The sequence below is a fragment of the Frigoribacterium sp. CFBP 13729 genome (genome assembly GCF_014841875.1).
In the GTDB taxonomy this organism is placed as follows: domain Bacteria; phylum Actinomycetota; class Actinomycetes; order Actinomycetales; family Microbacteriaceae; genus Frigoribacterium.
The window spans coordinates 1,291,405-1,346,609 of record NZ_JACYUR010000001.1 but is presented as its reverse complement, the minus strand read 5'-3'; the positions used below and the strand labels follow the sequence as shown (position 1 = coordinate 1,346,609).

Below are 55,205 nucleotides of genomic sequence, written 5' to 3'. Positions count from 1 at the left end.
TCTACCAGCAGGGCACCGGCGAGGAGTTCGTCGGCCGTGCCGTGCGCGAGTACTCGCGGCGCGAGGAGATCGTGCTCGCCACGAAGGTCAGCGGCAAGGTGCACGACGGGCCCGGCGGCTCGGGGCTCTCGCGCGCGGCGATCCTCGAGCAGGTCGACGCGTCGCTGCGGCGCCTCGGCACCGACTACATCGACCTCTACCAGATCCACCGCTTCGACGACGAGACGCCGGTCGAGGAGACGATGGAGGCGCTGCACGACCTCGTGAAGGCAGGCAAGGTCCGGTACACGGGTGCGTCGAGCATGTTCGCGTGGCAGTTCGCGAAGCTGCAGACGGCCGCGGCCGTGCACGGCTGGACGCCGTTCGCGTCGATGCAGGACCAGTACAACCTCCTGAAACGCGAGGAGGAGCGGGAGATGATCCCGCTCTGCGCCGACCTCGGCGTCGGGCTCGTCCCGTACTCGCCGCAGGGCAAGGGGCGGCTGACGAGGCCGCGCGACGTGACGACGGACCGCTCGGCCGTCGACGAGGTCGCGAAGGCGTTCGACACCGACGCCGACGGCCCGGTCATCGACGCCGTCGAGCAGGTCGCCGCCGAGCACGGGGTGTCGATGGCGCAGGTCGCGGTGGCCTGGGTGCTGCGGAACCCGGTGGTCTCGGCCCCGATCGTCGGCGCGACCAAGCCGCACCACATGGCCGACGCCGTGGCCGCGCTCGAGGTCGAGCTGACCGACGACGACGTCCGCCGCCTCGAGGAGCACTACGTGCCGCAGGCGCCCTTCTGGTGGTGACCCACGGCGCTCGACCGGCTCGGGCGGCATCCGGGACGTCCGGACCTTGACGGTGGGGATGCCGAGGGCGAGGGTGTGCGCATGACCCTCTTCCTCAGCTGTCCCGTCACGGACGTCGAGCGCGCGACCGCCTTCTACGCCGCGCTCGGCTGGGACCTGCAGGCGGCGACGTCGGGCCCCCAGTCGTCGTGCTTCGCGATCGCGCCCGAGCAGAACGTGATGCTGACGAGCCGCGCGATGTACGAGAGCGTCGGCGGCGTCGAGGAGCTGATCGGCGGGCCCGACACCCCCTCGAAGGTGACGGTCTCGTTCGACCTGCCCAGCCAGGAGGCGGTCGACGAGCTGGTCGAGCGCGCCGCGGCCGCAGGCGGTCGCGTCGGCGACACCGACGACTACCCGTTCATGTACCAGCGCCAGTTCGACGACCTGGACGGGTACCACTGCTCGCCGTTCTGGATGAAGCCGGACGCCGAGGCCGACGCCGACGCCGACGCGACCGCTTCCGCGTAGGCGCCCACCGCCTCCTGGAGTGCACGGCCCGTCGCCTGCGGTCTGGCTGGACGCCCCTTCGTGCGCGAGGTGCACTCTCGGGGCATGACCGAACGAGACGACACCTTCACCGCCCTCACCGTCCAGCGCGCCAAGGAGAACGTGGACGCCGGGGGCAAGCCCTTCGCGTGCCTCCTCGTCCGTGACGGCGAGGTCGTCGTCGAGGCGAGCAACCACGTCGCCCAGACGGGCGACCCGACCGCGCACGCCGAGATCCTCGCCATCCGCCAGGCCGCCGAGCAGGGCATCACCGACCTGCGCGGCTTCGACGCCTACGTGACGGCGTACCCGTGCCCGATGTGCCTCGGCGCGCTCTACTACGCGCAGCCCGACCGGGTCATCTACGCGGTGAGCCGCGAGGAGGAGGGCGAGCACTACGAGGACGGCAACCGGCTGATGAGCCTCGCGACCTTCTACGACGAGTACGCGAAGGCCCCGGAGGACCGCGCCCTGGCGGCCGAGCAGGGGCACGTCGAGGGCGCGACGGCGCCCTTCGCGGACTGGACCGCGCGGCACTCGTCCTGACGCCTCCTCGCAGGTGGGTCGCATGCCTCTTGACAGCGGCGACATGTAAGTGTTCACTCAGTCACATGACCACCGCCGCCGGCACCGCCCTCCGCTCGACCGCCGAGGCGCAGCGCGCCCGGATCACGTCGGCCGCGGTGAGGGTCTTCGCCGAGAAGGGGTACCACGCGACTCCCGTCGCGGACGTGGCCGCCGCCGCCGGGGTGTCGCCGGCCTACGTGTTCCGGCTCTTCCCGGGCAAGCTCGGGGTGTTCCTCGCGGCCGTGGAGGACACGTACTCGCGGGTGGCCGTCGCCCTCGTCGAGGCAGGCGAGGCGAGCTCGTCGACCGACCCGGCGGGCCGTCTCGACGCGATGACGGAGGCGTACGTCGCCCTCGTCGAGGACCGCGACCTGATCATGATGCAGTCGCAGGCGCAGAGCGCGAGCGCCGTGCCCGAGATCCGCGCCGCCGTGCGCGACGGCCTCCGCGACGTGGTCCGGGCGGTCGAGCGGGTCTCCGGCGCAGCCCCGGCCGACGTGCAGCGGTTCATCGCGTACGGTCAGCTGTGCCACCTGATCGTGCAGACGGACCTCTCGTCCGTCGGCGACTCCTGGGCCGCCTCGGTGACCGCGGGGATCCGGCACCGGTGACGAGCGCCTCCTGCACCCTTCTTCTTTCCTGTCCGCACTTGTGACTGACCAGTCAGTAATTACCCCCACCACCCACTCGAGAAGAGAGATCACCATGACCGACACCACTGCTCCCTCCGCCACCACCACCCGCGTCGTCCTGCCGGGCGTCGTGCCGCCCTCCGGGCTGCTGATCGAACAGGTCGCGACGCCCGAGCCGCGAGCGGACGAGCTGCTCGTCACCGTCGAGGCGACCGGCATCTCGTTCGCGGAGCAGGCCATGCGGCGCGGGCGCTACCCCGGTCAGCCAGCGTTCCCCTTCACGCCCGGCTACGACCTCGTCGGGACGGTGTCGGCTGTGGGCCCGGGCGGCGACGGCTCGCTCGTCGGCCGCCGCGTCGCCAGCCTCACCAAGACGGGCGGGTGGGCGACCCAGGCGGTCGTGCGCGAGCGCGACTCGGTCGTCGTGCCCGACGGCGTCGCCGCCGAGGACGCCGAGACCGTCACGGTCAACGGGGTGACGGCGTGGCAGATGCTGCACAGGTCGGCACGGGTCCGGCCCGGCGGGACGGTGCTCGTCTTCGGCGCCAACGGGGGAGTGGGCGGCATCCTGATCCAGCTCTTGCTGCACCACGGCGTGCGGGTGATCGCGGCGGCGTCGCCTCGCCACCACGACGTGCTGCGCCGTGCCGGCGCCGAGCCCGTGGACTACGCCGATCCCGACCTCGCCGCGCGCGTCCGCGAGCTCGCCCCCGGCGGCGTCGACGCCGTGTTCGACAACATCGGCGGAGAGGTCACGCGCACCGCGTGGACGATGCTCGCGCCCGGCGGCACGCTCGTCGCCTACGCGATCGCCAGCGCGACCGGAGGCACGGGGAGCATCTGGCCGCCGTTCCTGCGGCAGCTCGTCCGGATCGGGGCCTGGAGCCTCCTCCCCAACGGCCGACGGGCGACGTTCTACGACCTGTGGAGCGGGCACTCGCGCACGCCGCGACGGTTCCGTGCCCGTCTCGAGCACGACCTGGGGCAGGTGCTCGAGCTCGTGCGCGACGGCGTCGTGACGGCGAACGTCGCGGCCCGTTTCCCGCTGGAGGCGGTGGTCGAGGCCCTGGAGCTCGCCGAGTCCCGCACGCTCGCCGGCAAGGTCGTCCTGGTGCCGTGAGCTGGCGGGCGGCTGCCGGCTGTTGGCCGCGGGCAGCTGCCGGCGGCCGCCGCGGCAGTGTCGGCGGCCGGTGCTACCGTCCGGGCATGACGTGGGAGGAACGACCGTGACCGAGGTGATCGGCGCGGTGAGCGGCGAGCCGCGGCCCGACCACCTCCTCCCGCAGCAGGCGGCCGAGGCGGTGCACGCCGGGTTCCCGTCGCCCGCGCAGGGGTACTACAACGGGCCCGTCGACCTGAACCGGCACCTGATGCGCGACCCGACGGCGACGTTCCTCGTGCGGGTCAGCGGCGACAGCATGACGGGCGCCGGCATCTTCGACGGGGACGAGCTCGTCGTCGACCGCGGGCTCGACGCGCACGACGGGCACGTCGTGGTCGCGGTCGTCAACGCCGAGCTGACGGTCAAGCGCCTGTCCTGGCGCGACGGGCACATGGTGCTCAGCCCCGAGAACCCGGCCTACCCCGAGATCGTGCTGTCCGAGCTCGACGAGGCGACCATCTGGGGCGTCGTGACGAGGTGCCTGCACCGTGTCTGAGCATCTCGTTCCCGCGTCGGCGTCGGCGTCTGCGCCTCGTGTGTCCGGTCGCAGCATCGCGATCGTCGACGCGAACAACTTCTACGTCTCGTGCGAGCGGGTCTTCGACCCGTCCCTCGAGGGTCGGCCGGTGGTCGTCCTGTCGAACAACGACGGCTGCGTCATCGCCCGGTCCGAAGAGGCGAAGGCGCTGAACGTCGACATGGCCGCGCCCTGGCACAGCATCGCGCCGATCGCCGAGATGCAGGGCGTCGTGGCCGTCTCGAGCAACTACGAGCTCTACGGCGACATGTCGGCCCGGTCAGCCGAGGTGCTCAGCCGCTACACCAGCAGCCAAGAGGTGTACTCGATCGACGAGTCGTTCATCGAGCTGACCGGCACCCTCGACGAGACGATCGCGCAGGCGCGCGAGATCCGGCGGGCCGTGCGCAAGCTGATCGGCCTGCCCGTCAGCATCGGCATCGCGCCGACGAAGACCCTCGCGAAGCTCGCCAACCGCGGCTCGAAGCAGAACCGGGCGCTGGGAGGCGTCTGTCACCTGGGCAGCTACGCCCCCGACCGGCAGACCGCGATCCTCGCCAGCGTCGACGTCGGCGACGTCTGGGGCATCGGGCGCCGCACGGCGAAGAAGCTCGCACCGCTCGGCGTCCACACCGCTGCCGACCTCCGCGACGCCGACGCCGCACGGATCCGCGCCCGGTTCGGGGTCGTGCAGGCCCGGGTCGTGCACGAGCTGCGCGGCGTCGACTGCCTCCCCATCGAGGAGGTCCAGCCCGAGCGCGAGCAGATCTACCACTCGCGGTCGTTCGCGGTGCCGGTCACCACGGTGACCGAGCTCGAGGAGGTGCTGTCGGTGTACACGCAGCGGGCCGCGGCTCGGCTGCGGAGGCAGGGCTCGCTCACGCGGATGATGCGCTGCTTCGCGGCGACTTCACCGTTCTCGGACAGCGCCGCGCACACGAACCACTCGGTGTCGGTGGCGTTCCCGGAGCCGACCGACGACGCGGCGACCCTCGCCCGCGCGGCGATCGCCGCGCTCGGCCCGCAGCTCGAGGCCGGCAAGCGCTACGTGCGCGCGGGCGTCACGCTGATGGAGCTCACCCCGCGCGACGAGCACGCGAGCCTCGACGTGTTCGACCTCGAGGGCGCCGCACCACCGGCCTACGGTGCGGTCATCGACCGCATCGCGGGCAAGTTCGGCGAGGACACCCTCGGGCTCGGGGTCGCCGGGCTCCGTCACCGACGAGGCTGGTCGATGAAGCGCGACATGGTCTCGCCCCGAGCGACCACCCACTGGGACGAGCTCGCCACCGTCAAGGCGAACTGACCCGCGTCACCGGCTGAGCCTCGGCTCAGCGGGGTGTGGCGTCCCCGTCGTCGGAGGCGTCGCCGCCGGGGGGAGGGGTGCCCTCGGTCCGATCGTCGTCGGCCGAGGGAGGTGCGGGTGCGGCCGGCGCCGGGGGTGCGGTCGGTGCCGGAGGTGCGGCCGGCGCGGGAGGCGCGGCGGCGCCGGTCTCGGCGAGCAGCGTCTCGAGGCGCAGCTCGCGCTCTCGGCTGAACACCGTGAGGGCCCGCGTGGCCACCAGCACGAGGCGCATGAGCAGGACGGCGAGCGCGATGCCCAGCCCGAGCAGCGCCACCGCGGCGAGCGTCGTGAGGATGGACGAGAAGCTCGGTCCGTAGTCGTAGGCGACCATCGGTTCTTCGTAGGACATGCTGCTGACGCTAGGGCCGATCGTCTCGGCACCGCGCCCCCGCGATCGAGGGGAGCACCGCCTCCTCGACGACGGAGGAGGCGCACGGCGGGTGCCGTGCGCCTCCTCGGCTCACCTGGTCGGGCGGCTCAGTGCCCCGCAGATCAGTGCCGGCGTGCCGGCTTCCGCGGGCGACGGAGCACCAGCAGGGTCCCGCCCGCGACCAGCAGCAGCACCGCGATGCTCGCGGGCACCGCCAGCTCCGTGCCGGTGAAGGCGAGGCTGCCGCCGCCGGGTGCGGTGACGACCAGGCCGCCTCCGTCAGCTGCCGGGGTGACGGCGACGCCCGGCGACGCGGGCACCGTCACGGCCAGCTCGGCGGTCGAGCGGCTGCCGTCCTCATCGGCGACCGAGTAGGTGACGGTCGCCGTCCCGGAGAACGCCGCCTCGGGGGTGAAGGTGATCGTGCCGTCGATGCCGACCCGCCACGTGCCCGTGCGGGGCACCGTCACCGACGAGACGAGCTCGCCGGTGGCCGGGTCGACGAGCTGCACCGAGCGCGGGTCGAGCGCGGTCGAGCCCGAGCTGTCGTTGCCCGTCACCGTGACGGTCACGGGCGTGCCCGGGGTCGTCGTGCCGCGGTCGTCCACGGCGGTCGGGGGAGCGCCCACCGTCACGGTGACGGTCGAGCGGGCGGTGCCGCCGTCGACGTCGCTGACGACGTAGGGCACGGTGACCGTGCCGGTGTACGGGGCCTCGGGGGCGAAGGTGATCCGCCCCGTCGTGGCGTCGACCGTGAAGGTCCCGGTGCCGGCGACCGTGACGGTCGTGACGGGCGAGCCGGTCCCGTCGAGCAGCCGGACGGACGTCGGGGCCAGCGGGGTGCGGGCGTTGCCGGGCGCGTCGTTCGCCACGGGGTCGATCGTCACGGGGGTCCTGGCCGGCGTCTGCGCGCTGTCCGGTGCGGCCGTGGGAGCGACCGAGGTGACGGTGACCACGACGGTGGCCGTCGCGGTCAGTCCGCGTGCGTCGGCGACCTGGTAGGTGACCGGTGCCGTGGTGCCGACGAAGGCCTGCGCCGGCGAGAAGACGACCGAGCCCTTCGCGGGGTCGATCCGCAGCACTCCGACGCCGGGCAGGGCGAGGGTCCTCCCGCCGTCGGCGAGCACGGCTCCGGCCGGCTGGCCGGTCGTCGTGAACACGACCGAGGTCGGGTCGATCGCCGCACCGCCGCGGACGCCGGCGGCGTCGTTGGCGACGAGGTCGACCGTGACCGGGGTGTTCTGCGGGGTGGTCGCCCGGTCGTCCACGGCGCGCGGGGCGACCGGGGTCACCGTGACCGTGGCGACGGCGGTGCTCGTGGCGCCCCCCGCGTCGGCGATCCGGTACGTGACCGGCGTCGTCGTGCCGGCGAAGCCGTCGGCCGGCGTGAAGGTCGCGACGCCCGAGGTGCGGTCGACGCTCCACACGCCCTGCGCCGGGACGGTCAGCGTGCGGCCGCCGTCGGAGACGACGGCGTCCTTCGGCTGGCCCGCGGCGGTGAAGACCACGGTGCTCCGGTCGACCGCCGTGCCGCCCGCCACGCCGGGAGCGTCGTTCAGCGGGAGGTCGACGGCGACCGCGGTGTTCTGCGGCGTGCTGGCCGTGTCGTCCTGGGCCTTCGGCCCGACCTCGCGCACCGTGACGGTGAGGGTCGCCGTGGTCGAGGTGCGGTCGACGTCGGAGACGCCGTAGACGACCGGCGAGGCCTCGCCGCGGAAGCCCGCGACGGGGGCGAAGGTGATCGCTCCGGTGGCCGGGTCGATCGTGTAGGTGCCCTGGTCGGCGACCGTGAGGGTGCGGCGGTCGGTCGACACGTCGGCTCCCGCGGGCTGTCCCTTCGCGGGGAACACGACCGAGGTCGGCTCGATCGGGGTCCGGGCGTTGCCGCCGCGGTCGTTCCTGACGGCGTCGACCGTCACCGGGGTGCCCTGACGGGTCTCGGCGGCGTCGTCGGTCGCGGTCGGCGTGACGGGCGCCACGGTGACCGTGATCCGGCCGGCGCCCTGGGCTCCGCCCGTGTCGGCGACCTGGTAGACGACGGGGCTCGTCGTGCCGGTGGCTCCCTGGGCGGGCGTGTAGGTGACCCCGCCGGTGGCCGGGTCGGCTGTCCAGGTCCCCTGGCCGGGGACGGTCAGCGTGCGGCCGTCGTCCGAGACCGTCGCGCCCGAGGGCTGGCCTGTGGTCGGGAAGACCACGGTGGTCGGGTCGAGCGGGGTGCCGCCCTCCACGCCGGGGGCGTCGTTCGAGGTCACGTCGATCAGGACGGGTGTGTTCTGGCTCGTCGCGTCGGTGTCGTCGGACGGCGCCGGGCCCACCGGGGTGACGGTGACCGTGACGGTCGTCACCGACGACTCGCCGTCGTTGTCGGCGACCCAGTAGCTGATCGGTGTGGCCTCGCCGCGGAACGCGGGCTCGGGCGTGAAGGTGATCGCGCCGGTCTTCGGGTCGATCTCGTAGACGCCCTGGTCGGGCACGGTGAGCGTGCGGCCGTCCTTCGACACGGTGGCGTCGGCGGGCTGGCCGGGAGTGGTGAACGACACGCTGGTCGGGTCGATCGGCGTCTGCTCGTTGCCGGCCACGTCGTTGTCCAGCACGTCGGTCACGACGGGGCGTCCCTGCTCGGTGGTGGGGCGGTCGGGGTTCGCGGTCGGCGCCACGGTGTTCACCCTCACCTCGATGGTGGCGGTGTCCGTGAGGCCGCTCGTGTCCGACACCTGGTAGGTGACGACCGTCACGGGCCCGGCGAAGCCGGGCGCGGGGGTGAAGGTCACGACGCCGGTGTCGGGGTCGGCGCGGTAGGTGCCCTGGCCGTCGACGGTCGCGACGCGGCCGCCGCCCGAGACCGTGACCCCGGCGGGCTGGCCCGCAGCGGGGAACACGACGGTCGTCGGGTCGATCGGGGTGCCGCCGGCGACGCCGGCAGCGTCGTTGGCGGTCACGTCGACCGTGACGGGAGCGTTCTGCCCGGTCGTGGCGATGTCGTCCGTGGCCCGGGGGGCGACGGCGCTGACCGAGACGGAGATCGGAGCCGTGGAGGCGGTGCCGTCGGCGTCCAGGGCACGGTACGTCACCGGGGCGGCGTCGCCGCGGAACGCGGGATCGGGCGCGAAGGTGACCTTGCCGGTGGTGGCGGAGGCGGTCCAGGTGCCCTGGCCGGGCACGGTCAGCGTGCGGCCGTCGTCCGAGAGGACGGCGCCGGCGGGCTGTCCGGCCGCGGGGAACGTCACGGAGGTGCGGTCGATGCGGCCGCGGTCGTTCCCGAGCACGTCGATCTCGACGGCGGCGCCCTGGCTGGTCGTCGCGGCGTCGGCGACGGCGGTGCCGGCGAAGGCGACGGTCATCGCGGCCGAGCCGCGCTTGCCGCGGACGTCGTCGACGGTGTACTTCACCGTGGTCGGGTCCCCGACGAGGCCGTCGGCGGGGGTGAAGGTCACGCGACCCGTGGTCGCGTCGACCGTCCAGGTGCCCTCTCCGGGGACGACGAGGGTGCGGCCGTCGCTCGAGAGCTGTGCGCCGGTGACGCCGGGCGCGAGGAGGCGCACGGTCGTGGCGTCGAGGTCGCCGGAGTCGTTCGCGAGCACGTCGACGGTGACCGGTCGGCCCTCTGCGTTGCCGCGCGACGTGTCGTCCTGGGCGGTCGGGCCCGCGAGCGGGTTGGCGAACTCGCACTTCACGTTGCTGCCGTTGGCCGACGGCACGGTGAAGGCGGCGGTGCTGCCCTTGCCCTCCGACACGACGGCGCCGGTCCCGATGTCCGTGCACCGGTACTCCGTGGCGTAGTCCGCCGGGTTCGTCGTGTCGTTGGCGGGCGTCTGCGTCGCCGTGTACGACTGGCCCGGCAGCAGGATGACGGGACCGGCGGTCGCCGACGTGTCCTTGTCGGCGGTGCTCGCGGTGGCCGGCTTCGGGATGTCCCCGCCGCCCACGGCGACGGTGAACTGGTCGTCGGCGTCGTGGCGCCCCTCGGAGAGCGTCGTCGACGCCTGGCCGGTGGAGGGGTACTGGCGCGTGCCCATGTCGGTCAGCGTGACCGAGGGGGTGCGACGGTCGAGGATCGCGCCCGTGACGGGGTTGACCTTGAGGAAGCTGTTGCCGCTGCTGCCCGAGATGTAGAGGTAGCCGTCGTCGGCGAAGGCGAGCGACGTGAGCGCGGCGGGCGGGGTGATGACCGGGCCCACGGGGATCGCGGTGGCGGTGGTCGTCGTCCCGCTGAGGACGGCCGCGTCGACACGGTAGATCTGTGCGTTGCCGGCGCTGCTCGAGATGAAGTACATGTTGCCGAGGCGGTCGAAGGCGAGGTCGCCGTTGCCGCCGGGCGGCGTCGGCGCCGTCACCGTGATCGCCGTCGCGGCGATCTTGTTCCCGTCCGGGTCGTAGCTGGTGAACGAGAACTTGTCGCCCGAGCCCGTCACGAACCCGCCGAACCAGTACTTGTCCGTCCGGGGGTCGACCCCGCCCATCTGGTTGGCCACCGTGGCGCCGGTCGAGCGTGCGGTGGTCTCCCAGGCGGTGCCCGGCGCGGTCGCCGACGCCGTGTACTCGTACACGTTCGTCCCGTTGGTCATCAGCAGCTTGTCGCCGTCGTTCGTGAAGCCGAGCTGGTTGAGCCCGGTCGCGCCGGTCGGCTCGGTGAGGACCGTGGTCGCCGTGCCGGTCGTCCGGTCGATCGACACCACGGAGGAGGAGCCGGACACGGTCCCGTAGATCGCCGCGGTCGAGAACTTCTCGGCCGCGGAGGCCGTCTGGGGCAGCACGAGGGCGGAGCCGCCGGCGACGAGCGCGACGACGCAGCTGCCTGCGAGCAGTCTGAGGTGCGGGCGCGCTGATCGAGCGCGGTGCTTGGCGGGCACGGCGGAGCCTTTCGTCGGGTGGGTGCTCGGCGACGGGGATCACCGAGCCGTCAGAGTCAAGCGGTCCCCGGTCCCGACATCGATCGACTGTCCTCACTTGTGCCGTCAAGTGGGGTACCCCGAGGCGGTCAGGAGGGAGGCGGCACTCGTTCCGCGGACATCGCAGGAGGCGTGGGTGCGCTCAGCGGATCACTCATGTCGACGGGCGGCGGCGACGGGGTACGGTCGCGATCATGGGGGCGACGGAGCTGGCGCGGTGGGTCCTGCGTCCGGTGCTGCGCCTCCGGCTGGCCTGGTTCCGCCACCTCGTCCGCGGCGGGACGTTCCCGCCTGCCCCGACGGCGGCTGCGCTCCAGGCCGCGGTCGAGGCTCGGGCCGACCCGTCGGCCGACCGGGTCGGCTGGCTCGGCAGCCCCGCCGGGGCCCGCTTCGGCGTGCTCCACGACGACCTCACCACCCTCGCCCGGGTGGCCTCGCTCGTCGAGGCGCGTCGCGGTCGGCCGATGGTCTGGATCGAGGACGGGACCGCCCTGCTCACGGTCCGCGACGCGGCGGAGAACGGGACCGCGGCGCTCGCCGACGTCGACGTGACCGTCGTCGCCCTCGGCTTCAGCGACGTCATGCTGATGACCTCGGCCGAGACCTGGACGCGCGACCTCGACCGGCTCCTCGACTGCGCTCGTCGGCCCGGCCGTGTCCTCACCCCCGTGATCGTCGGCGGCATCCCGCCCATGGACCGCTTCACCGAGACCGCCTGGACGGGCCGGGAGCTGATCCGGCGGCAGGTCGCTCGGCTGGACGCGGCGACCGCCGAGCTCGTGCGTCGTCGCGGCGACTGCGTCTTCGTGCGCTTCCCCGACCTCGACGCGGGCGCCGCGCAGGTGCGCGGCCGCCTCTGGTCGTGGTCGCGGGTGCACCAGCTCTGGGCCGCGGCCCTCGCGCCCGAGCTCACGCGCCTCCTCGACGAGGACGCCTAGGGCGCCCCCGAGCTGCAGGGCGAGCGACCGCAGCCGAGACGGTGGACCCGACCTCGTCGCAGCCCCGTCAGGGCAGGGGCCGACCTCGGGTAGCCGCGTCGGGGGAGAGCATCCAGTCGGCGATCAGCGACGTCGTCGTCGTGAACTCGACGAGGTCCGGCCGGTTCAGGAAGGCGTGGCGCGTCCCTGCGAGGACGTGGTGCTCGACGTCGACGCCCGAGGCGGCGAGCTCCGACGCGAAGAGGTCGCCGGAGGCACGCATGTTGTCGTGCTCGGCGTTCACGACGAGCGTTCGAGGGAACAGCCCGACGTCGTGCCCGCCGGGGAAGGCGAGGCGGTCGCCCAGGGTCCGTCGCGACCCGGCGTAGCCACGGTTCATCGCGTCGAGGGCCCACGGGGCGTGCGTCACGCGACGGTGGCGTTGCGACCGCTGTCGCGGATCGTGTGCCCGAGGGTGCACCCCGTGGAAGAACCCGTACGCGAAGACGGCCCCGACGGGGCGGACGCCCTCGTCGAGGGCGCGGAGCGTCGCCGCGGCCGCGAGGCACGCACCCGCGCTGGCTCCGCCGAGCACCACGCCGTGGGGCGATCGGGCGAGCACGTCCTCGAGGGCTGAGGTCACGTCGTCGAGGGCAGCCGGGAAGCGCGCGCGTGGCGTGACCGCCGACGACCTGGCCCAGCCGAGTCCAGGAGGCGGTGCCAGCCGATAGCCCGCTGTCGCGACCCGCAGGCCCCGGCCGGCGAGTGCGGTCGCGACCTCGTGTGCCTCGGGGATGTCGAGGCTGCCCCGGAAGAAGCCGCCGCCGTGCAGCCACAACAGCGTGGGGCCCGGCGTCCGGTCGTCCTGGCCTCGCCGCCCGGGCTCGTACCAGCGCACGGGGACGGAGCCCGCCCTCGTGTCCTCGTCCTGCAGCTCGTGCCCCACGACCGGCCTCCCCTCGGGGCCGCACCCGCGCCTCCCACGCCGATCCTAGGCAGCCGAACGGCAGGGCAGTGGCGCGCCCGCACGGCAGGATGTCCCCATGACGGACATCAGCGGCATCGACCTCGCCCGCGAGCTGCGCCAGGTCGAGGCGCACTGGACGCCTCGGGTCGTGGGGCAGGTCAACGACCAGTACGTGAAGGTCGCGAAGCTGCTCGGCGAGCTCGTGTGGCACGCCCACGACGCCGAGGACGAGATGTTCCTGGTCGTCTCGGGCCGCCTCCGCATCCAGCTGCCGGACGACCACGAGGTCGTGCTCGGCCCCGGCCAGTTCCACGTCGTGCCCCGCGGGGTGCAGCACAACCCGATCGCCGACGAGGAGGTGGAGATCGTCCTGATCGAGACGGTCACCACCGCGCACACCGGCGACGTCGTCGTCGAGGGGACCGTGCCGGTCGAGCGCCAGCTCGGCGCCTTCCGCTGACGGGGGGCGTCGGCGACCGCGCCGGGGCGGCGCGACAGGCGAGAAGGGACCGGACTGGCGTGGGCCCGCCCCCGCCTCGTCCCTTCTCGCCTACGTGCCGGGGTCGGCTAGCGGGCGGAGCCCCACGGCGGGCAGGACGACGCCGTCGATCAGGCCGAGCAGGAACGCGCGGTCGACCGGCTGCTTCATGATGATCGTGCGGTAGGCGACCATCGACGGCGAGATGAGCGCGAGGTCGTCGATCGCGATGTCGGCAGGGATCTCGCCCCGGTCGATGGCCCGCTGCAGCAGCCGGCGGTTGATCTCGACCCGGGGCTGGACGATCGCCGTGTTGACGGCGGCGGCGAGTTCGGGGCTGTCGGCGAGCAGCGAGACGATGCCGGCCATGACCTTGAGCTTCTTCTCGTTGTCCTGGATCGAGTGCGGCCGGATCATCGCGACGAGGTCGCCACGCAGGGTGCCGGTGTCGGGCAGGCCCACCGGGTCGCCGGGGCCGGGGGCGGCCTTCATGCACGCGACCGCGTCGATGACGAGGTCGCTCTTGGACGCCCAGCGCCGGTAGACGGTCGCCTTGCCGGCCTTGGCCCGCGTCGCGACCATCTCGATGGTCATCCCGTCGTAGCCGGTCTCGGCCAGCACGTCGATCGCCGCCTGCAGGATCTCCGCGTCGCGCGAGTGGTCGCGCTTGCGGCCCAGCTTCGGGGAAGCCGTCCCCGCCTCGACGCCGGATCCGGGCTCGACGGGAGTCTCGACCTCGACGGCTGCGTCGTCCTGCGTCATCGCTCCCTGCCTCCTTCGTCGGCCTCCCCATCCTAGGCGGACATATCCGAAACTGGGTAGTTCCGAAACTGTCGCGGACCGTATAGAGTCCCCGACATGACCCAGACCTCACCCGCCACGAGCGGCCCTCCCGCCGTGGCGTCCCGCCGCTGGTGGACCCTCACCACCGTCGCACTGGCCCAGCTCATGGTGGTGCTCGACTCGACCGTCGTGAACATCGCCCTGCCCAGCGCGCAGGCCGACCTCGGCTTCTCGGACGGCGACCGCCAGTGGGTCGTCACCGCCTACTCGCTCGCCTTCGGCAGCCTCCTCCTGCTCGGCGGCCGCCTCTCCGACCTCATGGGCCGCAAGCGCACCTTCGTGATCGGCCTCGTCGGCTTCGCGCTCGCCTCGGCCCTCGGCGGCGCTGCGGGCAGCTTCGGCACGCTCGTCGCGGCCCGGGCCCTGCAGGGCGCGTTCGGCGCGCTGCTCGCCCCGACGGCGCTCGCCGTCCTCACCACCACGTTCACGGTCCCGAAGGAGCGCGCCCGCGCCTTCGGCGTCTTCGGCGCGATCGCCGGGGCAGGAGGCGCGCTCGGCCTCCTGCTCGGAGGCGTCCTCACCGAGAACGCCGACTGGCGCTGGAACCTCTACATCAACGTCGTCATCGCGGTCGTCGCCGTCGTCGGCGCCGTGCTGTTCCTGCACACCGTGCCGCGTCAGGGCCCTCGCCCGAAGCTCGACGTGCCCGGCACGCTGCTGGTCTCGGCTGCGCTCTTCTCGCTGGTCTACGGCTTCTCGAACGCGGAGGCCGAGGGGTGGGGCTCGCCGCTCACCTGGGGCTTCCTCGCCGCCTCCGGCGTCCTGCTGGTCGCGTTCGTCCTGTGGCAGCGCCGCGCGGAGCACGCGCTGCTGCCGCTCAGCGTGGTCCTCGACCGCAACCGCGGCGCGGCCTACCTGTCGGTGACGATCGCCGGGGCCGGCATGTTCGGCATCTTCCTGTTCGTCACGTATTACCTGCAGACCTCGCTCGCCTACACGCCGATCCAGACGGGCGTCTCGTTCCTGCCGATGATCGGCATGCTGATCCTGGCGGCGCAGCTGTCGACGAACGTCTTCGTGCCGCGCTTCGGGCCGAAGGTGATGGTGCCGTTCGGCATGCTCCTCGGGGCGGCGGGCATGCTCTACCTGACCCGTCTCGGCCTCGACAGCACGTACGCCCGCGACGTGCTGCCCGCGCTCATGGTGCTCGGCTTCGGCATGGGCTCGATCATGCCTGCCTCGATCCAGACGGCCACCCTGGGCGTCGACCGAGGACATGCAGGAGTCGCCTCCGCGATGGTCAACACGGGCCAGCAGGTGGGCGGCTCGATCGGCACGGCTCTGCTCAACACCCTCGCGGCCACGGCCGCGACGGGCTACGTCGCGTCGCACCTGCCCGCCGACGCCCGCACGGCGGCCGAGGCGGCGGTGCACGGCTACGCGACGGCGTACTCGTGGGGCGCCGGCTTCTTCCTGCTCGGCGCCGTCCTCGCGGTGACGCTGTTCCGCACGAAGGCCGACACGCGGGCCCGGGCCGAGGCGGCGGCGGCCGCGGCCGACCGCTCCGGCGACGCCGGATCGACGGCCCCTGAGCCGGTGATCGCGCACTAGACCGGGGCTCTGAGCCCCCGCCGGCCGCCTCGGGGCGACGCCGCCGGGGGCTCTCCCGCACCTGGTCGGCCGCACCGGCTAGCCTGAGCCGCATGTCACGTCGGGGTCCGTACGCGAAAGGCGTGGCCAAGCGCGAGGAGATCCTCCGCACGGCCCTCGAGGTCGTCGACCGGAACGGGATGCGCGGCACCTCGGTGCGTGAGCTGGCCGCCGCGGTCGACCTGACCCAGGCGGGCCTGCTGCACCACTTCGGCAGCAAGGAGGAGCTGTTCCTGGCGATCCTCGCCGTCCGGGACGACGAGGACCTCCAGGGCGCGGACGGCGTCGACATCATCGACCAGTTCCTGCTCGTGACCGGGCGCAACGCGCAGACGCCGGGGATGGTCCAGCTCTTCACGAGCACGGCGTCCGCGGCGACGAGCGACCCGGCGCACCCGGCGCACGCCTGGTTCGCCGAGCGATACGTCCGCGTCCGCACGGCCCTGGCCGACGCGATGCGCCAACGCCAGGCGATCGGCGAGATGCCGGGGGACGTCGACGCCGAGCAGCTCGCCGCCGTGATGACCGCGGTCAGCGACGGGATGCAGCTGCAGTGGATGCTCGACCCGACGACCGACATGGCCGCGCACGTCCGGCTCGTCTGGGAGCTCGCACTCCGGCGTGCCCCGCTGTCGGTCACGGGCTGAGCGCCGCCGTCGGCGCCCCGCGCCGCCGGTCCCGGCGTAGGGTCGCGCACGTCGGCTCAGCGGACGACCCCGGCGCCTCGACCGGCGGCGGCGCGGACGGTCGTCGGAGGAGAGCACCGTGAAGGTCGTCATCACCGGGTCGCGCGGCAAGGTCGGACGCGCCGCCGTGCGCAGGTTCGTCGAGGCAGGGCACGACGTGCTCGGCGTCGACCTCGCCCGGCCCGTCTTCGACGCCGGGGAGGTCGTGCCGGGCAGGTACGTCATGGCCGACCTCACCGACTCGGGCTCCGCCTTCGCCGTCGTGGCCGGCGCGGACGCGGTCGTCCACGTCGCCGCCGTCCCGCAGCCCACGGGGAACCCGGCGCACGTCGTCTTCCAGACGAACCTCATGTCGACCTTCAACCTGGTGGAGGCGGCTGTCCGGTTCGGCGTGCCCCGCTTCGTCAACGTGTCGAGCGAGAGCATCGTCGGCAACTTCTTCCCCGAGCGGCCGTTCCTGCCCGACTACGTCCCCGTCGACGAGGAGCACCCGCTGCACCCGCAGGACCCGTACGCCCTCTCGAAGGCCTTCGGCGAGCAGCTGATGGACGCGGCCGTCCGGCGGTCCGACCTGCGGGCGATCTCGATCCGGCCCAGCACGGTGCACGACGAGAGCAACTGGGAGGAGAACCTCGGCCCCCAGGTGCGCGAGGCGTCGCCGGAGAGCGCCAACTTCGGCAGCTACGTCGACGCCGACGACCTCGCCGACGCGCTGCTGCTCGCCGCCGAGTCCGACCTGCCGGGCCACGAGGTCTTCTACGTCGCCGCCGCCGACAACGCGGGCGGCCACGACTTCGCCGCCACGCTGCGCCAGCACCACGGCGACGCGGTCGAGCTCCGTGAGCTCGACCGCGTCGACGCGTCGGGCATCTCGACCGCCAAGGCCGAGCGGCTGCTCGGCTGGACGGCCAGGCGTTCGTGGCGCGACCACCTCGACGCCGACGGCCGCCGCCTCACCGCGGGCTGAGGTCCGGGACGGCCCTAGGCCCCGCCGGCGTCGCCGCAGGCGCACGCGCGCGACGTCGCCGCCCACACCGCGACGGCGGCGGCCGCCGACCACGCCTGCGGCCGGCACGACGCGGGGTACGGCACCGGCGCGGGCACGTCGGCCGCGGCGTCGCCCCCGTGCAGCTCGGGCATGCGGTAGCCGAACCACGGTGCCGCGGCGAGGAGTCCCTCGGACAGCAGCCGCGCCTCCTCGTGGTGGTGGGTCGCGGCGAGGCCGCCGATCGCGACGGCGGTGTCGTGGGTCCAGACGGTGCCGAGGTGGTAGCCGAGGGGCCAGAAGCCGGCCGCGTCCGAGCTGAGCGTGCGCAGGCCGAAGCCGCTCGCGAGCGAGGGGTCGACGAGGCGCGCGGCGACCAGCGCCTCCTCGTCGGCGTCGAGAAGGCCCGTGCCGAGCAGGTGCCCGATGTTGCTCGTGACCGTGTCGACCGCGCGCTTGTCGGCGTCGAGGGCGACGGCGGGGAACCTGCCTCGCGCGTCCGTGACCCAGAAGCGCTCGCGGAACGCCGTCCGCAGCCGGTCGGCCCAGCCGCGCCACTCGTCGGCCCCGGGTCGGTCGAACGCGTCGAGCAGGTCGGCGCCGTGCACGGCCGCCTCGTGCGCGTACGCCTGCACCTCGCACAGCGCGATCGGTCCGTCGGCGAGGCGCCCGTCGCTCCACTGGACACTGTCGCCCGAGTCCTTCCAGCCCTGGTTCGACAGGCCGTGGCCGGTCTCGTCGACGTACTCGAGCAGACCGTCGCCGTCGCTGTCGCCGTGGTCGCGCATCCAGGCGAGCGCCGCCTCCAGGTGCGGCAGCAGGACCTGCACCTCGTCGTCGGGGAGGCCCGCGCGCCACGCGTCGTGAAGCAGACAGACCCACAGGGCCGTCGCGTCGACCGTGCCGTAGTAGAGGGGCGCGAGCGTGACGCCCTCGCCGTGGATCTCGAGCGGTCGCTGCCGCAGCTCGTGCATGATCTTGCCGGGCTGCTCGGCGCTCGCCGCGACCTCGTGCGTGCCCTGCAGGCCTGCGAGCACGCGCAGGGTGCCGGCCGCGACGCCCAGGCCGGTGCGGAGGTCGGGGTCGAGCGGCAGCGCCAGCCGCGCAGCCCAGAGCGAGTCGCGGCCGAAGAGGGTGAAGAACCAGGGGGCGCCCGCGGCGAAGAACACGTCGTCGGGTCGGTCGGCCGTCGTCATGCGGAGCGCCGACAGGTCGCCGAGCGCCTGGTCGAGCCAGCGGGCCAGACGGTCGTCGCGCGGCGCAGGGTCGAGCGCGCCCCAGCGCTGGTCGCCCTCGACGCCGGCGACGACCGCGCCGTCGAGGACGGTCGCGAGCTCGAGCCCGGCCGAGGCGGCGCCCCGGGCCGGCACACGGAGGTGCCAGGTCAGCCGCAACTCGCCGTCGGCGGTGGCCTCGACCTGCGCCGCGCCTCCTGCGTCCTCGCTGCCCGTCGTGCCTCCGTCGTCGGCCCCGCCCGCCGCGCTTCCCGAGCCGGTCGTCGTCAGCGTCGTCACGGCGTCGCCGCCCGACCAGGAGGCGCGGGCCCCGTCGACCTGAACGTCACGCGGCGGCACGGCCGGCAGCCCCGCCTTCACCTCGTCCATCGACGACGCGTCGGGCCGCACGACCACGCTCACGACGACGTCGAGCTCGCGAGCCAGGCGCGACGTCGCCGTGAGCGTCTCGCGGACCCCGCCGGTCCCGATCTCGCGCAGCAACGACAGCCGCACGTCGGGGTCGGCCCCGTGGTCGTCGAGGCCGCGCAGCAGCGACTCGAACCGGATCGAGGAGGCGCCGAGCGGCACCGAGGCGATCGTCTCGACCCTGCTGCCCCCGACCTCGACCCGGTGCCCGCGCAGCACGCGGGTGTCGCCGACCCAGACGCCGTGGATCGCAGCGCCGCCCATCGCGCCGGTCGAGTCGGACCAGGCCTGGGCGGGCGCCTTGAGCACCACGGTCTCGGCGGCGAGGAACGGCTGGAGCGGCTCGGCCGCAGGGGCCGACGTGGCCGACGTGGCCGACGCGGCGGCGTCGGCCGCGTCGGCTGCGGCGCCTGAGTCGACGGTGGTGGTGGGTCGTGACGTGGTGTCGGTCATGACGGGAGGGGTCCTTGCGCTGAGGGGCGTGCGGGGGAGGTGCTGCGGCGTGAGCGGGACGGAGCCGGCCCCGGCGGGATGCCGGCCCGCGCCCTCACTCCTTCACGGCCCCGTCGCTGATGTTCATGATCTGGCGCTGGAAGACGAAGAAGATCACGGCGACGGGGATGGTCATGACGACCGCGGCGGCGAGCTTCACCGGGTACTGGCTGCCCTGGCTGAGCTGCCCGGAGGCGAGCCCCGCGACGCCCTTGGTGAGGGTGGTCAGCTCGGGCGACTGGGTCGAGATGATGAAGTGCGAGAGCTCGTTCCACGACCCCTGGAACGACAGGATGATGATCGTGATCAGCGCGGGACGGGCCATCGGCAGCACGATCGACCAGAAGACACGGAACGTGCCGGCGCCGTCGATGCGGGCCTGCTCCTCGACGCTCGGCGGGATCGACTCGAAGAAGTTCTTCATGATGAACACCCCGGCCGCGTCGACGAGCAGCGGGATGATCATGCCGGCGTACGAGTCGTAGATGCCGAGCTGGTTGATCACCAGGAACTTCGGGATCAGCAGCACCACGCTAGGCACCGCCATGACGCCGATCAGCGCGGCGAACACGACGCCCCGCCCGCGGAACCGCAGCCGGGCCAACGCGTAGCCCGCCAGCGAGTCGAAGAACACGCGGCCGGCCGTCACGAACACCGCCACGATCGCGCTGTTCGTCGCCCAGGTCGGGAAGTCGCTGTTGACGAAGAGGGTCTGGAACGCCGCCGTGGTCCACGTGGCGGGCACGAGCGAGAGCGGGTCGGCCGCGGCGTCCGCGTCGGTCTTGAACGACGTCGCGACGCTCACCAGGAACGGCACGATGTAGACCAGCGCCAGCGCGACCAGCGCCGCGTAGAGCACCGACGACGACACCAGCGAGGAGGTGCGGCGCGGCGGCCGAGAGCTCTTCCGCCCCGCAGCAGAGGACGACGGGGGAGGCCCGGCGGGCCGGCCGGTGCCGACGAGGTCGGTGACGGGGGCCGTGGCGGTCATCGGCGCGCCTCCTTCTCGTTCGTGGCCGTCGGTTCGTAGAGCGACATCCGTCGTCGCGAGACGGGACGCTCGCGCAGCACGGCGCGCTGCACGATCGTGAGCACGACGATGATCGCGAAGAGCACGAAGGCGATGGCGGCGCCGCGGCCCCAGTCCTGCCCGGCGAAGGCCGAGGTGTACGACAGGTACGAGGGCGTCAGCGTCGTCTTGGCGGGCCCGCCCTGCGTGCCCGTGTAGATCTGGTCGAAGACCTGCCAGGTGCCGATCAGGCCGAGCGTCAGCACCGTGAACAGCGTCGGCCGCAGCTGCGGCAGGGTGACGCGCCAGAAGCGCTGCCAGGCGTTCGCGCCGTCCATCATCGCCGCCTCCTGCACGTCGCCGCCGAGGTTCTGCAGCGCCGCGATGAACAGCAGCATGAAGGTGCCGCTCGTCGTGAAGACGGCCATCAGCACGAAGGCGCTCATCGCGACGGAGGGGCCGGCGAACCAGTCCCACCAGCTCACGCCGAGCAGGTCGTGGTCGGTGAGGAACGCGGGGCCGGTGACGCCGATCGCGCCCAGGGCGTTGTGGACGACGCCGCTCGGGTCCTGGAACCAGGCGGGCCCCTCGATCCCGAGCCACGACAGGGCGCGGTTCACGGCGCCGGTCTGCGTGAAGAGGAACAGCCACACGACGGTGATGGCGACCGAGCTCGTCACGGACGGGAAGTAGAAGGCGGTGCGGAAGAAGCCCCGGCCGCGCAGCACCTGCCGGTTCACGAGCACTGCCAGGAACAGCGAGACCGCGGTCTGGATCGGCACGACGAAGACGACGTACCAGGCGTTGTTGCGCAGCGAGATCCCGAAGTCGCGGGCCGCCAGCCCGCCTCCGTTCACGAGGTCGTCGTAGTTCTGCAGGCCGACGAAGCCGACGGAGGAGCTGAACGGCGAGCCGCGGCCGCTCCAGTCCGAGACGCTGACCCACAGGGCCATCACCATCGGGACGAGCAGGAACAGCCCGAGGATCACGATGGTCGGGGTGACGAAGAGCCAGCCTGAGGTGGCCTCGCCCCGCGAGGCGGTGCCGGGGCGGGCCCTGCGTCCGACGCGGGGCGAGGCGGTGCTCACGGCAGGATCGCCGCGTAGTTCGACTGGAACGACTCGAGCAGGTCGGCCGGCTCGGCCGAGCTGAGGCCCTCGAGCTGCGAGTTGAAGTCGGCGATCACGTCGGCCGCGCCCTGCTGCGTCGGCACGCCGACGGCGAAGTCGGCCGAGTCGAGGAAGGCCGCGGAGCCGGGGTTGTCCGTCTTCCACTGGTCGGCGGCCGACTGGACGCTCGGCATCACGCCGAACGCGTCGGCGAAGGCGAGCTGCTGGTCGGTGCTGACGAGCTGCTCGACGAGCTCGAGCGCGGCCTGCTGGTTGGGGCTGTCGGCGGCGATGCCCCAGCAGTTGGTGAACTGCAGGGTGCCCTGGCCGCCGGGGCCGGCGGGCATCTCGGCGACGCGGTAGTCGACGTCGGGGTAGTCGGCGTTCATGGCTCCGGCGATCCAGTTGCCCTCGACGGTCATCGCGGACTTGCCGGTGCCGAAGGCCTCGCCGCCCCAGCCGGCGCCGAGGTCGGCGGCGAACGCGGCGTCGCCGCTCGTGATCAGGTCCTTGACGTAGGTCAGGCCCTCGACGTTCTCGTCGGAGTCGACCGTCGCCTCCGTGCCGTCCTCGTTCGTCAGCGAGCCGCCGGCCTCGGCCATGAAGGCGCCGACGCGGGCGTACTCGGCCCCGAACGCGAGGCCGACGTGGTCAGCGGTGGTGAGCTTCGCCGCGACGTCGGACAGGCCGTCCCAGTCGGTGGGCACGTCTGCGTCGGTGAGGCCCGCCTCCTGCCACATCTGCTCGTTGATGACGAGGCCGAGGGTCGAGAAGTCCTTGGGTGCGCAATAGAACTCGTCGTCGTAGGTGAAGCTGTCGACGAGCGTGGGGAAGAAGTCGTCGGTCTCGCTGAGCTGGTCGCCGTAGGCGAGCAGGCTGCCGTTCTCGGCGAAGCCCGCGAGGGCGTCGGTCGAGAGGTAGAAGACGTCGGCGGGCGAGCCGGAGGCGAAGCCCTGGCTGAGCTGCTGAGGCAGGTCGCTGGCGACGCTCACCTCGGCGTCGGTGCCGCTGTCGCCCGACCAGCTCGCGACGGCGTCGCGGACGGCCGCGGCCTCGGCGTCGCCGCTCGAGGCGATCAGCACGGTGAGCGAGTCGTCGCTCGAGGTGAGGGCGCCGTCGGAGCTCGCGCCGTCGCCGCCTCCCTCGCTGAAGCCGGAGCCGCACGCGGTGAGCGCGAGCCCGGTCACGGTGGCGATGGCGCCGAAGGCCATCAGGCGGCGGATGCGTCGTTGCACGGTGTCTCCTCGTCGAGAACGGTCGTCCCGGTGGTCGTGTCGTCACGGGTTTGAACGATCAAAACCGGGTGGTCGCTAGAGTAGGCACTTGCTCGCGCGGCTGTCAATCGAGGTCGCGGCGGGGTGCGCTCCGCGGACGACGCAGAGCTGCGACGCGGGGCCGACGGGCGACGACGATGACGAGCGAGACGAGGTGGGCGGTGCCGAGTGTCGAGTCGCCGCGCCTGCCCACGGTCGTGGACGTCGCCAAGGAGGCGGGGGTCTCGCGCCAGACCGTCTCCAACGTGCTGAACACGCCCGACATCGTCGCTCCCGCCACGCGCTCCCGGGTCGAGCAGGCGATCGCCTCGCTCGCCTACCGCCCCCACGCCTCGGCGCGGCGGCTGCGCACCCGCAAGAGCTCGACGATCGGGGTGCGCCTCGACCCGGTCGCCAACGGCATCTCGGGGGCGGTGCTCGACCGGTTCCTGCACGCCCTGACCGAGCGGGCCGACGAGCACGGCCTGCGCGTGCTGCTCTTCACGGCGAAGGACCCGCTCGACGAGGTCGCCCAGTTCCGCCGCCTCCTCGACGGGGCCGACGTCGACTCGTTCGTGCTCACGTCGACCTCGTACGACGACCCCCGCACCGACTGGCTGCTGCGCGCCGAGGCCGACTTCGTGTCGTTCGGACGGCCGTGGGGCAGCGACGTGGCCGACCCGGCCCGGCGCTGGGTCGACGTCGACGGGCACCACGGGGTCGCCGAGGCGACCCGCGCCCTGCTCGACGGGGGAGCCCGCCGCGTCGTCTTCCTCGGCTGGCCGTCCACCTCGGGCATCGGCACGGAGCGACGGCAGGGCTGGCGCGACACGATGCTCGCCCACGGCGGGCTCGACCCCGCGGAGCTCGACGAGGTCGACCTGACCGTCGACGACCAGGTCTCGCTCGCCTCCGACCGTGTCCGCCAGCTCGTCGCCCACCTGGCCGAGACCGGCCGCACGATCGACGCGGTCGTCTGTGCCAGCGACTCGCTCGCCCTCGGCGCCTTCATGGTGCTCGGCCGGTCGGTGCCCGTGATCGGCTACGACGACACGCCCGTGGCCGCGGCCCTCGGCCTCTCGAGCGTGCACCAGCCCGTCGAGGAGGTGGCCCACGCCACCCTGGACCTGCTGCTGCACCAGGGCCCCGCAGCCCGCGTCGCCTCGCCCGGCTCGGCCGCCGACCCGCGGCACCGCCTGCTCGCCCCGCGCCTCGTGCTCCGCTAGCCCGCCGCCGCTGCCCTCCTCATTCAGGAAGATGCGTCCTGATCCCCGCAACTCAGGTCCAGATCGTCCTGATCCGTGCACGGTCCAGGAGGCGCGGGCCGAGCCTTCCTGGATGCGTCGTGCCTGCCCCTGGACGAGACACCCGCGACGTGCCAGGGTCGGCACATGATCTGGTGGATGGCGCCGCTCGCCGCTGCGGCGGGCTTCGTGGGGCTGTGCCTCGTGCTGCGCGACGAGCAGCGGCAGCGGCGTACGACGCGTGCAGCACGGACGGACAGCCGGGCGCCGGAGGCGCGGCGCGCGTCGCCGACCGCGGTCCGGCCCCCGAGCGGCCAGGCCGGGGAGGGGGCGTCGTGACGAGTCGTGTGGGTCGTGGCCGCCGCCTCCTGCGCGTGCTCGGCGCTGTCGGGGGAGTGCTGCTGGTCGGCGTGCAGACGGCTCTCTCGGCCGTGGCCGTGCTCGGCAGCGACGGCGCGCAGAAGCCGCACCCCGGCCCCGTGCCCGGCCCCGACCAGCGCCCCGAGTACCGGCCCTGAGGCCCGGCCCCGCATGCGCACCAGGGGGACACTGCTCGCGACCACGCTGGCGATCGCCGTGCTCGGGACGACGGCGGGCTGCTCCTTCGGCTGGGGCCCGTCCGTCTTCGAGGACGAGCAGGTGGCGGCCGACGCACTGCCCGACGGCCAGGAGGCGGTCGACACGCTCGCGCCGGAGTCGTCGCACCTGCTGGGAGACGCCGAGGGCAGCCGCTGGTGGGCAGCCCGGAACGAGGCCGGCGAGTTCTGCCTCGTGAAGGCGGTCGTCCGCACCGGCGGCGCGCTCGACGACGTCTTCTCGGGCTGCGGCGGCGACGAGGGCGGCGGCATGTCGGTCGAGGACGGCGAGGGCCTCCGCGGCACGTGGTCCGCGGTCGCCGACCCGGAGGTCCCGGCCGACTCCACCCTGCTCCGCGAGCACCTGATCGTCACTCCCGCGCCGTGACCGGGCTGGTCTTCCTCGGCGGCGGAGGCTCCGAGGCCGACGAGGCCGCGTTGTGGGCCGAGGCGTTCCCGGCTGGTTCGCGGGTCGTGGTCTGGCCGTTCGCCCACCGCGCCGCCGTCGATCGTCGAGCGGCCGGCGCGTGGGCGACCGAGGCGCTGCTCGCGATCGGCGTGGAAGACGTGGACGTCTGGGGGACGACCGAGACCGGCGTCGACCGGTCGCGGCTCGACGAGCCCGGTCCTGGCCAGCCCCGGCTGAGCCGACCCGGCGCTCCCGGGCGACGCGGTCTCGACGTCGTGGCCGTCCTCGGCGGCAACACGTTCGACCTGCTGCAGGCGCTGCGGGAGGCGGGCCTCCTCGACCTGCTGCACGCGCACCTCCTCGGCGGCGGGTCGCTCTACGGCGGCAGCGCCGGCGCCGTGCTCGCGGGGGCCGACGTCGACCTCGCCCGCGCCGCCGACCCCGACGACGTGGGCACGACCGACACGCGCGGCCTCGACCTCGTGCACGGCCACGACGTGCTGCCGCACTGGACCGACGACCAGGAGGCGGCGGCCCGGCGGCACTCCCGCGCGTCCGGCCGCCCCGTGCTCGCGATCCCGGAGCGCGGCGGGGTCGTGGTCGCGCGGGACGGCACGGCCCGGTCCGTCGGCCCGGACGACGTCCAGGTGATCACCGCCGAGCGCACCGTCCGGCGTGCCGTCGGCGAGGAGTGGTCGCTGCGCTGAGGCGACCCTCGCGGGGGACTGCGCTCGCCCGCACCCGCGGGACCCGCGCACACCCGCGCTCGCGCCGACGGGTGTGCGCGGGTCCGAGGGGTGCGGAGGCGCCGGCGGCCCGGTGTACGGCCTGCACGCACCGTCGAGGTGGCGGTCCTAGGCTGACGGGACGAGCCCGGCACGCAGACGTCCGGGCCGCCGTCGCGGAGCAGGGCTCCCCGGCGGCGACGACCACGAGGGGGACACCGTGACCGATCCGCAGCGAGACGACCGACTGCTCGGGGGCGCGACGGGCGCCTCCTCGTCGCGACCGGCGGCGCCGACGGCCGCCCCGCAGACCGGCCCGACGGCCGCACCGGTCACCGAGCGGGCCGAGCCCCGGCCGCCCGTGACGGGACAGCAGATCGGCGCGACCCCGTACGTGGCCGCGCTCGCGCTCTCGCCGATCGTCACGCTCGTCGTGGCCGCGGTCGAGATCCGGCGGTCGGTCGAGCTCCTCGCGCCGGGCAGCACCGGCGTGCAGCAGGGCGACTACACGCTCGCGATGGTCGTCAGCCTCGTCGTCGGCATCGGCCTCGTCGTGCTCTCCTGGCTCGACCGGCGCACGCTGCGGGCGCGCGGCGTCGAGCGGCCGTTCCACTGGGCCTGGTCGATCCTCAGCGTGCTGATCTACCTGATCGGTCGCAGCGTCGTCCTGCGGCGCCGCGTGGGAGGGAGCGCCGCACCGCTCTGGCTGTTCCTCGGGCTCTCGGTGCTCGGCGGAGCGATCGCGATCATCATCGGCATCTCGTCGGGAGTCGCCACCATGGACCGCCCGCCGGTCAGCTCCTAGACGCGGAACACCCCCGATTGAGCATCACACCCTCGAATTCGGGGGTGTGATGCACGATCAGGGGTGTCGTGTGACCTCGCCGCGGCCTCAGCGCGCGAGGAACTCCAGCACCACGCGGTTGAACTCGTCCGCGTCGCTGACGTTCGCGCCGTGCGGCGCACCCGCGATGACGTGCAGCTCCGAGCCGGCGATCGCGGCGTGCGTGCGCGCGCCCGAGCCCTCGTAGGGCACGGTCGCGTCGCCGTCGCCGTGGATGACCAGCGTCGGCACGGTGACCTTCGTCAGGTCCTCGCGGAAGTCGGTCGTCGCGAACGAGTTCATCGCGGCTAGGGCCGCGGCCTTGTCGGCCTGCTTCGCGAGGCGCAGCGCGTCCTGGCGGTCCGCCTCCGACACCTTGAGCTCGCCGTCGACCGAGAAGAAGCCGGTGGTGAAGTCGTCGTAGAACGCGTCCTCGTCCTTGGTGAGGCCGGCGGTCATCTCGGCAGCCGCCTCCTTGGTGAGGGGCCCGTCGGGGTTGTCGTCGGTCTTCATCAGGTACGGGGGCACGGCCGACGCGAAGACCACGCTGTGCAGGCGCTCGGTGCCGTACTTGCTGAAGTAGCGCGCGACCTCGCCGCCGCCCATCGAGAAGCCGACGAGCGTCACGTCGTTCAGGTCGAGCTCGGTGAGGACGGTGTGCAGGTCCTCGGTGAGGTGGTCGTAGTCGTAGCCGGTCTTCGGCTTGTCGCTGCGTCCGAAGCCGCGGCGGTCGTACGTGACGACGCGGTAGCCGGCCTCGACGAACGCGGGGACCTGCTTGCTCCACGACTCGCCCGAGAGGGGCCAGCCGTGGATGAGCACGACGGTGCGTCCGCTGCCGCCGAAGTCGTCGACGTGGAGGTTCGTGTCCTTGAAGAGCCCGTGGTGGGCGGTGATCTCGGTCATGGTTCCTGCCTTCCTCGGCCGCACCTGCGGCCTGTCCTCTCGTTCGTACCCGCGCCTCCTGGCGGTTTGCCCGAGGGTCCGTCCCTCTGGTTCGCGTCGCGGACAGGAGGACGACCACCCGGCGCTGCCGACCGGCTCCGGCCGACGTGCGGGCCTCGCCGGTCGGCTCAGGCCGCCGAGTACGCCCCGCCGGCGATGTCGTCGAGCAGGGTCGGGCCGGACGGCGACCAGCCGAGGAGGCGAAGCGTCGCCTCGGACGACGCCGGCATGTCCTGGCCGAAGAAGCCGCCGATCCAGCCGAAGTGGGCACCGGCGTCGGCAGGTGCCACCGACGTCGACGGCAGGCCGAGCGAGTCGCCCAGGGCCTCGGCGATCGCACGGGTCGAGACGCCCTCCTCGGCGGCGGCGTGCAGGACGAGGCCGGGCGTGGCCGCGACGAGGGCGTCCGCGACGAGCCGACCGGCGTCCGAGCGGTGCACGGCGGGCCAGCGCGCCGACCCGTTGCCGATCCAGGCCGAGACGCCCTTCTCCCGGGCCACGGCCGCGATCAGGGCGACGAAGCCCTGGTCGCCGGTGCCGTGCACGGTCGGGGCGAAGCGCAGGCTGACGGTGCGGACGCCGCGGTCGGCGAACTCGAGGGCGAGCGCCTCGGTGCCGCCCCGGGGAGCCTCCGGGCCGCTGTGCGGTGACCGGTCGGCCTCGGTCGAGAGCCGACCGTTCGCGAGCCCGGCGAGGCCGCTGGCGAGGAGGAACGGCCGCCCCGACCCCTCGAGCTCTCCCAGCACCGTCTCGACGGCCCTCCGCTCCGCCCGGTTCGACGCGGCCAGGTCGGACCAGTCGTGCTTGTTGGCCAGGTGCACGACCGCGTCGGCGTCGGCGGCTCCGGCCCGCAGACCCTCGAGGTCGTCGAGGTCGCCCCGACGGACGACCGCGCCGCGGCGCTCGAGCGCGGCGGCGGACGAGTCGGATCGAGCAAGCCCGACGACCTCGTGGCCGTCGGCGAGCAGCTCGTCGACGGCGGCCGACCCGATCCAGCCGGATGCTCCGGTGACGAAGACGCGCATGGTGTTCTCCTTCTCTGCTGACAGGGCCGCAGGAGGAGCGGCACCAGTGATGTCAGTGGCTGACGTAGCCATGTCGAGACCGTACACCTGATGTCAGCCGCTGTCATCCCTGACCTGGCGACGCTAGGCTCGGACCATGGCTCGATGGGAACCCGGCACTCGGGAGCGGCTGCAGGCGGCCGCCCTCGATCTCTTCGTGACCCAGGGCTTCGACGAGACCACCGCCTCCGGCATCGCGTCGTCCGCCGGCGTGACCGAGCGCACGTTCTTCCGGCACTTCTCGGACAAGCGCGAGGTGCTCTTCGAGGGGCAGCACCTGCTCGCCGACCGGTTCACGGCGGGCGTCGACGACGCCCCCGAGGGCGCCGGCCCGGCCGAGCTGGTCGCCGCGGCGCTGCGCGGGGCGAGCGAGTTCTTCCCCGACGACCGTCGCGCGTGGTCGCGTCGCCGCCAGACGGTGATCGACGCGCACCCTGCCCTGCAGGAGCGTGAGCTGCTGAAGCTCGCCGGCCTCGCGCGCGACGTCGCCGCCGTGCTGGCCGCGCGCGGCGTGCCCGAGCCGGCGGCGTCCCTCGCCGGGCAGGCCTGCCTGGCCGTGTTCGGCGTCGCGTTCGGCCTCTGGATCGCGGAGGGCGAGACGCGGTCGTTCGCGGAGCTCGCCTCGCTCGTGCACGGCGAGCTCGGCCGCGTGGCCGCCGCGCCCGTCCGCTGACCTGCCGGCGCCGATGCGCTGGCGAGCCGCACCCGTGCGGGTCCGTACGCCGCAACGCGCGGGTATTTTCTGCAAATGCCGACCTAGGCACCCGCAATACGTGCTTTTCCCCCTGTTGCAGGTCACGGAGGCGGCCGCTGGTCGGCATTTGCGGGGCAGCGCTCCCGCCGCCGAGGGCAATGCAGCGCTGAGCGTCAGCCGTGCAGGTGCGGCAGCGGGCGCCGGCGCCCCGCGAGCACGCCCGACAGCGCGAGCACGACGAGCCCGACCGCGGGGATGAGCAGCAGCCCGACGCGCAGCGAGCTCGCGTCGGCGACGGCCCCGATCAACGGCGGCGCCGCGAGGAACCCGAGCCGCATCAGCCAGCTGACGAGCGTGAGTCCCGTGCCCGGCCGGAACCCCGGCAGTGTGTCCGCCGCGTGCATCGCGGCGGGGATCAGCGTCGCGACGCCGAAGCCGGCGAGGGCGAAGCCGAGGATGGTCGTGCCGACGGACGGGAACGCCAGGGCCTGCCCCATCCCGACGAACACCAGCGCCCCGCCGACCCGGGCGACCGCGCGCTGGCCGAAGCGGTCGACGAGCCGGTCGCCGAGGATCCGCCCGACGAACTGGGCGCCCTGCAGCGCGACGAAGCCGAGCGCGGCCACGGTCACGCCGGCGCCGAGCGAGCCCGAGAGGTAGAGGGCGGCCCAGGTGTTGCCGGCGTCCTCGACGACCGTGCCGGAGGCGGCGATCAGCACGAGCGCGACCAGGACGCCCCAGGTGCCGAGCTTCACGGCCGAGCGGCGCACGCGTGCACCGTCGTCGCTGCCCGAGCCGATCCCCGAGGAGGCGTCGGTCTCGGCACCCGCCACGGGCACCGGGGCGGACGTCGACGACGACGCGACCCCCTCGGTCGGCGTGGCGGGCGCCTCCTCGAGCTCGGAGGCGGGCTCCGGCCCCCGGAGCATCAGCCGGTAGGAGACGACGGCGACCACGCCGAAGACGACCCCCGAGATCGCGAGGTGCACGCCGATCGGCACGCCGAGCCCGGCGGCCGCGCCGCCCATCAGGCCGCCGGCGACGGCGCCGACGCTCCAGATCGCGTGGAACGAGTTGAGGATGGAGCGCCCGTAGCGCCGCTGCACGCGCAGGCCGTGCGAGTTCTGGGCGACGTCGACGATCGCGTCGAGCGCCCCGGCCACGAAGAGCGCGCTGGCGAACAGGGCGCCGACGGGGGAGAGGCCGGCCAGCAGCACCACGACTGCGGTCACCACCGTGCCGACGACGGCGACACGCGACGACCGGAAGCGGCGGATCAGCCAGCTCGCCGCGAGCCCGGCGACGATCGCGCCGACCGGGCCGGCCGCGACGGCGAGGCCGAAGAAGGCGTTCGACAGGTCGAGCGCCTCCTTGATCGCCGGGTAGCGCGGCAGCAGGTTCGAGAACAGCGCGCCGTTCGTGAGGAACAGCAGCGCGACGGCCAGCCGCGCCCGTCGGGTCTCGTGGTCGGGTGCGGCAGGCGTGCCGGGTCGGGGGGACGTCGTCGACATCGTCGGGTCTCTCGTGTCTGTCTGGGCGAGGGAGGCGCGGCCCGGGGAGGGGCCGACCACGGCGCTGCCCATCAGGGCAGCCGCGGCGCTGCTGATCACGGCAGCCGCTGATCGAATCGATTCGATCTCGCGACGATGCTAGCGGGGCCGAGCACGGCGAGGCAACGCCACGCCCTGCGTCGACCCGCGCGGACGCTCCCTCAGCTGGCCGGCCCGAGCAGCACCGCGAGCATCGTCGCGGCCGACCCGACCAGGAAGCTGAAGGTGCCGAGCTGCATGGTGCGTGTCTTGTTGCGGTCGGCGACGGGCACGCTCACCTCGAGGATCGGGCAGCCCGACCAGCCGATCAGGCCGAGGCTGACCGCGACGACGGAGGCGCCGATCCAGAAGAGCGTCTCGATCGGCGTCGAGAGCACGTCGGGCCGCCAGCCCGACACGAGCACGGCGCCGAGGGCGAGCGCCACGGCGACGACTGCGGCGGCGAACCACAGCGTGCCGGTCCACATGATGCGCGTGAGGTTCTCGACCGGGCCCATCAGGTCGCGGCCGTCCGGCTGGGGGGCGTGCGAGGCGTCGTCGACGGTGCCCGTCCGTCCGCGTCCGGGTCGTGCGGCGGTGTCTGGGGAGCTCTGGTAGTCGGTCACCCTGCCACGTTGCCACCACTCGGCCCCGGCCGCCCGCCGATGTCCGGTCCGGGCGTCGCCCTCTCCGCTCGCGAGCGGCGCTCGTCCCCGCGCGGCGGCGCCCGTCAGCTCCGCAGCGTGACGCTCGGGTGCTCGCCGAACCGCTCGTGGTACGACGCCGAGAAGCGTCCGAGGTGGCTGAACCCCCAGCGGCGCGCGACGCTCCCGACCGTGGCGGTCTCGGGCGTCGCGACCGAGAGGTCGGCGTGCACCCGGTCGAGCCGGATCTGGCGCAGCAGCACCGTCGGGCTGACGTCGAGGGCTCGCTGCAGGGCCACCTGCAGCCCCCGCACGCTGAGGTCGGCGGCCCGGGCGACGTCGGCGACGCCGATCGGCTCGTGGGCGTGCGCGTGCAGGTACTCGACGGCGAGGGCGAGTCGTCGGGCCCCCGGCGCGACGGGGGCGCCGGGGGCGAGCGCCACGGCCGAAGCCTGCCCGGCCTCGTGCGGGAACGTCTCGAGCACCGCCAGCGCGAGTCGACGGTTCGCCTCGGCCCGCAGCAGGGCAGGCGCGGCGAGGTCGAGCAACACCGGGGTCGTCTCCGAGAGCACGGCACGCCAGCGTCGCAGCGCCGCGTCCCCGACGGGCGCGGCGTGGAAGAAGGTGACGGGCCCCGACGTCACGTCGCCGCGCTCGGCGGCCAGCCGCTCCAGGTGCGCCGCGCTGACGTGCACGAGCCGCTGCCGGTAGTCGGAGAAGTCGAACGAGTAGGCCCGGGTCGGCGCGATCCGCGGCACGAGCGGCCGCAGCTCGACCGCGTCGCGTCCGACGTCGACCGTGCCGCGCCCCTCGACCAGCCACGACAAGACGTACTCGGGCACGGCGTCGGCCGTGCCGCGGGCCGACCCGTGGAACTCGGACGTGCGGAGCGACACGTCGCCGTCGCCGACCGCCGCGTAGCGGTACTCGAACGGTCGGTCGAGCTGGTCGAGCCGGAACCCCTCGCCCGGGTACTGGGCCTCGTAGAGCTCGCGGGCCGCGTCGAGGTCGTCGCCGTGCACGGCACCGCGGAACGGCGGCGGTGTCGCCCCGGTGCCGACCTCTTCGTCCATCGTCGACATCCTCACACGCAGGAGGCGCGGGTCGCGAAGGCGACTCGGCGACCGGACAGCCGCCTCCCGGCCCCCTACTGTGCAGGGACCATGCCGCACGCCCCCGCCGCGCCTCCCCGGCCGCCCCGCCCGACGCTCCGTCGGGCGCTGCGGCACGGCGTCTGGTGGCTGCAGGACTACGCGTTCGCCGCCTGGTGGCAGCTGCGCGCGGTGCTCTCGCCGCGCGGCGCCGACGACTACCTCTCGGGCGACGGGCGGCCCGTGCTCGTGCTGCCGGGCATCTGGGAGACCTGGGCGTTCCTCCGTCCGCTGATCGAGCGGGTGCACGACGAGGGGCACCCGGTGCACGTGATCGCGTCGCTCGGGCGGAACGGCCGACCCGTGGAGGCGACCGCCCGCGACGTCGCCGCCTACGTGCTCGAGCACGACCTGCACGACGTCGTGGTCGTCGCGCACAGCAAGGGCGGGCTGGTCGGCAAGTACCTGATGGCCCTGCTCGACGACACCCGTCGGGTCGACGTGATGGTCGCCGTCTGCACGCCCTTCAGCGGCTCCCGGTACGCGGCCTGGCTGGTGCTGCCGAGCCTGCGGGCCTTCTCGCCCCGCGACGCGACGACCGTGATGCTGTCGCGCGACCAGGCCGTCAACGAGCGCATCACGTCGATCTACGGCGAGTTCGACCCGCACATCCCCGAGAGCAGCGTGCTGGTCGGCGCCGACAACGTGCTGCTGCCGACCGGAGGGCACTTCCGGGTGCTGGCGCACCCGCGCACCGTCGCCACGGTGCTCGCGGTCGCGGGCCTGCCCGCTCCCGACGCGGACCGGTCAGCCGCGATCTGAGAGGATGGGGCACCGTCACCTCGACCAGGCAGGAGCCTCCCATGGCCGAATTCTTCATCGGACTCGTCAGCGCGATCACCCTCGTCGGCCTGGTGCTGACCGTCGCGGCCTTCGTGGCCCTCTCGACGTCGAAGTAGTCCCGTCGCGGCGCGCGCCTCGCAGGCCCCGACGGGTGCCGGGCGGGCGGCGCGTGGCTAGAGTCGTCGCATGAGAGCGCTGCAGGCCACCATCATCTCCGAGCTCGCCGTCCGCCCCGACATCGACCCGGCCGTCGAGGTCGAGCGCCGCGTCGCCTTCCTCCGCGACTACCTCGAGACGACCGGGGCCGGCGGCTTCGTGCTCGCCGTCAGCGGCGGGCAGGACAGCACGCTCGCCGGGCGGCTCTGCCAGCTCGCCGTCGAGGGCGTGCGCCGCGACGGCGGCACGGCCGAGCTCGTCACCGTGCGGATGCCCTACAAGGTGCAGGCCGACGAGGTGGACGCCCAGCTCGCCCTGCGGTTCATCGACGGCGCAGAGGGGCTGGTGGTCAACATCCAGCACGGCGTCGACGGCACGGCACAGGACGTCGCCGAGGCGACCGGCGCCCCGCTCAGCGACTTCGCGAAGGGCAACGTCAAGGCGCGCACCCGCATGGTGGCGCAGTACGCGATCGCGAGCGAGCGCGGCCTGCTCGTCGTCGGCACCGACCACGCCGCCGAGGCACTCACCGGGTTCTTCACCAAGTACGGCGACGGCGGGGTCGACCTGGTGCCGCTCACCGGGCTGAGCAAGCGCCAGGGCAAGGCGCTGCTCGCCCACCTCGGGGCCCCGGCACGTCTGTACGAGAAGGCGCCGACCGCCGACCTGCTCGACGAGACCCCCGGCCAGACCGACGAGGCCAACCTCGGCCTGATCTATGCCGACATCGACGAATACCTCGAGGGCGGCGACGTCGACGACGCGATCGCCGAGGTGATCGAGGCCCGCTACCTCGCGACCGAGCACAAGCGCCGCGTGCCCGCGAGCCCGGTCGACGAGTGGTGGCGCGCCTGACGCGCGTCCCCCTGTCGGTCGTCCGGTGTTGACTGCGAGCCATGATCATCGTGACCGGACACCTGCTCGTCGACCCTGAGCTGCGCGACGACTACCTCGCCTCCTGCGTGAGCCTCGTCGAGGCCGGTCGCGACGCGCCCGGCTGCCTCGACTTCGCGCTGTCGCCCGACATCGTCGACCCCGGCCGCATCAACGTCGCCGAGCGCTGGGTGTCGCAGAACGCCCTCGACGACTTCCGCGGCTCCGGGCCGACCGACGAGCAGGAGGCGGAGATCCGGCACAGCGACGTGCACGACTACCAGCTCACCGGCCCCGAGGAGCCGTCGCTGTCCGAGTCGGGCGACCTCGTCTGAGCCGAGCTAGTCGATCCCGTCGATCCCGCCGAGGCGCTCGAGCACGCCGGTGAGGATGGTGCCGGCAGGGTCGGGCAGCACGTGGTGGTTCAGGTAGATGCCCTCGAGCCAGGGCAGGACCTCGTCGGCGGGCATGCCGACGGCGGCCCAGTCGACGCCGGGCAGGGCCCGGGTGACGGTCTGCTCGGTGCCCGGGGTCAGCCACGCCTCGGCGATCGGCTGGTCGGGCGTGCGGCGCTCGTCGGCGGCCCAGAGCAGGGCGATCGGGTGCTCGCGGACGTCGTCCGGCGCCTCGTCGACGTGGTCGTGCTCGACGTGCCCGGCGCCGAGCCAGGGCAGGGTGAGCAGCTCGCCCTCGATGTCGACCTCGACCAGGTCGAGGTGCGTCGGCTCCTCGACCTCGCACACCCAGAGGTCGAGACCGGCGTCGTGCCAGGCCGCGGCGTCGTCGACGTCGTCGATCAGGTCGGGCATCAGCGCCTGCAGGTCGGTCAGCAGGGCGGTGGCCCACGCGACGACCTGGGCGGTGTCGCCGGGGCCCCATGGGCTGATGTCGGTGTCGTCGCCCGCCGCGTCGTGGAAGTGGTGCTCGGCACCGCCGTCGACGGCGTCGAGGTGCACCTGGCCCGTGCCGAACCCGACATACAGGCTGCTGAGCTCGGTCTCGTCGTCCCACTCGCCGAAGAGGTTGGGCTTGCCGAGCGAGGTGGGCAGCGGCAGCGTCGCCGCGTGGCGCGTGCCCAGCGCGAACACGGCGCGGAAGCGCCTGGTCGGCAGCCGGAGGCTCATGTCAGTCACAGGGTGTCTCCGATCGGTCGGCTCCCAGCGTACGGGCTGAGGCCGCACCCCACTGCCCTGGTGCCGAGTGGTCGCGAACGGTCGCTCAGCGGGCCCGCCGGAGCAGGAGTCGACCCCTCGTCCACGAGGGCGACCTGCAGCCTCTGCAGGTTCACAGCATCGTCGCGGCGTCGCTCCCTACCATCACCGCATGGACGACCCTCCCTCTCACATGCCGACGCCCTTCCGCGCCCTGACACCGCACGGTGTCTCTGACGAGCGGGGAGGGGCTCAGTGAACGAGTGGGCCATGCTCGCCGTCGGTCTGGTCCTGACCGTCGGCACCGGCTTCTTCGTGGCGTCCGAGTTCTCGCTCGTGAACCTCGACCGGAACGACCTCGAGGCCCGCCAGGCCCGGGGCGAGAAGCGCCTCGCGCCGACGATCAAGGCGCTGCGCATCACCTCGACCCACCTCTCGGGAGCGCAGCTCGGCATCACGCTGACCACGCTGCTCACCGGCTACACCTTCGAGCCCGCGATCAGCTCGCTGCTCGCCTCGCCGCTCGGCGACCTCGGCGTGCCCGAGGCCGTCATCCCGGGCATCGGCGCCGTGGTCGGCATCGTGATCGCGACCCTGTTCTCCATGGTGGTCGGCGAGCTCGTCCCCAAGAACTTCGCGCTCGCCCTGCCGCTCGCGACGGCCAAGTTCGTCGTGCCGTTCATGGCGACCTTCACGACCGTCTTCAAGCCGGTCATCCTGCTCTTCAACAACACGGCGAACGCGGCCATCCGCAGGATGGGCATCGAGCCGAAGGAGGAGCTGTCCGGCTCCCGGTCCGCCGAGGAGCTCAGCTCGCTGGTGCGGCGCTCGGCGCTCGAGGGCATGCTGGACGACGACCACGCGACCCTCCTGGGCCGCACCCTCCGGTTCTCCGAGCACGCGGCCGTCGACGTCATGACCCCCCGGGTGCGCATGACCACCGTGCGCTCCACCGACACCGCCGCCGACGTCGTCGAGACGGCACTCGCGAGCGGCTTCTCGCGCTTCCCGGTGATCGGCGACGACAGCGACGACATCGTCGGCGTCGTGCACGTCAAGCAGGCCTTCGCCCTGCCCGCCGAGGAGCGGGCGTCCGTCCCGGTCGCCGGCCTCGTCTCGGACGCGCGCTTCGTGCCCGAGTCGATGGGCGTCGACACGCTGCTCGGCCTACTGCGTCGCGAGGGCTTCCAGATCGCCGTCGTCGCCGACGAGTTCGGCGGCACGGCCGGGCTCGTCACGTTGGAGGACCTGGTGGAGGAGCTCGTCGGCGAGCTCGAGGACGAGCACGACCGCGCCAAGGCCGGCATCCTGCGGTCGTCGGGCACCGTCGTCTTCGACGCCGCCCTCCGTCCCGACGAGCTCTGGGACCGCGCCACGGTGCGGGTGCCCGACGACGGCGACTACGAGACCGTCGGCGGCTTCGTCACCGAGCAGCTCGACCGGCTGCCCGAGGTGGGTGACGAGGTCGAGCTCGAGGGCGGCACGCTGCGCGTCGAGCGGGTGGTCGGGCAGCGGCTCGAGCGCCTGCGGTTCGTGCCCTCGCCGGCCGAGCTGCCGACCGCCTCCGGCGCCCCTGCGGGCACGACGGACACGGCGCACGCCGTCGAGCCTGCCCCCACCGACCACGACCGGGTCGTCGCCGGACTGCGAGAGGACCTGAAGCGATGAACGAGTACCTGCCCGGCATCATCTGGTTGTTCGTGCTGCTGATCGTCAACGGCTTCTTCGTCGGCGCCGAGTTCGCCGTCATCTCCGCCCGCCGCTCGCAGATCGAGCCTCGTGCCGAGGCCGGCAGCAAGGCGGCGAAGAAGACCCTGTGGGCGATGGAGCACGCCACGCTGATGCTGGCCACGAGCCAGCTCGGCATCACCGTCTGCTCGCTCGTCATCCTGAACGTCTCCGAGCCGGCGATCCACCACCTGCTCGAGATCCCGCTGGCCGCGACGCCCCTGACGCCCGAGGCCATCGGCGTCGTCGCGTTCGTCATCGCGCTGGTGCTCGTGACGTTCCTGCACGTCGTGGTGGGCGAGATGATCCCCAAGAACCTGTCGTTCTCGGTGCCTGACAGGGCGGCGCTGCTGCTCGCGCCTCCGCTGGTGTTCGTGGCGACCGTGTTCAAGCCCGTGATCTGGTCGCTGAACGGCGTCGCCAACGCGGTGCTGCGCCTGTTCCGGGTCGACCCGAAGGACGAGGCGACCAGCACCTACACGCTCGACGAGGTCGCGACGATCGTGCAGCAGTCGACCCGCGAGGGCGTGCTGTCCGACGCGTCGGGCACGCTGTCGGCGGCCTTCGAGTTCACGACCCGCAAGGTCCGCGACGTCGAGGTCCCCGTGGCCGAGATGGTGCGGCTCGCCCCGGGCGCCACGCCCCGCGACGTGCAGCTCGCCGTCGCCGAGCACGGCTACTCGCGCTACGTGCTGACGGACGACGACGGGCAGCCGACCGGCTACCTGCACCTCAAGGACGTCATGGACCTGACCTCGGCCGAGGCGCTCGACGCGCCCGTGCCGGCGAAGCGGGTGCGCCGCCTCGGGGCGGTGCCGCACGACGCCGACCTCGAGGACGCCCTGGCGTCGATGCGCCGCAGCGGGGCGCACGTCGCGCGCGCCGTCTCGGTGATGGGCGAGACGACGGGCGTGCTGTTCCTCGAGGACATCATCGAGGAGCTGGTGGGCGAGGTCGACGACGCGACGACCGTCTAGCTGCCGGCGCGCTCGGGCGAGAGCGGCCGCTCGCCCGGCAGCTCGTGCAGGGCCTCGGCGGCCAGCTCGGCCCGGATCGGGTCGCGGTCGCGGGTCGCCTGCTCGAGGGCCACGAGCGAGTCGCTCATCGCGGCCCAGTTCAGCACCTCGACGATGTTCGGCACGCGGAGCGAGTAGGCGAGGCCGTCGGTGACGTCGCGGCACACCTTCTTGAGCGCGGCGTTGCCGCAGTGCTCGACGTACATGTCGAAGAGGGCCACGGCGTGGGCGTTCAGGGCCGGGCCGTCCTCTCGCTCGATGTCGCCGATGCAGATCTTGACCGTCGACGAGATCTGCTTCATGACGGCCGCGGGGAGGCGGGGCACGGCCAGCCGGACCGCGCCGCCGTAGAGCACGCCGAGCGTCTGGACCGCCTCGACCGCCTGGCCGGCGTCGGGCGTCGCGACCCGCGTCCAGCGGTTCGGCGCCATCTCGACCAGCCCGGCCCGGACGAGGTCGCTGAGCGCCTCGCGGATCGGCGTGCGCGACACCTGCAGCCAGGCCACCAGCTCGTCGTCGTGCAGGCGCTCGCCGGGCTCGAGCGTGCCGTCGAGGATGGCCTCGCGCAGCCGGCTCCTCACGGTGTCGCGCAGCAGCTGGCGCTCGGTCGTGGGTTCTGAGGTGGGGACGGGCACGGGTGTCTCCGATCGTCGGCGGGTCGGGCGCGGGGCCCTGCCACCAGGATAACGGCACATGTCCCGTGTGGCGGGTGACGCGTCGGGGGTGATGTACCACCGGGCCACGCTGCCCCGAACTGGGGGTGACCAGGATCATGCACGCGCATATGGTGGCGGCAGGGCTCGGGGGAGCGTCCTGTACCCCGCACCCACCACACCGATCGGACGGCACCGTGACCCTCGCACCTGTGCCGCTCGTCGGCCCGACGCCTTCGGACGACGACCTCGTGGCCGCGACCGCCTGCGGCGACCAGCGCGCCTTCGCCGAGTTCTACGACCGCACCGCGTCGCGCGTGCACGGCCTCGTGCGGCGGGTCCTCGTGGATCCCGCGCAGTCGGAGGAGGTCGTGCAGGAGGTGTTCCTGGCGGTCTGGCAGGAGGCCTCACGATTCGACCCGGCCAGGGGGACGGCGCTGTCGTGGCTGCTCGTCCGGGCGCGTCGTCGGGCGATCGACCGCGTGCGGTCGTCCCAGGCGAGCCGCGAGCGTGACCTGGCCGTCGGCGTCCGCGACCTCGACGCCGTCCGCGACGACGTCGCCGAGACGGCGGCGATCCGGATCGAGCACGCGCGCGTGAGCCGGGCGCTCGAGGGGCTCTCGGCCGTGCAGCGCCAGGCGCTCGAGCTGACGTACTGGGGCGGCCTCACCCAGTCGGAGGCGGCGAGCCGGGCCGGCGTCCCGCTCGGCACCATGAAGACCCGCCTGCGCGACGGGCTCATCGCCCTGCGGCGCCTCGTCGAGCCCGCGGTCGCCTAGGCTCGACGGATGAGGTGCTCGTGACCTGGCTCTGGTTGGCTGGCGCGATCGTCGTCGAGGTCACCGCCTCCCTGGCGCTGCAGGCCGCCGTCGAGGCCCCCGGCTGGTACGCGCTCGTCGTGGCCGGCTACCTGTCCGCGTTCGTCTGCCTGTCCCGGGTCCTGAGGGGCGGCATGGCGATCGGCGTCGCCTACGGCATCTGGGGCGCCTCGGGCGTCGCGCTCACCGCGGTCATGGCCGCCGTCCTCTTCGGGCAGGCGCTCACCGGCGTGATGGTCGTCGGGCTCGTGCTGGTGGTCGCGGGCGTGCTGCTGGTCGAGCTCGGGTCCCAGAGGGCCCTCGCCGCCCGCGCGGCCGCGGCCGCGGCCTCTGCCTCGGGACCCGCGGCCTCGGCTCCGAGCGGGGGCGACGCCTGATGGGCTGGGTCCTGCTCGCGATCGCGATCGTCTGCGAGGTCGGCGCGACGATCAGCCTCAAGCTCGCCACCGACGGGCGGAGGCGCTGGTACGTGCCCGTGGCCGTCGGCTACGTCACCGCGTTCTCGTTGCTCGCCGGCGCCCTGGCGCTCGGCCTGCCGATCGGGGTCGCCTACGGGGTCTGGGCGGCGACCGGGGTGGCCCTCACCGCGGTGCTCGGACGCCTCCTGTTCAAGGACCCCCTGACGGCGACCATGGCCGCCGGCATCGTCCTCATCGTCGCGGGGGTCGTCCTCATCGAGGTCGGGCACTAGTCCCCGCACCCGGCCGGCCGGTGCCGCCACGGTCGACGGAGCGCCCGGCCCAGGACGCACGAGACCCGCCCGGCCCCGAGGGGCGGGCGGGTCTCGTGGTCGAGGGAGGCGCCTCCTACGAGGCAGGCGTGCTCACGACGGGCGTGCCGCTGGGCACGTGCTGGGACGACACCTCGACGCCGTGCGACGTGCGCAGCACGTCGAGGGTGGCCTCGATCTCGGCCTCGCGCTCGTCGGCCGTCCAGCCGAGGCTCGACGCCAGGACGTCGGCGATCTCGCTGAGCAGCTCGATCGTGACGCCGCCGACGAAGGCGAGGTTGGTGCGGCGCAGGACGACGTCGGCGAGGTGCACCGCGTCCTCGTGCTCGGCGAAGTACGCGATCTCGGCCGTGGTGAGGCCCGGGTCGCTCGCCAGCGGCTCGGACGGCTGGTCGAGCAGCACCTCGATCACGCTCTCGGCACGGGTGCCGTAGCGGGTGAGGAGACGGTCGACGTGCTCACGGCTGAGGCCGTCGGCGTGGGCCGCGACCCAGGTGGTGCGGGCCGCGTCGGTGGTCGGGAAGTCCTTGCCGCCGCCGATCGCCATGCCGGTCGTGTCGACCGTGCGGGTCACGCCGAGACGGTTCGTCGCCTCGGTCGACAGGTGCGCCGACAGGGCGCGGAACGTCGTCCACTTGCCGCCGACGAGGCTGAGCACCTTGCTGGTCGGCAGCTCGGCCACCTCGGTCTCGACGACGCGGTAGTCGCGCGACACGAAGCCGGCGGCGAGGTCGTCGTGCTTCGGGAGCGGGCGGACGCCCGAGTAGCGGTAGACGATGTGGTCGCGCGTGATCTCGATCTCGGGGTAGACGTGCTTGACGAGGTCGAAGAAGTAGTCCACCTCCTCCTCGGTGCAGACCGCGGGCTCGGCCATGTCGGCCTCGAGGTCGGTCGTGCCGATCAGGACGCGGCCCTTCAGCGGGTAGATCAGCACGATGCGGCCGTCGTTGTTCTCGAAGAAGATCTCGCGGCCGTTCGTCGCCTCGAGCAGCTCGGGGCTGTCGACGACGATGTGCGAGCCCTTGGTGCCGCCCATGTACTGCGACTCGGCGCCGAGCGCCGCGTTCGTCAGGTCGGTCCAGGGGCCGGAGGCGTTGACGACCACGTCGGCCGTCACGGTGAACTCCGTGCCGGTGACGACGTCGCGCAGCACGACCCCGCCGTCGGCGGTGCCGGCGGCCTCGAGGTAGTTGGCGCTGCGGGCGTTGTCCCCGGCGGCGAGGCCGTCCTTGAGCACGTCGAGGGCCAGGCGCTCGGGCTCGTGCACCGAGGCGTCGTAGTAGGTGCCCGTGTACTTGAGGTCCTTGTTCAGGTGCGGCATCTCGGCCAGCGCGGCCTTGCGGCCCAGGAACTTGTGACGGGGCACGGAGCCGCCGTCGCGCGAGAACGAGTCGTACATGGTCATGCCGACCTTGATGAGGAGCGCGCCGCGCTCCTTCGTGCTGCGCTGCTTGTGCGTGAGCATGCGCAGCGGGGCGTTGAGGATGCCCGAGAACGTCGAGAAGATCGGCATCGTCGTCTGCAGCGGCTTGACGTAATGGGGGGCGATCTTGAGGAGGCCGTTGCGCTCCTCCACGCTCTCGCGGACGAGGCGGAACTCGCCGTTCTCGAGGTAGCGGATGCCGCCGTGGATCATGTGCGACGAGGCAGCCGAGGCGCCCGAGGCGTAGTCGGCGCGCTCGACGAGGACGACGTCGACGCCCTGGAGGGCGAGGTCGCGGAACGTGGCGATGCCGTTGATGCCCCCTCCGACGATCAGCACCTGGGCGTGGGGGCGGTCGGCGATGCGCGACACGTTGGCGCGCATCGTCCCTGTCTTCTTCGACTCGGTCACAGTGGAGCTTCTTTCCCGTTGCGTTCGGTGAGCGGTGGGGTCGTGCGCCGGCTGCTCGGGCCGGTAGTGTCCATGATCGACCCCTCCTGACGAGGGTGCAACGTATCTGCACAGATGTGCACGGAGGTGCCCATGGCCGAGGCGACGACGTCCGAGAAGACCCACGACGCGCTCCGTGCGGCGCACCTGTACTACATGCAGGACCTGACGATGGAGGCGATCGCCTCGGAGCTGAACACGTCCCGCTCGTCGGTGTCGCGCCTCCTCAAGGCCGCTCGCGAGACGGGCCTCGTCGAGATCCAGATCAAGTCGCCGCTCGACCAGGCGACCCGCTCCGCCGCGGCCCTGCACGACCGGTTCGGGGTCGTCGCGCACGTCGTGCCCGTGCCCGACCAGATCACCGAGATCGACCGGCTCGAGCGCGTCGCGCTGTCGGCGGCCCGCACGATCACGCCCTACGTCGACTCGAACATGGTGGTCGGCGTGGCGTGGGGCGCGACCCTCAGCGCCGTCAGCCGGTCGTTGGTGCCGCGGGCGACGCACAACTCCGTCGTCGTGCAGCTCAACGGCGCGGCGAACACGCGCACGACGGGCATCGAGTACGCGAGCGAGATCCTCCGGCGCTTCGGGGCGGCGTACTCGGCCGCGGTGCAGCAGTTCCCCGTGCCGGCGTTCTTCGACGACCCGGCCACGAAGCGCGCGCTCTGGCGCGAGAGCAGCACGAAGCGCGTGCTCGAGCTGCAGGCCTCGATGGACCTGGTCGTCTTCGGCGTCGGCTCGCGCGACGCCCGGGTGCCCAGCCACGTCTGGTCGGGGGGCTACCTCGAGAAGAGCGACCAGCTCAGCCTCGACCGCGACGGCGTCGTCGGCGACGTGGCGACCGTCTTCTACCGCGAGGACGGCTCGTCGGCCGACATCGCCATGAACGCCCGGGGCACGGGCCCCGACCTCGAGACGATCCGGCGGGCGCCGCGGCGGGTCTGCATCGTGGCCGGCGAGGCCAAGGTCGCCGGCGTGCGCGGCGCCCTCGCCGCGGGGCTCGCGACCGACCTCATCCTCGACGAGGGGACGGCGCGGGCGCTGCTCGCGAGCTGAGTCGCAGGCGGGCCGGGGGAGGCGTCGACCGGGGAGGTGTCGGCCGGGGGAGCCGTCGGCTGGGGGACACGCTCCCGAGAGCCCCTCCAGCCCCGCGGCGTAGACCGGTGCTCGACATCGATCGGCCCGCCCCGCGGGCCCGGAGGAGGAGAGCCCCATGGCCACCACCGATCTGACCGGACGACGCGTGCTCGCGATCGTCACCAACTACGGCGTCGAGCAGGACGAGCTCGTCGTCCCGGCTCGTGCCCTGCGCGAGGCCGGTGCGACCGTCGTCGTCGCCGCGCAGTCGACCGAGCCGATCCAGACTCTCGTCGGCGACAAGGACCCGGGCGAGACCGTCCGCCCCGACACCACCCTCGACGAGGCCGACGCGGCCGACTTCGACCTGCTGCTCGTGCCCGGCGGCACCATCAACGCCGACACGATCCGCCAGGACGACGGCGCCGTCTCGCTGCTCAAGGCCTTCGCCTCGGCCGGCAAGCCCGTCGCCGCCATCTGCCACGGCCCCTGGCTGCTGGTGGAGGCGGACCTCCTGAAGGGCAAGGAGCTCACCTCCTTCGCCTCGCTCGAGACCGACGTGAGGAACGCCGGAGGCGCCTGGGTCGACCGCTCGGTCGTCACCGACGTCGAGGGCGGCTTCACCCTGGTCACGTCGCGCGACCCCGACGACCTCGACGACTTCGTCGGCGCCGTCCACGACGCGCTCGTGACCGCAGGCGGCGGACAGGGCTGACGCCTCGCCGCGCCCGGCGCGGTGCCCTCGACCCGGTGCCGGGACCGATGATTCGTCGCGGTCCCGGCACCGGGTCTTTAATCAGGGAGGCGCCGTGTCAGGACGGCCCGGTCGACGAGGAGCAGGTCATGGCAGCGGCAGCAGCACCGGCGGCAGCAACGGGGGAGGCGTCGTGAGGTGGCGGAGCACGCGCGGCAGCGCCGGCCCCGCGAGCCCGGACCCGGCGCCGGTCGACCCCGAGGCCCTCGAGCGCGCCGTCGTCGAGGGCCTGCTGATCTCGCGGGCCGCCGCGATCGTCTCGGTCGCCAACCGCATCGTCGTGCGTGCGCTGCGCGACGACGACGTCTTCGACCACGGCGAGACCGCCGCCTCCGTCCGTCGCACGCTGCACCGCCTCGCCGAGGAGCAGCGGTACCAGAACCGCCGCATCGGGGAGGCGCGCCAGAAGGCGCTCCGCTCCAAGGGCCGCTCCCGGCACCAGCACGACTACCGCAAGGGCGACGACGAGACCCTCTGGTTCCGCGAGAAGACGTACACGGCCGTCGCGGACCGGCTGGACGCCCTGCGCGACGACGCCGAGTACGTCGACGACATCGTCCAGACGGCGGTCGCCCGTGCCTGGGGGGACGTCGGCGCGGCCGTCGTGACCCGGGTGCGTGCCGCCTCCGTCGTCGTCGACGCCGCCTACGGCGAGGCCCGGGCCGAGCGGCTCGCCGGCCTGGACGACGACCTCGCCGAGCTGAGGGCGCAGGCGGCGTCCCGGCCTGCTCCGACGACGGGGGCCGACCCCTCGTCCTCGTCCTCCTCCTGACGGGCCCGTCGTCGTCCTCTCCGTCTTCCCGACGAGATCGGGCCCGCCCCGAGCGGGGGCTTGCCCGGAGTCCCCCGCGCGAGCATCATCGACTCACCCCACTCGCCATGCCCGGGCGACCACGCCGCCCTGGCTCCCCTCGATCACGCCCGTCGTCCGGGTCGGAGTACCCGCATGCGCCGCCTCCCCCTCCCTCTCGTCCGGGCCTGGGTCCGCGCGCGCTACCGCGTGGTCGACGAGCTGCTCTCGACGCCGAGCCCCGACGACCACCCGAGCGGCCACGCCCCGGGCACGGATCCCGACCGCGTCCTCGTGCTGGGCAACGGTCCCGCCGTCGGCTGGGGCGTCCGCAGCCACGACCTCGCCCTGCCGGGCACGCTGGCCCGCGCCCTGTCGGCGCTGACCGGCCGCGGCGCCGACGTCGACGCGCTGGCCGACGCCGACGTGTCCGTCGCGACCGCCGCCTCCTTCGTCCGGGGTCGCGACCTCGGCCGCTACGACGCCGTCGTCGTCGTGCTGGGCGTGAGCGACGCGCTGCGGCTGGTCCCGCGGTCGCGCTGGGCCGCCGGGCTCGCGGCCCTGCTCGACGCCCTCGAGGAGGAGGTCGACGCGTCGTGCGAGATCGTCGTGACGGGGATCCAGCCGCCGAGCTCGGTGCCGAAGTTCGCCCTGCGCTGCGGCGGCGTGGTGGACGCCCACGCCGACGAGCTCAACCGCGCGACCACAGAGCTCTGCGCGGCCAGGGCCCGGGTGTCGATGGTGTGCCCGCCCGGCCCCGTCGCCGCGCCCGAGGGCCTCGGGGAGCCGACCCGCACCTCCGTCCCCTACCCGGCCTGGGCCGCAGCCCTCGCCGCGGTGGTCGCGCCGCTGGTCGACGCCGCGCTCGCCGCGGGGAGCACGGCGCGGACCGCCCGCGAGGCGCCCCAGACCGACGAGACGCGCATCGCCGCCGTCCGCGCCCTCGGGCTGCTCGACACCCCGGCCGAGAAGCGGTTCGACGACATCGTCGAGCGGGCACGGGTGCTGCTCGGCGCCCAGGGGGCCGCGTTCTCGCTCATCGACGACGGGCGCCACTGGAACAAGTCGGTCGCCGGGTCGTCACAGGTGGAGGTGCCCATCGCGTCGTCCTTCTGCTCGCAGACCGTGCGGACCGGCACCGCGATGGTCGTGCCCGATGCCTGGCGCGACGACCGCTTCGTCTCGCACCCGAGCGTGCGGTTCTACGCCGGGCACCCGGTCGAGAGCCCGGACGGCGTGCGGATCGGCGCCCTCTGCGTCGTCGACGCCGAGCCGCGGAGCGCCGAGAGCGTCGATCTCGTGCTGCTGCGCGAGCTGGCCCTGCAGGTGCAGCGCGAGCTGCGGGTCGTGCCGGTCGGCGGCTAGGACCACTGTTCCCGCACGAACGGCTCGCGGGGCGTGCCCGCGAGGGCCCGCCGCGCCCGCGAGACCCGCACGAGGTCGTCGGGGGAGTCCATCTCGTGCAGACGGCAGGGCCCGACCCTGCGCGACCAGTCCGCCGCTAAGGCCTCCGCGTCGGCGCGACGCCGGCCGATCTGGGTCGGCACCGGCACGTGCCGGACGCGGCGCGAGAGCGCCCGGTGGAGCAGCAGGGCGACCGTGAGCAGGGGGCGTCGCCAGGCGTCCGAGATCTCGCCGCGCTCCGCCTCGAGCAGGAAGCGCGGGTTCCCGACCGGGCCGAACAGCTCGGCCATCGCCGTCGCCACGGTCTTCTGGTCGTCTGGTGAGCCGCCCGAGACCGCGACCTCGAACGACGCCGTCGTCCCGAGCGGACCCGGACGGGCGACGACGGACAGGTCGCCCTCGCCGTAGGCCGGCACGCGGCCGGCCCTGTGCAGGCCGTCCACGACGACGCGAGCGACGCGGCGGTGGGCCTCCGCCGTCGAGAAGAGCTGGCGGCTCGCGAGCACGAGCTGGCGCCAGACGGGCCGCACGGCCCAGACGACGATGCCGGCGGCGACCACGCTGGCCGCGATCCCCGGGCCGGTGCCGAGGCGCCAGCCCTGGCTCAGCACGTTCGCCGAGCCGAGCAGGCCGGCGACGGCGAGCAGGGCCACGGCGATCAGCGCCAGCTCGAAGGTCGGCCCGCTGCGGAACGGGACGCGTCCGGGGGAGTCGACCACCGCGACCGTCGACTCGCGGTCCGCGTACGGCTCGCCGACGCGCCACGCCCGTCGGGTCGCCTCGCGGGACGGCATGACGGCCTCCACGGCGCCGTTCAGGTCGGCGACCGTCCTCGGCGGGCGCACCTTGCCGACGATCTGTCCGAGGAGGGCACGGTGCTCGTCGGTCAGCGCTGTCTCGAGGCCCCTCACCACCTCCGTGTCGTCCGACCGGAGCAGGCCCCAGAGGCGGCTGTGCTTCCGCGCGAGCCGGCTCACGTCGGGCGCCGCGTCGAGCGTGGTCGTCGCGGGCAGCACGGCCGTCACCGTCCAGTTGTGGGCGACCTTCTCGGGCCACGCCGGGTCCAGCCGCAGGGTGCGACCACGCAGCTGCTGCGTCGCGGACGACGTCGCGACCGCGGTCAGGTCGATCAGCGTGTTGACCGACGGGCAGTCCCAGCCCTCCCCGAGCAGGCCGCGGGTGCCGACGACGAGCCGCACCGTGCCGTCGGTGAGCAGGCGGGAGACGGCGGCCACCACGGCCGCCGAGCCGTGCCCGGCGGTGTCGAGCTGCCGCACGTCCGGCGCGCCGGGAGTCCGGTCGGGCACGACCTCGACCGGCAGCGGGTCGCCGTCGGCGCGGCCGAGCGCCGCGGTCAGGGCCGGCACGACGACGTCGAGGTCCCGTGCGGCCACCCGGAGGTGCCGGGCCGTCACGAGGACCGGCCGGAGCCGCGAGGTGGTCGGGTCGGCCACCACCGCGTCGAAGGTCCGCAGCGCACCGGCCGGCGGCCCGTCGGAGCCGTGCTTGTTGCCGTGCACGGCGTGGTCGGTCACGACCACGGCCTTCACGAGCGGGCCGGTCGGCTGGTCGAGCTCGAGGCGCAGGACGTCGCCCACGGCGGCGTCCTTGGCCGCGGACGAGGCGAGCAGGGTGTCGATCGGGTCGCGGGCCCGGCGCACGCCCCGATCGGTGAGCGTGTAGCCGAGGTCGACGAGCACGCGCTTCAGGCGCCGCCACTCGTCGCCGCGAGCCGGGTCGGGCAGCAGCCGGTCGAGGCCCCAACGGGCGAGGAGGCGGATGCTCTGCTCGGTGTCCGGGGCCCGCCGGGCGGCCTCGTGGAGGAGGGGGACGAGCGGGTGCGTCGGCTGCAGGTCGAAGAGCATGCGGGCTGCCGACTCCGCGACGGGGAAGTCGGCGGCGAAGGCCGCGGCGACCCGCTGCTCGTCGGTCGCGGGGCGGGCGCCGTCACCGGCGACGGCGTCGTCGCGGTCGCCCCGCAGCTGCTGCTCGAGCCACGCGGTGCCGTCGGGGGTGGCGAGCGACTCGCGGACGAGCCCGACGAGCTGCTCCTCGTGCCCGCGCAGGAACTGCAGCTCGGCCTCCGTCGGCTCGACGAACCAGACGTGGTCGCGGTACGGCGCGAGGTTCCCCTCCTTCACCACGGCCGGCGTCGGCACCTCGTAGTCGACCTCGCCGAGCAGCGACGTGTAGAGGTCGTACGAGTCCTGGTCGTCCGACGACGGCAGCGTCGCCGTCAGTCCGATCAGCAGGGGCGTCCCGCCGGCCTGTCGGATGCGGCTCGCCAGGTAGGCGACGACCAGCGCCCAGTGGTCGAGGAGGTGGTGGCACTCGTCGAGCACGACGGTCTCGACGCCGTGCGACACGAGCCGGTCGACGAGCTCGCGGGCGTTCGGGTGCAGGGCCCCGGCGAGCAGCTCAGGGTCCTCCCGGGCCAGCTGGCGGCGCATCGCCCGCGAGCGGCGGGCGACCCCGGCGCGGTGCTCGTCCGGGTTCGAGGACCGCAGGTCGTCGATCCACCGGGCCGCCGCCTCCTCGTCGCGACCCCCGGCGACGAGCTCGCGCGTCCACGCCTCGACTGCGAGGTCGGTCAGCGGGGAGCCCGTCTCGAGCACGCTGAGCATCTGGTACGTCAGGGCGGTGACGTCGCCGAGGGCACGCGGGTCGTCGGAGACCTGGCCGTCGGCGCCCTCGAGGGCGTCCGCCGAGCGGACCCACTGCGCTCGGATCGTCGCGGTCGGCGCCAGGACGAGCGTCCGGGTGCCGCGTCGGGCGGCGAGCAGGAGACCGAGCAGGGTCTTGCCCGAGCCGGGCGGGGCCATGACGTGGAGGGGCTCGCCCGGGACGACGGGCACCCGGTCGAGCACGTCGGCCTGGTAGCGGCGCAGCTCGCCGGCGAACCGCCAGGAGCTCAGCGGGCCGGGGGTCGCCCCCGCGGCGGGTCGCTCGTGCGCAGCGCCTCGGTCGCGCGCTGCGTGCTCGTCGGTCGTCATGCGGCCCTCCCCCCAGGACGCCGCGAGTCTACCGAGGGCCGCGGGCCCGGTCATGGGCCTGGGCTCGCGACCCGTGTCGAGCGTTCAGGAGGCGGCGTCGCGTCGGCCTGGTCTGGGAGCGTCGCCGCGCGTCCGGCGACACGGTCTCCTGACTCCTCGACGCAGTCGGGCTGCGGTCGCCCAGCCCCTCCCGACATGTCTCATGCGATGCTGGCGGTCCGACCCGTCCTCGCGGGGAGGTCGGCCGGCACGTGAGCGTGCACGAACACGGATGCGGATACGGACACGGACACGCACGACGAGAACGGGAGGCGCCGGGTGGCACGAGGCGACGGCGACACGACGCGGCAGGCGACGGTGTTGGTCGTGGACGACGACCCGAACGTGCTGCTCGGGGTCCGGGTGGCCCTCGAGACGGACGGGCACCGCGTCGTGGCCGCGGCGGACGGGCGGTCGGCGCTGCTCGCCGTCGCCGAGCACGACCCCGACGCCGTCGTGCTCGACCTGGCCATGCCGTTCCTCGACGGGGCGGCGGTCTGCCGCACCCTGCGAGCGGCGGGCGACGGCGTGCCCGTCCTGGTGCTCACGGCCCACCACCGGCCCGCCGAGCGCGTCGCCGGGCTCGACGCCGGCGCCGACGACTACCTCGGCAAGCCGTTCGACGTCGACGAGCTGCGCGCCCGGGTCCGGGCCCTGCTGCGGCGGGCTCCCGGCGGTTGGGGCGGTCAGCCGGACCAGGCCGGAGCAGCAGCCGCGGCCGGCGCGGGGACGAGAGCCGGTGCCTGGCCCCGGTGGCGCGGGGTCGTGCTCGACGAGAGGGGGCAGCGGCTCGTCCGGGAGGACGCGACCGGCACCGCGGCAGGCACGCCGGCCTCCGTCGAGCTGACCCGGATCGAGGCGGGCCTCGCCGGGCTGCTCTTCCGCGACCCCGGGCGGGTCCGCATCCGCGACGAGCTCGTCGCGGTCGTCTGGGCCGACCGGCCGCCGCCCGCGTCGAACGCCCTCGACGTCGCCGTCAGCTCGCTCCGCCGCAAGCTGGCGCAGGTCGTGCACGAGCCGGCCGACGGTCAGCCGGAGGGCACCGGCGACGGCTCGGCCGCCCGCCCCGTCGTCCGCGCCGTGCGCGGCCTCGGCTACCGGCTCGAGCCGTGACCGCGCGACGTGGTTCGCTCCGGCGCCGGGTCGCCGTCCTGGTCGCCGGATCGGTGGCCGTCGCGGTGGTGCTCGTCGCCGTCCTGACCTGGCTCGTCGTCTCGAGCCAGGTCCGCGCCTCCCTCGACACGGCTCTCGACCGCGAGGCGACCCGCGTGCAGCGCCTGGTCCGGGTCGACGCCGACTGGACCGGCGAGGGCAGCGAGCAGTGCCGCTACGCGGCCGAGCCCGCGTGCGTCCGGCTGGTCGAGACCGCCGACGAGGTCGGGAGCGGCACGGGGCCCCTGCAGACGACGGAGGCGGCCCTCGCGGTCGCCCGCGGGGACCAGCCGCGCGTGCGCTGGACGGCCGGGCCGGTACGGGTGGTGGCCGTCCCGACCCGGCCGGGCGAGGCCGCCCTCGTCGGGGTCCCGACGCGCCAGGCCGACCTGGCCCTCGCCCGGACGGCCGTCGCCCTCACGGCGACGGGCGGCGTCGGCGTCGTCCTCGCGGGCCTCCTCGGCTGGGCGGCCGCGACCGTCGGGCTGCGTCCGGTCCGGCGCCTCGACGAGGCCGTCCGCCGCGTGCGCGACAGCGCCGACCCGCACGACCACGTCGACCTCGCCTCGACCTCGCGGGACGACGAGCTCGGCCGGCTCGCCGTCGCCGTCGACTCGATGCTCGTCGAGCTCGCGGCCGCCGACGACGCGCAGCGCGCGTTCGTGGCGGACGCCTCCCACGAGCTCAGGACGCCCCTCACCACGCTCCGCACGAACGTGCAGCTGCTCACGGCCGACCGCCCGCTCCGACCCGAGACGAGGGCCGCCCTGTCGGCGGCCCTCGGCGAGGAGGTGGCGGCGATGACGCGCACCGTCGACGACCTCGTGGAGCTCGCGGGCGACGACCGGCCGCGCACGGCCGAGCTGGTCGTCGAGGACGTCGTCGCGGCAGTCCGGGAGGCGGTCGCGGCCACGTCCCGGCGCGCTCGGGGCGTGGAGGTGCGGACGGACCTGCCGGACGCGCCCGTGGGCGTGCGCGTCCCCGCGGGACGGCTGGGGCGCCTCCTCGACGTCGTGCTCGACAACGCCGTCAAGTACGGGGCCGGGGGAGCCGTCGAGGTGCGCGTCGTGAGCGGGACGCCGGGCGACGGCGTCGTCGTCGTCACGGTGTCCGACCACGGCGTGGGCATCCCCGCGGACGAGCGGGAGCGGGTGTTCGACCGGTTCCACCGGGCACCGGCCGCCCGCGGGCTGCCCGGCTCGGGGCTCGGCCTCGCCATCGCGGCCCAGGTCGTCGCGCGGGCCGGCGGCACGATCACGGCCGAGGCGCGCTCCGACGGCGGTGCCGGCACGACGATCCGGCTGGTGCTCCGCGCGGGCTGACCTGGTCGCCGCGCAGGGGAAGCGCGATCCGAGCCCCTGGGCGGCCGCACCTCACGTTCGCCTCACGCAGGCGACCGACCCTTGCGGCATGTCATCCACCACCTCGAGACGCGCCCGCTCGACCCCGCAGGTCGACCGCCTCCGCGTCGTCGTCGCCGCCGGGGGCACCGGCGGCCACGTGTTCCCCGGCATCGCGGTCGCCGCGGCCCTCCAGCGACGGGTGCCGGAGGCGGTCGTCACCTTCGCCGGCACCGCGGACCGGCTGGAGGCGACCCTCGTCCCCGCGGCCGGCTACGAGCTCGACACGACGCCGATGGTCGCGTTCCCCCGGCGGCCGGGCCTCGCGGCGCTGCTGTTCCCCGCACGGTTCGTCCGCTGCGTGCTCGGGGCACGCCGGCAGCTGCGCCGACGAGGCGCCCAGGTCGTCGTCGGGGTCGGCGGCTACCCGAGCGTGCCGGCCGTCGTCGCGGGCTGGACCCTGCGCCTGCCGGTGGTCGTGCACGAGTCGAACGCGACGCCCGGGCTCGCCAACCGTCTGGCGGCACGGCTGTCGGGACGGGTGGCCTGTGCGTTCGACCCGGCGTCCGCCGGGCTCGGCGCCCGGGCGGAGGTGCGGCAGGTCGGCATCCCGATCCTCCCGGCCCTGGCGGCGTGCGACCGGGAGTCCCTGCGGGGGCCGGCACGCGCCTCCTGGGGCGTCGAGGACGACGAGCTGCTCGTCGTCGTCTCGGGCGGCAGCCTGGGGGCGGCGTCCCTCGACCGCGCCGCGGTGGAGCTCGCGTGCGCGGCGGTCGCGACCGGTGCGACCGGCACGACCGGCACGTCCAGGGCGGCCGACGCCGTCGACGCCGTCGGGGCCCTGCACGGCCGTCGGCTGCGGCTCGTCGTCAAGGCGAGCCCGACCCACGTCGCGAGCCTGCGCGCCGCGCTCGCGCGGGGCGGCGGCGACCAGGTGGCGGAGGTCGTCGAGCACATCGACGACATGGCGGCCGCCTACTCGGCGGCGGACGCGGTCGTCGTCCGCGGCGGGGCGTGCACCGTGGCGGAGATCGAGCACCTCGGCGTCCCCGCGGTCGTCGTGCCCCTGCCGAGCGCGACGGACGACCACCAGACCGCCAACGCGGAGGCGCTCGCCGCGTCGGGTCGGGCCCCGATCGTCATCGTCCGCGACGGCGACCTCGACGGCGAGACGCTCGCGGCGGCGCTGGCCAGCGTGGTCGCGCTCGCCGAGGCCCGTCTGCCGAAGGACCCCGACTCCGGCTCGGCCCCACCGCGCGGCGCCTCGCCGCACGCCGACGCCGCCGACGCGGTCGCCCGGTGGGTCGTCGAGCTCGCGCCTCCCGCCTCCTCGGTCGACGCGCCTCCCGCCTCCTCGAACTCCTCCTCCACCCCCACCTCCACGAACACCACCGAAGGGACCACTCGATGAACGACACCACCTGGCAGGGCCGCACCGTCCTCGTGACCGGAGCGGAGGGCTTCATCGGCTCGGCGCTCGTCGACGAGCTCGTCGCCGTCGGCGCCCACGTGCGCGCCCTCTGCCACTACAAGCCCTACGGCGCCGCGGGCAACCTCGCCCGGTACGCGTCCGACCACCGCGTCGAGCTGCTCGCGGGCGACGTGCGCGACCCGTTCGTGGTCGACGAGGCCGTGGCCGGGGTCGAGGTCGTGTTCCACCTCGCGGCCCTGATCGGCATCCCGTACTCGTACACGGCGCCCGAGTCGTACGTGCAGACCAACGTCGTGGGGTCGCACGCCGTCGTCGCCGCCTGCCGCCGGCACGGGGCGCGCATGGTGCACACGTCGACCTCCGAGACGTACGGCAGCGCGCTGCGCGTGCCGATGGACGAGAGCCACCCCGCGCAGCCGCAGTCGCCGTACGCGGCCTCGAAGATCGCCGCCGACGCGATGGTGCTCTCGTACCACGCGTCCTTCGGCACCGAGGTCGCGGTCTGCCGCCCGTTCAACACCTACGGCCCACGGCAGAGCGCACGAGCCGTCATCCCGACGATCCTGCGCCAGCTCGCGGCCGGAGCCGACGAGATCCGGCTCGGGGCGACCACGCCGACCCGCGACTTCACCCACGTCTCGGACACGGTCGCCGGGTTCCTCGCGGTCGGCTCCTCGGACGCGGCGCTCGGCCGGGCCGCCAACCTCGGCACCGGCCAGGAGATCAGCATCGGCGCGCTGGCCGAGCTGCTGATCCACGTCAGCGGCCGGGACGCCCGCGTCGTCGTCGACGAGGCACGGCTCCGGCCCGAGGGCAGCGAGGTCGACCGGCTGCTGTCCGACAACGGGCTCGCGCGGAGTCTCGGCTGGGAGCCGCTGACGAGCCTCGAGGACGGGCTCCGCGACACCTGGCGCTGGGTGCTCGGCACCGACGAGCCGGGTGCGACCCGCTACGCGGTCTAGCCGCGGCGGCGAGCCGCGTCGAGCTCGTAGGAGACGCCGTCGCGGACGTGCCCCGTGCCCCGACCTCGGGCCCGCCGTCGACGCCGTCTCCTGAATCGTCGACACGGGACCCGGGGCGGCGCGGTGCGAGGCGCGGCGGTTCGGGGCGGTGCCGTGCGAGGCGGGGGCGGTGCCGTGCGGCGCGCGGCAGACTGGCCGCATGGCCGACGCACCCGCACCCCTCGTCACCCCCGACGGTCGCTACCTCGTCGTCCGCGGGCGGCTCTGGCGCCGCACGGACCCGTCGCTGCCCGAGCAGCGCCGGGCCGAGCTGGTGCACGAGCTGATGGAGGCGCGGCGCGCGAAGAAGACCGCGCTGGACGACGACGACGACGCCGAGGCCCGCGAGGCCGCCCGGGCCCGCGTCGACGCCGCGAAGACGGCCCTCGGCGAGCGGGGCCCGGTCTGGTGGGACGACGACGCCCCCGACGAGACCCGCCGCATGGCCGAGAACACCCGGTACGCGGACTGGTTCGCGGAGACGAGCGGCGGCGAGGCCGGCTAGCGCCCCTGGCGCCCTGTGACCCCTAGCGCCCCTAGCGCCCCTGGCGCTTCTTGAACGGCTTCGGCTGCCCCTTGACCGCCGGGGTGCGCCCCTTGCCCTTCGACGCCTTGGCCTTGCCGCCGGCCGGGGGAGCAGGCGGCGCGGGCGGTGTCGAGGGGCTGGCCAGCTCCTCCTCGGCGACGACCACGGCCGCGCGGCCCGCCTTGGTCAGGCGGTAGGGCGAGGCGTCACGGTCGAACAGCTTCTGCCCGAACTCGAGCTCGAGCGCCTCGATCGACGACTCGAGCTTCTGCCGCGAGATGCCGAGCTTGTCGGCCGCGACGGGGAAGTGCAGCACCTCGGCCGCGACGAGGAAGTGCCT

Annotated in this window: 54 protein-coding genes (2 of these 54 only partly in view); 36 read left to right on the top strand and 18 right to left on the bottom strand. The window is 74.0% G+C overall.

The features are described from left to right. From IFT77_RS06135 to IFT77_RS06105, 7 genes are all read left to right on the top strand, one after another. Positions 1-791 carry the 3' portion of an aldo/keto reductase gene (locus tag IFT77_RS06135; RefSeq protein ID WP_192042659.1) on the top strand. 178 nt of this gene lie to the left of the window's left edge, so only the last 791 of its 969 coding nucleotides appear in the window; its start codon lies off the left edge, out of view; the stop codon is at positions 789-791. Positions 792-872: 81 nt separating this feature from the next. Then, positions 873-1,301: a VOC family protein gene (locus tag IFT77_RS06130; RefSeq protein WP_192169441.1), complete on the top strand. Its 429-nt coding sequence runs from the start codon at positions 873-875 to the stop codon at positions 1,299-1,301. 84 nt (positions 1,302-1,385) lie between these two features. Beyond that, positions 1,386-1,865: a nucleoside deaminase gene (locus tag IFT77_RS06125; protein ID WP_192169440.1), complete on the top strand. Its 480-nt coding sequence runs from the start codon at positions 1,386-1,388 to the stop codon at positions 1,863-1,865. Positions 1,866-1,930: 65 nt separating this feature from the next. After that, entirely contained in the window at positions 1,931-2,497 is a 567-nt protein-coding gene (locus tag IFT77_RS06120) for a TetR/AcrR family transcriptional regulator (protein ID WP_192042662.1), read from the top strand. Between the two features lie 94 nt (positions 2,498-2,591). After that, complete coding sequence (locus IFT77_RS06115; protein WP_192169439.1) at positions 2,592-3,638, top strand: medium chain dehydrogenase/reductase family protein; 1,047 nt, start codon at positions 2,592-2,594, stop codon at positions 3,636-3,638. Positions 3,639-3,765: 127 nt separating this feature from the next. Then, positions 3,766-4,176 carry a LexA family protein gene (locus IFT77_RS06110; RefSeq protein WP_371740966.1) on the top strand — a complete coding sequence of 137 codons (411 nt, stop codon included), beginning with the start codon at positions 3,766-3,768 and terminating at the stop codon, positions 4,174-4,176. Next, positions 4,169-5,503: a Y-family DNA polymerase gene (locus IFT77_RS06105; RefSeq protein WP_192169437.1), complete on the top strand. Its 1,335-nt coding sequence runs from the start codon at positions 4,169-4,171 to the stop codon at positions 5,501-5,503. Before IFT77_RS06110 ends, IFT77_RS06105 begins: the two co-directional genes overlap by 8 nt. 25 nt (positions 5,504-5,528) lie before the next feature. On the opposite strand, the gene IFT77_RS06100 is transcribed toward IFT77_RS06105, so the two are convergent. Both IFT77_RS06100 and IFT77_RS06095 read right to left on the bottom strand, forming a co-directional pair. Next, the gene (locus tag IFT77_RS06100; protein ID WP_192169436.1) at positions 5,529-5,891 is read right to left on the bottom strand and encodes a hypothetical protein; all 363 of its coding nucleotides are present in this window, start codon (positions 5,889-5,891) and stop codon (positions 5,529-5,531) included. Between the two features lie 143 nt (positions 5,892-6,034). Further along, positions 6,035-10,762 carry an Ig-like domain-containing protein gene (locus IFT77_RS06095; RefSeq protein ID WP_192169435.1) on the bottom strand — a complete coding sequence of 1,576 codons (4,728 nt, stop codon included), beginning with the start codon at positions 10,760-10,762 and terminating at the stop codon, positions 6,035-6,037. Between the two features lie 233 nt (positions 10,763-10,995). Here IFT77_RS06095 and IFT77_RS06090 point away from each other — a divergent pair, with 233 nt between their 5' ends. Continuing rightward, positions 10,996-11,739, top strand: a complete 744-nt coding sequence (locus tag IFT77_RS06090) for a hypothetical protein (protein WP_192169434.1) — start codon at positions 10,996-10,998, stop codon at positions 11,737-11,739. A gap of 67 nt (positions 11,740-11,806) precedes the next feature. Here IFT77_RS06090 and IFT77_RS06085 read toward each other — a convergent pair whose 3' ends face one another. Further along, positions 11,807-12,664 (bottom strand): alpha/beta hydrolase fold domain-containing protein, encoded by an 858-nt coding sequence (locus IFT77_RS06085; protein WP_192042668.1) that lies wholly within the window; start codon positions 12,662-12,664, stop codon positions 11,807-11,809. Between the two features lie 97 nt (positions 12,665-12,761). Here IFT77_RS06085 and IFT77_RS06080 point away from each other — a divergent pair, with 97 nt between their 5' ends. Then, positions 12,762-13,145, top strand: coding sequence for a cupin domain-containing protein (locus IFT77_RS06080; protein ID WP_192169433.1), 384 nt, complete (start codon positions 12,762-12,764; stop codon positions 13,143-13,145). A gap of 90 nt (positions 13,146-13,235) precedes the next feature. On the opposite strand, the gene IFT77_RS06075 is transcribed toward IFT77_RS06080, so the two are convergent. After that, positions 13,236-13,925: a TetR/AcrR family transcriptional regulator gene (locus tag IFT77_RS06075; RefSeq protein ID WP_192042670.1), complete on the bottom strand. Its 690-nt coding sequence runs from the start codon at positions 13,923-13,925 to the stop codon at positions 13,236-13,238. Positions 13,926-14,021: 96 nt separating this feature from the next. Between IFT77_RS06075 and IFT77_RS06070 the strand changes: the two genes are divergently transcribed. The 3 genes from IFT77_RS06070 (at position 14,022) to IFT77_RS06060 (ending at position 17,249) form a co-directional block, all read left to right on the top strand. Then, on the top strand, positions 14,022-15,557 hold the full coding sequence (locus tag IFT77_RS06070; protein ID WP_192169432.1) for an MFS transporter: 1,536 nt from the start codon (positions 14,022-14,024) through the stop codon (positions 15,555-15,557). Between the two features lie 92 nt (positions 15,558-15,649). Then, positions 15,650-16,243: a TetR/AcrR family transcriptional regulator gene (locus IFT77_RS06065; protein WP_192042672.1), complete on the top strand. Its 594-nt coding sequence runs from the start codon at positions 15,650-15,652 to the stop codon at positions 16,241-16,243. 118 nt (positions 16,244-16,361) lie between these two features. Further along, positions 16,362-17,249: an NAD-dependent epimerase/dehydratase family protein gene (locus IFT77_RS06060; RefSeq protein WP_192169431.1), complete on the top strand. Its 888-nt coding sequence runs from the start codon at positions 16,362-16,364 to the stop codon at positions 17,247-17,249. A 14-nt stretch (positions 17,250-17,263) separates the two neighbouring features. On the opposite strand, the gene IFT77_RS06055 is transcribed toward IFT77_RS06060, so the two are convergent. The 4 genes from IFT77_RS06055 to IFT77_RS06040 form a co-directional block, all read right to left on the bottom strand. After that, a complete protein-coding gene (locus IFT77_RS06055) occupies positions 17,264-19,363 on the bottom strand; it encodes a glycogen debranching N-terminal domain-containing protein (RefSeq protein WP_192169430.1) in 2,100 nt (699 codons plus the stop codon). Positions 19,364-19,457: 94 nt separating this feature from the next. Beyond that, positions 19,458-20,393 (bottom strand): carbohydrate ABC transporter permease, encoded by a 936-nt coding sequence (locus IFT77_RS06050; protein ID WP_192169429.1) that lies wholly within the window; start codon positions 20,391-20,393, stop codon positions 19,458-19,460. Then, complete coding sequence (locus IFT77_RS06045; protein WP_371740952.1) at positions 20,390-21,499, bottom strand: carbohydrate ABC transporter permease; 1,110 nt, start codon at positions 21,497-21,499, stop codon at positions 20,390-20,392. Before IFT77_RS06045 ends, IFT77_RS06050 begins: the two co-directional genes overlap by 4 nt. Further along, positions 21,496-22,731 carry an extracellular solute-binding protein gene (locus tag IFT77_RS06040; RefSeq protein ID WP_192042749.1) on the bottom strand — a complete coding sequence of 412 codons (1,236 nt, stop codon included), beginning with the start codon at positions 22,729-22,731 and terminating at the stop codon, positions 21,496-21,498. The genes IFT77_RS06045 and IFT77_RS06040 overlap by 4 nt, the downstream gene beginning before the upstream one ends. 224 nt (positions 22,732-22,955) lie before the next feature. Here IFT77_RS06040 and IFT77_RS06035 point away from each other — a divergent pair, with 224 nt between their 5' ends. The 6 genes from IFT77_RS06035 to IFT77_RS06010 all read left to right on the top strand — a co-directional run bounded on the left by IFT77_RS06035 (position 22,956) and on the right by IFT77_RS06010 (position 26,531). After that, positions 22,956-23,999, top strand: a complete 1,044-nt coding sequence (locus IFT77_RS06035) for a LacI family DNA-binding transcriptional regulator (RefSeq protein ID WP_371740951.1) — start codon at positions 22,956-22,958, stop codon at positions 23,997-23,999. A gap of 165 nt (positions 24,000-24,164) precedes the next feature. Continuing rightward, positions 24,165-24,356 (top strand): hypothetical protein, encoded by a 192-nt coding sequence (locus IFT77_RS06030; RefSeq protein WP_192169427.1) that lies wholly within the window; start codon positions 24,165-24,167, stop codon positions 24,354-24,356. Beyond that, positions 24,353-24,535: a hypothetical protein gene (locus tag IFT77_RS06025; protein ID WP_192169426.1), complete on the top strand. Its 183-nt coding sequence runs from the start codon at positions 24,353-24,355 to the stop codon at positions 24,533-24,535. Before IFT77_RS06030 ends, IFT77_RS06025 begins: the two co-directional genes overlap by 4 nt. A gap of 13 nt (positions 24,536-24,548) precedes the next feature. Beyond that, the gene (locus tag IFT77_RS06020) at positions 24,549-24,980 is read left to right on the top strand and encodes a hypothetical protein (RefSeq protein WP_192169425.1); all 432 of its coding nucleotides are present in this window, start codon (positions 24,549-24,551) and stop codon (positions 24,978-24,980) included. Further along, a complete protein-coding gene (locus tag IFT77_RS06015; RefSeq protein WP_192042679.1) occupies positions 24,977-25,708 on the top strand; it encodes a Type 1 glutamine amidotransferase-like domain-containing protein in 732 nt (243 codons plus the stop codon). The genes IFT77_RS06020 and IFT77_RS06015 overlap by 4 nt, the downstream gene beginning before the upstream one ends. Positions 25,709-25,946: 238 nt before the next feature. Beyond that, complete coding sequence (locus IFT77_RS06010) at positions 25,947-26,531, top strand: hypothetical protein (RefSeq protein ID WP_192042680.1); 585 nt, start codon at positions 25,947-25,949, stop codon at positions 26,529-26,531. Between the two features lie 87 nt (positions 26,532-26,618). Here IFT77_RS06010 and IFT77_RS06005 read toward each other — a convergent pair whose 3' ends face one another. Together IFT77_RS06005 and IFT77_RS06000 are read right to left on the bottom strand one after the other, a co-directional pair. Continuing rightward, complete coding sequence (locus IFT77_RS06005; RefSeq protein ID WP_192042681.1) at positions 26,619-27,455, bottom strand: alpha/beta fold hydrolase; 837 nt, start codon at positions 27,453-27,455, stop codon at positions 26,619-26,621. A gap of 167 nt (positions 27,456-27,622) precedes the next feature. Next, positions 27,623-28,591: an SDR family oxidoreductase gene (locus tag IFT77_RS06000; RefSeq protein WP_305798186.1), complete on the bottom strand. Its 969-nt coding sequence runs from the start codon at positions 28,589-28,591 to the stop codon at positions 27,623-27,625. 64 nt (positions 28,592-28,655) lie between these two features. Between IFT77_RS06000 and IFT77_RS05995 the strand changes: the two genes are divergently transcribed. Further along, entirely contained in the window at positions 28,656-29,231 is a 576-nt protein-coding gene (locus IFT77_RS05995) for a TetR family transcriptional regulator (protein ID WP_192042682.1), read from the top strand. Between the two features lie 194 nt (positions 29,232-29,425). Here IFT77_RS05995 and IFT77_RS05990 read toward each other — a convergent pair whose 3' ends face one another. The 3 genes from IFT77_RS05990 to IFT77_RS05980 form a co-directional block, all read right to left on the bottom strand. After that, positions 29,426-30,763, bottom strand: a complete 1,338-nt coding sequence (locus IFT77_RS05990; RefSeq protein WP_192169424.1) for an MFS transporter — start codon at positions 30,761-30,763, stop codon at positions 29,426-29,428. A 200-nt stretch (positions 30,764-30,963) separates the two neighbouring features. Then, entirely contained in the window at positions 30,964-31,407 is a 444-nt protein-coding gene (locus IFT77_RS05985; RefSeq protein WP_192042683.1) for a hypothetical protein, read from the bottom strand. Between the two features lie 104 nt (positions 31,408-31,511). Further along, a complete protein-coding gene (locus tag IFT77_RS05980) occupies positions 31,512-32,498 on the bottom strand; it encodes a helix-turn-helix domain-containing protein (protein WP_192169423.1) in 987 nt (328 codons plus the stop codon). Between the two features lie 90 nt (positions 32,499-32,588). Here IFT77_RS05980 and IFT77_RS05975 point away from each other — a divergent pair, with 90 nt between their 5' ends. The 3 genes from IFT77_RS05975 (at position 32,589) to IFT77_RS05965 (ending at position 34,723) form a co-directional block, all read left to right on the top strand. After that, entirely contained in the window at positions 32,589-33,338 is a 750-nt protein-coding gene (locus tag IFT77_RS05975) for a triacylglycerol lipase (RefSeq protein ID WP_192169422.1), read from the top strand. A gap of 207 nt (positions 33,339-33,545) precedes the next feature. Next, positions 33,546-34,370 (top strand): ammonia-dependent NAD(+) synthetase, encoded by an 825-nt coding sequence (gene nadE / locus IFT77_RS05970; protein WP_192169421.1) that lies wholly within the window; start codon positions 33,546-33,548, stop codon positions 34,368-34,370. A 41-nt stretch (positions 34,371-34,411) separates the two neighbouring features. Continuing rightward, positions 34,412-34,723, top strand: a complete 312-nt coding sequence (locus IFT77_RS05965; protein ID WP_192042687.1) for a putative quinol monooxygenase — start codon at positions 34,412-34,414, stop codon at positions 34,721-34,723. 6 nt (positions 34,724-34,729) lie between these two features. Here the strand turns inward: IFT77_RS05965 and IFT77_RS05960 are convergent, their stop codons facing one another. Next, positions 34,730-35,521 (bottom strand): hypothetical protein, encoded by a 792-nt coding sequence (locus tag IFT77_RS05960; RefSeq protein WP_192042688.1) that lies wholly within the window; start codon positions 35,519-35,521, stop codon positions 34,730-34,732. A 273-nt stretch (positions 35,522-35,794) separates the two neighbouring features. On the opposite strand from IFT77_RS05960, the gene IFT77_RS05955 reads away from it, so the two are divergent. Both IFT77_RS05955 and IFT77_RS05950 read left to right on the top strand, forming a co-directional pair. Beyond that, entirely contained in the window at positions 35,795-37,207 is a 1,413-nt protein-coding gene (locus IFT77_RS05955) for a CNNM domain-containing protein (RefSeq protein WP_192042689.1), read from the top strand. After that, positions 37,204-38,244, top strand: a complete 1,041-nt coding sequence (locus IFT77_RS05950) for a hemolysin family protein (RefSeq protein ID WP_192042690.1) — start codon at positions 37,204-37,206, stop codon at positions 38,242-38,244. Before IFT77_RS05955 ends, IFT77_RS05950 begins: the two co-directional genes overlap by 4 nt. Here the strand turns inward: IFT77_RS05950 and IFT77_RS05945 are convergent. Continuing rightward, positions 38,241-38,918 (bottom strand): GntR family transcriptional regulator, encoded by a 678-nt coding sequence (locus tag IFT77_RS05945; RefSeq protein WP_370544813.1) that lies wholly within the window; start codon positions 38,916-38,918, stop codon positions 38,241-38,243. The genes IFT77_RS05950 and IFT77_RS05945 overlap by 4 nt on opposite strands. 215 nt (positions 38,919-39,133) lie before the next feature. On the opposite strand from IFT77_RS05945, the gene sigK reads away from it, so the two are divergent. The 3 genes from sigK to IFT77_RS05930 are packed head-to-tail and all read left to right on the top strand — an operon-like array spanning position 39,134 to position 40,445. Then, positions 39,134-39,715 carry an ECF RNA polymerase sigma factor SigK gene (gene sigK / locus IFT77_RS05940; protein WP_371740950.1) on the top strand — a complete coding sequence of 194 codons (582 nt, stop codon included), beginning with the start codon at positions 39,134-39,136 and terminating at the stop codon, positions 39,713-39,715. A gap of 20 nt (positions 39,716-39,735) precedes the next feature. Beyond that, complete coding sequence (locus tag IFT77_RS05935; protein ID WP_192042692.1) at positions 39,736-40,131, top strand: SMR family transporter; 396 nt, start codon at positions 39,736-39,738, stop codon at positions 40,129-40,131. Next, complete coding sequence (locus IFT77_RS05930; RefSeq protein WP_123546835.1) at positions 40,131-40,445, top strand: multidrug efflux SMR transporter; 315 nt, start codon at positions 40,131-40,133, stop codon at positions 40,443-40,445. Before IFT77_RS05935 ends, IFT77_RS05930 begins: the two co-directional genes overlap by 1 nt. A gap of 115 nt (positions 40,446-40,560) precedes the next feature. Here IFT77_RS05930 and IFT77_RS05925 read toward each other — a convergent pair whose 3' ends face one another. Next, positions 40,561-42,318: an FAD-dependent oxidoreductase gene (locus tag IFT77_RS05925; RefSeq protein WP_371740949.1), complete on the bottom strand. Its 1,758-nt coding sequence runs from the start codon at positions 42,316-42,318 to the stop codon at positions 40,561-40,563. A 132-nt stretch (positions 42,319-42,450) separates the two neighbouring features. Here IFT77_RS05925 and IFT77_RS05920 point away from each other — a divergent pair, with 132 nt between their 5' ends. The 4 genes from IFT77_RS05920 (at position 42,451) to IFT77_RS05905 (ending at position 46,343) form a co-directional block, all read left to right on the top strand. Continuing rightward, positions 42,451-43,413, top strand: coding sequence for a sugar-binding transcriptional regulator (locus IFT77_RS05920; protein ID WP_192042693.1), 963 nt, complete (start codon positions 42,451-42,453; stop codon positions 43,411-43,413). A 157-nt stretch (positions 43,414-43,570) separates the two neighbouring features. Beyond that, positions 43,571-44,149 (top strand): type 1 glutamine amidotransferase domain-containing protein, encoded by a 579-nt coding sequence (locus tag IFT77_RS05915; protein ID WP_192042694.1) that lies wholly within the window; start codon positions 43,571-43,573, stop codon positions 44,147-44,149. 172 nt (positions 44,150-44,321) lie between these two features. Further along, positions 44,322-44,960: a hypothetical protein gene (locus IFT77_RS05910; protein ID WP_192042695.1), complete on the top strand. Its 639-nt coding sequence runs from the start codon at positions 44,322-44,324 to the stop codon at positions 44,958-44,960. A gap of 174 nt (positions 44,961-45,134) precedes the next feature. Beyond that, the gene (locus IFT77_RS05905; protein ID WP_192169419.1) at positions 45,135-46,343 is read left to right on the top strand and encodes a GAF domain-containing protein; all 1,209 of its coding nucleotides are present in this window, start codon (positions 45,135-45,137) and stop codon (positions 46,341-46,343) included. Here IFT77_RS05905 and IFT77_RS05900 read toward each other — a convergent pair. Beyond that, entirely contained in the window at positions 46,340-49,375 is a 3,036-nt protein-coding gene (locus IFT77_RS05900; RefSeq protein ID WP_192169418.1) for a DEAD/DEAH box helicase family protein, read from the bottom strand. The genes IFT77_RS05905 and IFT77_RS05900 overlap by 4 nt on opposite strands. Before the next feature lie 366 nt (positions 49,376-49,741). On the opposite strand from IFT77_RS05900, the gene IFT77_RS05895 reads away from it, so the two are divergent. From IFT77_RS05895 to IFT77_RS05875, 5 genes are all read left to right on the top strand, one after another. Next, positions 49,742-50,527 (top strand): response regulator transcription factor, encoded by a 786-nt coding sequence (locus IFT77_RS05895; RefSeq protein WP_197980407.1) that lies wholly within the window; start codon positions 49,742-49,744, stop codon positions 50,525-50,527. Continuing rightward, on the top strand, positions 50,524-51,888 hold the full coding sequence (locus IFT77_RS05890; protein WP_192169417.1) for a HAMP domain-containing sensor histidine kinase: 1,365 nt from the start codon (positions 50,524-50,526) through the stop codon (positions 51,886-51,888). Before IFT77_RS05895 ends, IFT77_RS05890 begins: the two co-directional genes overlap by 4 nt. Before the next feature lie 88 nt (positions 51,889-51,976). After that, entirely contained in the window at positions 51,977-53,317 is a 1,341-nt protein-coding gene (locus tag IFT77_RS05885; RefSeq protein WP_192169416.1) for a glycosyltransferase, read from the top strand. Next, positions 53,314-54,300, top strand: a complete 987-nt coding sequence (locus tag IFT77_RS05880) for an SDR family NAD(P)-dependent oxidoreductase (protein WP_192169415.1) — start codon at positions 53,314-53,316, stop codon at positions 54,298-54,300. Before IFT77_RS05885 ends, IFT77_RS05880 begins: the two co-directional genes overlap by 4 nt. Before the next feature lie 199 nt (positions 54,301-54,499). After that, positions 54,500-54,844 carry a hypothetical protein gene (locus IFT77_RS05875; protein ID WP_192042702.1) on the top strand — a complete coding sequence of 115 codons (345 nt, stop codon included), beginning with the start codon at positions 54,500-54,502 and terminating at the stop codon, positions 54,842-54,844. Between the two features lie 31 nt (positions 54,845-54,875). Here the strand turns inward: IFT77_RS05875 and IFT77_RS05870 are convergent, their stop codons facing one another. After that, positions 54,876-55,205, bottom strand: the 3' portion of a protein-coding gene (locus IFT77_RS05870) for a LysR family transcriptional regulator (protein ID WP_123546825.1). The gene runs 18 nt beyond the window's last position; 330 of the gene's 348 nt are visible here — the last part of the coding sequence; its start codon lies off the right edge, out of view; it ends in the stop codon at positions 54,876-54,878.

What these genes read in the sequence shown, in the direction of transcription:
- IFT77_RS06130 (WP_192169441.1), top strand. Translation starts at nt 873, where the DNA reads ATGACCCTCTTCCTCAGCTGTCCCGTCACGGACGTCGAGCGCGCGACC.
- IFT77_RS06125 (WP_192169440.1), top strand. Translation starts at nt 1,386, where the DNA reads ATGACCGAACGAGACGACACCTTCACCGCCCTCACCGTCCAGCGCGCC.
- IFT77_RS06120 (WP_192042662.1), top strand. Translation starts at nt 1,931, where the DNA reads ATGACCACCGCCGCCGGCACCGCCCTCCGCTCGACCGCCGAGGCGCAG.
- IFT77_RS06115 (WP_192169439.1), top strand. Translation starts at nt 2,592, where the DNA reads ATGACCGACACCACTGCTCCCTCCGCCACCACCACCCGCGTCGTCCTG.
- IFT77_RS06100 (WP_192169436.1), bottom strand. Translation starts at nt 5,891, where the DNA reads ATGTCCTACGAAGAACCGATGGTCGCCTACGACTACGGACCGAGCTTC.
- IFT77_RS06090 (WP_192169434.1), top strand. Translation starts at nt 10,996, where the DNA reads ATGGGGGCGACGGAGCTGGCGCGGTGGGTCCTGCGTCCGGTGCTGCGC.
- IFT77_RS06080 (WP_192169433.1), top strand. Translation starts at nt 12,762, where the DNA reads ATGACGGACATCAGCGGCATCGACCTCGCCCGCGAGCTGCGCCAGGTC.
- IFT77_RS06075 (WP_192042670.1), bottom strand. Translation starts at nt 13,925, where the DNA reads ATGACGCAGGACGACGCAGCCGTCGAGGTCGAGACTCCCGTCGAGCCC.
- IFT77_RS06070 (WP_192169432.1), top strand. Translation starts at nt 14,022, where the DNA reads ATGACCCAGACCTCACCCGCCACGAGCGGCCCTCCCGCCGTGGCGTCC.
- IFT77_RS06065 (WP_192042672.1), top strand. Translation starts at nt 15,650, where the DNA reads ATGTCACGTCGGGGTCCGTACGCGAAAGGCGTGGCCAAGCGCGAGGAG.
- IFT77_RS06055 (WP_192169430.1), bottom strand. Translation starts at nt 19,363, where the DNA reads ATGACCGACACCACGTCACGACCCACCACCACCGTCGACTCAGGCGCC.
- IFT77_RS06050 (WP_192169429.1), bottom strand. Translation starts at nt 20,393, where the DNA reads ATGACCGCCACGGCCCCCGTCACCGACCTCGTCGGCACCGGCCGGCCC.
- IFT77_RS06040 (WP_192042749.1), bottom strand. Translation starts at nt 22,731, where the DNA reads ATGGCCTTCGGCGCCATCGCCACCGTGACCGGGCTCGCGCTCACCGCG.
- IFT77_RS06030 (WP_192169427.1), top strand. Translation starts at nt 24,165, where the DNA reads ATGATCTGGTGGATGGCGCCGCTCGCCGCTGCGGCGGGCTTCGTGGGG.
- IFT77_RS06020 (WP_192169425.1), top strand. Translation starts at nt 24,549, where the DNA reads ATGCGCACCAGGGGGACACTGCTCGCGACCACGCTGGCGATCGCCGTG.
- IFT77_RS06005 (WP_192042681.1), bottom strand. Translation starts at nt 27,455, where the DNA reads ATGACCGAGATCACCGCCCACCACGGGCTCTTCAAGGACACGAACCTC.
- IFT77_RS06000 (WP_305798186.1), bottom strand. Translation starts at nt 28,591, where the DNA reads ATGGCTACGTCAGCCACTGACATCACTGGTGCCGCTCCTCCTGCGGCC.
- IFT77_RS05995 (WP_192042682.1), top strand. Translation starts at nt 28,656, where the DNA reads ATGGCTCGATGGGAACCCGGCACTCGGGAGCGGCTGCAGGCGGCCGCC.
- IFT77_RS05990 (WP_192169424.1), bottom strand. Translation starts at nt 30,763, where the DNA reads ATGTCGACGACGTCCCCCCGACCCGGCACGCCTGCCGCACCCGACCAC.
- IFT77_RS05980 (WP_192169423.1), bottom strand. Translation starts at nt 32,498, where the DNA reads ATGGACGAAGAGGTCGGCACCGGGGCGACACCGCCGCCGTTCCGCGGT.
- IFT77_RS05975 (WP_192169422.1), top strand. Translation starts at nt 32,589, where the DNA reads ATGCCGCACGCCCCCGCCGCGCCTCCCCGGCCGCCCCGCCCGACGCTC.
- nadE (WP_192169421.1), top strand. Translation starts at nt 33,546, where the DNA reads ATGAGAGCGCTGCAGGCCACCATCATCTCCGAGCTCGCCGTCCGCCCC.
- IFT77_RS05965 (WP_192042687.1), top strand. Translation starts at nt 34,412, where the DNA reads ATGATCATCGTGACCGGACACCTGCTCGTCGACCCTGAGCTGCGCGAC.
- IFT77_RS05950 (WP_192042690.1), top strand. Translation starts at nt 37,204, where the DNA reads ATGAACGAGTACCTGCCCGGCATCATCTGGTTGTTCGTGCTGCTGATC.
- IFT77_RS05930 (WP_123546835.1), top strand. Translation starts at nt 40,131, where the DNA reads ATGGGCTGGGTCCTGCTCGCGATCGCGATCGTCTGCGAGGTCGGCGCG.
- IFT77_RS05920 (WP_192042693.1), top strand. Translation starts at nt 42,451, where the DNA reads ATGGCCGAGGCGACGACGTCCGAGAAGACCCACGACGCGCTCCGTGCG.
- IFT77_RS05915 (WP_192042694.1), top strand. Translation starts at nt 43,571, where the DNA reads ATGGCCACCACCGATCTGACCGGACGACGCGTGCTCGCGATCGTCACC.
- IFT77_RS05905 (WP_192169419.1), top strand. Translation starts at nt 45,135, where the DNA reads ATGCGCCGCCTCCCCCTCCCTCTCGTCCGGGCCTGGGTCCGCGCGCGC.
- IFT77_RS05900 (WP_192169418.1), bottom strand. Translation starts at nt 49,375, where the DNA reads ATGACGACCGACGAGCACGCAGCGCGCGACCGAGGCGCTGCGCACGAG.
- IFT77_RS05885 (WP_192169416.1), top strand. Translation starts at nt 51,977, where the DNA reads ATGTCATCCACCACCTCGAGACGCGCCCGCTCGACCCCGCAGGTCGAC.
- IFT77_RS05880 (WP_192169415.1), top strand. Translation starts at nt 53,314, where the DNA reads ATGAACGACACCACCTGGCAGGGCCGCACCGTCCTCGTGACCGGAGCG.
- IFT77_RS05875 (WP_192042702.1), top strand. Translation starts at nt 54,500, where the DNA reads ATGGCCGACGCACCCGCACCCCTCGTCACCCCCGACGGTCGCTACCTC.